The 57,671-nt window shown below is 54.0% G+C and carries 48 protein-coding genes and 2 pseudogenes (1 of these 50 running past the window's edge); 31 read left to right on the top strand and 19 right to left on the bottom strand.

What is annotated here, in order from left to right:
- The first annotated feature begins 679 nt into the window (after positions 1-679).
- Entirely contained in the window at positions 680-4,015 is a 3,336-nt protein-coding gene (locus OGX81_RS11695; RefSeq protein ID WP_200065253.1) for a VPA1262 family protein, read from the top strand.
- Between the two features lie 271 nt (positions 4,016-4,286).
- Here OGX81_RS11695 and OGX81_RS11690 read toward each other — a convergent pair whose 3' ends face one another.
- Positions 4,287-4,478 carry a YfgG family protein gene (locus OGX81_RS11690; protein WP_012131276.1) on the bottom strand — a complete coding sequence of 64 codons (192 nt, stop codon included), beginning with the start codon at positions 4,476-4,478 and terminating at the stop codon, positions 4,287-4,289.
- Between the two features lie 119 nt (positions 4,479-4,597).
- Between OGX81_RS11690 and OGX81_RS22130 the strand changes: the two are divergent.
- Both OGX81_RS22130 and OGX81_RS11685 read left to right on the top strand, forming a co-directional pair.
- A pseudogene (locus OGX81_RS22130) lies at positions 4,598-4,666 on the top strand (hypothetical protein); the annotation flags it as partial.
- 164 nt (positions 4,667-4,830) lie between these two features.
- The gene (locus OGX81_RS11685) at positions 4,831-7,080 is read left to right on the top strand and encodes a sensor domain-containing phosphodiesterase (RefSeq protein ID WP_104868357.1); all 2,250 of its coding nucleotides are present in this window, start codon (positions 4,831-4,833) and stop codon (positions 7,078-7,080) included.
- 7 nt (positions 7,081-7,087) lie between these two features.
- On the opposite strand, the gene ppx is transcribed toward OGX81_RS11685, so the two are convergent.
- From ppx to purM, 4 genes are all read right to left on the bottom strand, one after another.
- Entirely contained in the window at positions 7,088-8,629 is a 1,542-nt protein-coding gene (ppx, locus tag OGX81_RS11680) for an exopolyphosphatase (protein WP_049008620.1), read from the bottom strand.
- 4 nt (positions 8,630-8,633) lie between these two features.
- A complete protein-coding gene (ppk1, locus tag OGX81_RS11675) occupies positions 8,634-10,700 on the bottom strand; it encodes a polyphosphate kinase 1 (RefSeq protein WP_012131280.1) in 2,067 nt (688 codons plus the stop codon).
- 220 nt (positions 10,701-10,920) lie between these two features.
- The gene (gene purN, locus OGX81_RS11670; protein WP_104869114.1) at positions 10,921-11,556 is read right to left on the bottom strand and encodes a phosphoribosylglycinamide formyltransferase; all 636 of its coding nucleotides are present in this window, start codon (positions 11,554-11,556) and stop codon (positions 10,921-10,923) included.
- A complete protein-coding gene (purM, locus tag OGX81_RS11665; RefSeq protein WP_104868358.1) occupies positions 11,556-12,593 on the bottom strand; it encodes a phosphoribosylformylglycinamidine cyclo-ligase in 1,038 nt (345 codons plus the stop codon). The genes purN and purM overlap by 1 nt, the downstream gene beginning before the upstream one ends.
- A gap of 292 nt (positions 12,594-12,885) precedes the next feature.
- Here purM and OGX81_RS11660 point away from each other — a divergent pair, with 292 nt between their 5' ends.
- The 4 genes from OGX81_RS11660 (at position 12,886) to OGX81_RS11645 (ending at position 17,299) form a co-directional block, all read left to right on the top strand.
- Positions 12,886-14,316, top strand: coding sequence for a 6-phospho-beta-glucosidase (locus OGX81_RS11660; protein WP_012131285.1), 1,431 nt, complete (start codon positions 12,886-12,888; stop codon positions 14,314-14,316).
- Between the two features lie 182 nt (positions 14,317-14,498).
- The gene (upp, locus tag OGX81_RS11655; protein WP_012131286.1) at positions 14,499-15,125 is read left to right on the top strand and encodes a uracil phosphoribosyltransferase; all 627 of its coding nucleotides are present in this window, start codon (positions 14,499-14,501) and stop codon (positions 15,123-15,125) included.
- An 87-nt stretch (positions 15,126-15,212) separates the two neighbouring features.
- Positions 15,213-16,502, top strand: coding sequence for a uracil permease (uraA, locus tag OGX81_RS11650; RefSeq protein ID WP_012131287.1), 1,290 nt, complete (start codon positions 15,213-15,215; stop codon positions 16,500-16,502).
- A 95-nt stretch (positions 16,503-16,597) separates the two neighbouring features.
- Positions 16,598-17,299 (top strand): DnaA inactivator Hda, encoded by a 702-nt coding sequence (locus tag OGX81_RS11645; RefSeq protein WP_213164963.1) that lies wholly within the window; start codon positions 16,598-16,600, stop codon positions 17,297-17,299.
- Positions 17,300-17,334: 35 nt separating this feature from the next.
- Here the strand turns inward: OGX81_RS11645 and OGX81_RS11640 are convergent, their stop codons facing one another.
- The 3 genes and pseudogenes from OGX81_RS11640 to celB form a co-directional block, all read right to left on the bottom strand.
- Entirely contained in the window at positions 17,335-18,765 is a 1,431-nt protein-coding gene (locus OGX81_RS11640; protein ID WP_104868359.1) for a leucyl aminopeptidase family protein, read from the bottom strand.
- The gene (locus tag OGX81_RS11635) at positions 18,762-19,721 is read right to left on the bottom strand and encodes a glycosylasparaginase (protein ID WP_012131290.1); all 960 of its coding nucleotides are present in this window, start codon (positions 19,719-19,721) and stop codon (positions 18,762-18,764) included. Before OGX81_RS11635 ends, OGX81_RS11640 begins: the two co-directional genes overlap by 4 nt.
- 3 nt (positions 19,722-19,724) lie before the next feature.
- Positions 19,725-21,045 (bottom strand): annotated as a pseudogene (celB, locus tag OGX81_RS11630) (PTS cellobiose transporter subunit IIC).
- Positions 21,046-21,204: 159 nt separating this feature from the next.
- On the opposite strand from celB, the gene OGX81_RS11625 reads away from it, so the two are divergent.
- The gene (locus OGX81_RS11625) at positions 21,205-22,050 is read left to right on the top strand and encodes a helix-turn-helix domain-containing protein (protein WP_104868361.1); all 846 of its coding nucleotides are present in this window, start codon (positions 21,205-21,207) and stop codon (positions 22,048-22,050) included.
- On the opposite strand, the gene arsC is transcribed toward OGX81_RS11625, so the two are convergent.
- Both arsC and bepA read right to left on the bottom strand, forming a co-directional pair.
- Positions 22,047-22,406, bottom strand: coding sequence for an arsenate reductase (glutaredoxin) (gene arsC, locus OGX81_RS11620; RefSeq protein ID WP_104868362.1), 360 nt, complete (start codon positions 22,404-22,406; stop codon positions 22,047-22,049). The genes OGX81_RS11625 and arsC overlap by 4 nt on opposite strands.
- Positions 22,407-22,478: 72 nt before the next feature.
- A complete protein-coding gene (gene bepA, locus OGX81_RS11615) occupies positions 22,479-23,942 on the bottom strand; it encodes a beta-barrel assembly-enhancing protease (protein WP_104869115.1) in 1,464 nt (487 codons plus the stop codon).
- Positions 23,943-24,167: 225 nt separating this feature from the next.
- On the opposite strand from bepA, the gene OGX81_RS11610 reads away from it, so the two are divergent.
- The 4 genes from OGX81_RS11610 to iadA all read left to right on the top strand — a co-directional run bounded on the left by OGX81_RS11610 (position 24,168) and on the right by iadA (position 27,702).
- Positions 24,168-25,229, top strand: coding sequence for an AI-2E family transporter (locus OGX81_RS11610; RefSeq protein WP_012131296.1), 1,062 nt, complete (start codon positions 24,168-24,170; stop codon positions 25,227-25,229).
- A 175-nt stretch (positions 25,230-25,404) separates the two neighbouring features.
- The gene (locus OGX81_RS11605) at positions 25,405-26,064 is read left to right on the top strand and encodes a nucleoside recognition domain-containing protein (RefSeq protein WP_024130126.1); all 660 of its coding nucleotides are present in this window, start codon (positions 25,405-25,407) and stop codon (positions 26,062-26,064) included.
- A 1-nt stretch (position 26,065) separates the two neighbouring features.
- Entirely contained in the window at positions 26,066-26,527 is a 462-nt protein-coding gene (locus tag OGX81_RS11600; protein WP_047462074.1) for a YjiG family protein, read from the top strand.
- Between the two features lie 11 nt (positions 26,528-26,538).
- Complete coding sequence (iadA, locus tag OGX81_RS11595) at positions 26,539-27,702, top strand: beta-aspartyl-peptidase (protein ID WP_049009695.1); 1,164 nt, start codon at positions 26,539-26,541, stop codon at positions 27,700-27,702.
- 116 nt (positions 27,703-27,818) lie between these two features.
- Here iadA and bcp read toward each other — a convergent pair whose 3' ends face one another.
- Entirely contained in the window at positions 27,819-28,289 is a 471-nt protein-coding gene (gene bcp, locus OGX81_RS11590; protein ID WP_012131300.1) for a thioredoxin-dependent thiol peroxidase, read from the bottom strand.
- Entirely contained in the window at positions 28,289-28,861 is a 573-nt protein-coding gene (locus OGX81_RS11585; protein WP_024130128.1) for a glycine cleavage system transcriptional repressor, read from the bottom strand. Before OGX81_RS11585 ends, bcp begins: the two co-directional genes overlap by 1 nt.
- 145 nt (positions 28,862-29,006) lie before the next feature.
- Here OGX81_RS11585 and dapA point away from each other — a divergent pair, with 145 nt between their 5' ends.
- The 6 genes from dapA (at position 29,007) to ypfH (ending at position 35,636) form a co-directional block, all read left to right on the top strand.
- A complete protein-coding gene (gene dapA / locus OGX81_RS11580; protein ID WP_012131302.1) occupies positions 29,007-29,885 on the top strand; it encodes a 4-hydroxy-tetrahydrodipicolinate synthase in 879 nt (292 codons plus the stop codon).
- 16 nt (positions 29,886-29,901) lie between these two features.
- Entirely contained in the window at positions 29,902-30,936 is a 1,035-nt protein-coding gene (gene bamC, locus OGX81_RS11575; protein WP_012131303.1) for an outer membrane protein assembly factor BamC, read from the top strand.
- A gap of 189 nt (positions 30,937-31,125) precedes the next feature.
- Complete coding sequence (gene purC / locus OGX81_RS11570) at positions 31,126-31,839, top strand: phosphoribosylaminoimidazolesuccinocarboxamide synthase (protein WP_012131304.1); 714 nt, start codon at positions 31,126-31,128, stop codon at positions 31,837-31,839.
- Positions 31,840-31,969: 130 nt separating this feature from the next.
- Entirely contained in the window at positions 31,970-32,833 is an 864-nt protein-coding gene (gene ypfJ / locus OGX81_RS11565) for a KPN_02809 family neutral zinc metallopeptidase (protein WP_024130129.1), read from the top strand.
- A gap of 15 nt (positions 32,834-32,848) precedes the next feature.
- Positions 32,849-34,864 (top strand): tRNA(Met) cytidine acetyltransferase TmcA, encoded by a 2,016-nt coding sequence (locus OGX81_RS11560; protein WP_110123747.1) that lies wholly within the window; start codon positions 32,849-32,851, stop codon positions 34,862-34,864.
- Positions 34,865-34,937: 73 nt separating this feature from the next.
- Entirely contained in the window at positions 34,938-35,636 is a 699-nt protein-coding gene (ypfH, locus tag OGX81_RS11555) for an esterase (protein WP_058667868.1), read from the top strand.
- 105 nt (positions 35,637-35,741) lie between these two features.
- Here the strand turns inward: ypfH and OGX81_RS11550 are convergent, their stop codons facing one another.
- The 3 genes from OGX81_RS11550 to OGX81_RS11540 are packed head-to-tail and all read right to left on the bottom strand — an operon-like array spanning position 35,742 to position 37,457.
- On the bottom strand, positions 35,742-35,942 hold the full coding sequence (locus tag OGX81_RS11550) for a YpfN family protein (protein ID WP_012131308.1): 201 nt from the start codon (positions 35,940-35,942) through the stop codon (positions 35,742-35,744).
- Between the two features lie 27 nt (positions 35,943-35,969).
- Positions 35,970-37,097, bottom strand: a complete 1,128-nt coding sequence (gene dapE, locus OGX81_RS11545) for a succinyl-diaminopimelate desuccinylase (RefSeq protein WP_012131309.1) — start codon at positions 37,095-37,097, stop codon at positions 35,970-35,972.
- Between the two features lie 3 nt (positions 37,098-37,100).
- Positions 37,101-37,457 carry an ArsC family reductase gene (locus OGX81_RS11540; protein WP_012131310.1) on the bottom strand — a complete coding sequence of 119 codons (357 nt, stop codon included), beginning with the start codon at positions 37,455-37,457 and terminating at the stop codon, positions 37,101-37,103.
- A 410-nt stretch (positions 37,458-37,867) separates the two neighbouring features.
- On the opposite strand from OGX81_RS11540, the gene ypfM reads away from it, so the two are divergent.
- A complete protein-coding gene (gene ypfM, locus OGX81_RS11535; protein ID WP_001386977.1) occupies positions 37,868-37,927 on the top strand; it encodes a protein YpfM in 60 nt (19 codons plus the stop codon).
- A gap of 73 nt (positions 37,928-38,000) precedes the next feature.
- Here the strand turns inward: ypfM and acrD are convergent, their stop codons facing one another.
- Together acrD and narQ are read right to left on the bottom strand one after the other, a co-directional pair.
- Positions 38,001-41,114, bottom strand: coding sequence for a multidrug efflux RND transporter permease AcrD (gene acrD / locus OGX81_RS11530; protein ID WP_047462093.1), 3,114 nt, complete (start codon positions 41,112-41,114; stop codon positions 38,001-38,003).
- A gap of 185 nt (positions 41,115-41,299) precedes the next feature.
- On the bottom strand, positions 41,300-43,000 hold the full coding sequence (gene narQ / locus OGX81_RS11525; protein ID WP_104868364.1) for a nitrate/nitrite two-component system sensor histidine kinase NarQ: 1,701 nt from the start codon (positions 42,998-43,000) through the stop codon (positions 41,300-41,302).
- 218 nt (positions 43,001-43,218) lie between these two features.
- On the opposite strand from narQ, the gene aegA reads away from it, so the two are divergent.
- The 3 genes from aegA (at position 43,219) to OGX81_RS11510 (ending at position 47,029) form a co-directional block, all read left to right on the top strand.
- Positions 43,219-45,192, top strand: coding sequence for a formate-dependent uric acid utilization protein AegA (gene aegA, locus OGX81_RS11520; RefSeq protein ID WP_104868365.1), 1,974 nt, complete (start codon positions 43,219-43,221; stop codon positions 45,190-45,192).
- A gap of 91 nt (positions 45,193-45,283) precedes the next feature.
- A complete protein-coding gene (gene nudK / locus OGX81_RS11515) occupies positions 45,284-45,859 on the top strand; it encodes a GDP-mannose pyrophosphatase NudK (RefSeq protein WP_104868366.1) in 576 nt (191 codons plus the stop codon).
- Between the two features lie 126 nt (positions 45,860-45,985).
- Positions 45,986-47,029, top strand: a complete 1,044-nt coding sequence (locus OGX81_RS11510) for a DUF1176 domain-containing protein (protein WP_104868367.1) — start codon at positions 45,986-45,988, stop codon at positions 47,027-47,029.
- A gap of 184 nt (positions 47,030-47,213) precedes the next feature.
- On the opposite strand, the gene tkt is transcribed toward OGX81_RS11510, so the two are convergent.
- Positions 47,214-49,208: a transketolase gene (gene tkt / locus OGX81_RS11505; protein WP_012131322.1), complete on the bottom strand. Its 1,995-nt coding sequence runs from the start codon at positions 49,206-49,208 to the stop codon at positions 47,214-47,216.
- 20 nt (positions 49,209-49,228) lie between these two features.
- Entirely contained in the window at positions 49,229-50,179 is a 951-nt protein-coding gene (gene tal / locus OGX81_RS11500; RefSeq protein ID WP_104868368.1) for a transaldolase, read from the bottom strand.
- Positions 50,180-50,457: 278 nt separating this feature from the next.
- Here tal and maeB point away from each other — a divergent pair, with 278 nt between their 5' ends.
- The 9 genes from maeB to OGX81_RS11455 all read left to right on the top strand — a co-directional run.
- The gene (gene maeB / locus OGX81_RS11495) at positions 50,458-52,737 is read left to right on the top strand and encodes an NADP-dependent oxaloacetate-decarboxylating malate dehydrogenase (RefSeq protein WP_012131325.1); all 2,280 of its coding nucleotides are present in this window, start codon (positions 50,458-50,460) and stop codon (positions 52,735-52,737) included.
- Between the two features lie 159 nt (positions 52,738-52,896).
- The gene (gene eutS / locus OGX81_RS11490) at positions 52,897-53,232 is read left to right on the top strand and encodes an ethanolamine utilization microcompartment protein EutS (protein ID WP_012131326.1); all 336 of its coding nucleotides are present in this window, start codon (positions 52,897-52,899) and stop codon (positions 53,230-53,232) included.
- 13 nt (positions 53,233-53,245) lie between these two features.
- On the top strand, positions 53,246-53,725 hold the full coding sequence (eutP, locus tag OGX81_RS11485; protein WP_012131327.1) for an ethanolamine utilization acetate kinase EutP: 480 nt from the start codon (positions 53,246-53,248) through the stop codon (positions 53,723-53,725).
- Positions 53,703-54,392, top strand: coding sequence for an ethanolamine utilization acetate kinase EutQ (gene eutQ / locus OGX81_RS11480; protein WP_012131328.1), 690 nt, complete (start codon positions 53,703-53,705; stop codon positions 54,390-54,392). The genes eutP and eutQ overlap by 23 nt, the downstream gene beginning before the upstream one ends.
- Positions 54,393-54,401: 9 nt before the next feature.
- Positions 54,402-55,205, top strand: a complete 804-nt coding sequence (gene eutT, locus OGX81_RS11475; protein ID WP_012131329.1) for an ethanolamine utilization cob(I)yrinic acid a,c-diamide adenosyltransferase EutT — start codon at positions 54,402-54,404, stop codon at positions 55,203-55,205.
- Entirely contained in the window at positions 55,202-56,218 is a 1,017-nt protein-coding gene (gene pta, locus OGX81_RS11470) for a phosphate acetyltransferase (RefSeq protein ID WP_058667856.1), read from the top strand. The genes eutT and pta overlap by 4 nt, the downstream gene beginning before the upstream one ends.
- A 39-nt stretch (positions 56,219-56,257) precedes the next feature.
- Positions 56,258-56,548, top strand: coding sequence for an ethanolamine utilization microcompartment protein EutM (gene eutM, locus OGX81_RS11465; RefSeq protein WP_000387720.1), 291 nt, complete (start codon positions 56,258-56,260; stop codon positions 56,546-56,548).
- 144 nt (positions 56,549-56,692) lie between these two features.
- Positions 56,693-56,980: an ethanolamine utilization microcompartment protein EutN gene (gene eutN / locus OGX81_RS11460; RefSeq protein ID WP_024130131.1), complete on the top strand. Its 288-nt coding sequence runs from the start codon at positions 56,693-56,695 to the stop codon at positions 56,978-56,980.
- Between the two features lie 11 nt (positions 56,981-56,991).
- On the top strand, positions 56,992-57,671 hold the 5' end (the start) of the coding sequence (locus OGX81_RS11455; RefSeq protein WP_110123746.1) for an aldehyde dehydrogenase family protein. The gene runs 724 nt beyond the window's last position; the window shows 680 of its 1,404 coding nt (coding positions 1-680); its start codon is at positions 56,992-56,994; its stop codon lies beyond the right edge, outside the window.

Below are 57,671 nucleotides of genomic sequence, written 5' to 3'. Positions count from 1 at the left end.
CTATAACAGCCTTTTCCTATTCGCGGATGATTATTTATCACTACATCTATGGTCTATTGTTAAATGAATAATTAACATCAGTCATTACTCTGTTACAGTATTACGCATAATCGGCAGAAAAAAGTTGAATCGGCATCAGTTAGATCATCAATGTGCGGCTATACAATAGCTTGGTCAATGCTGTAATACTGGTTTTCATCTCAGGCCTAGCCATTAAAATGTAAAGGGGCAAGACCGTATAATCAGATGCTACGCACCTATTTTAGTACGCTACCGCCCTCACGTTACCGAAGCTTCATGCATCTGATAACACTACCACATCAGCATTTTTTGCTGTACATCTAGATAGAATAGTTATCCAGATGTGATGGTACTAGCAAGATTTGGGGAAAGAAGTAACTGACTTTGGGGCAAAATATGCTATAGGTTTTAGGGTCAGAATCAGTACCACGTACTCTGACTCGATTTTGGCGTAACGTTACTTGTTTGAGGATTTATTCGGATTTAGGGCTCGAGTGTTTCTTGGCTTTTTTATTGTCACGTTGACGCTGATCTGGCTTGCCAGTCGGCTTAGCTATTTTGGGGTTGCGGCGGCAAAGGGCTCCAAAACAGTGGTGGAGAATCAGAGCTGTGCGTAATATTGTGCAATATCAGTTTGGAAAGGAACTCGCAGAATTCAATGGCTACTACACTAGATGACCTCTTAGGCGACGGACGATTGGCTCGCCTTTTTTCTAACCAAAATCGCGCTTGTGCACTTCAGCTATGGGTCCTTCAGATTAAATCTGAAAAGTCGAGAGAAATGCGCGTAGTTTACGGACGTCTACTCCCATACAGCCATTCGAGTAACAGTTGGTCCTTCAGTGACAACGATAACCATCTTATCTTCGGAAACATCAAGGCAAAGTTTACCCGCCTTAACTTGTATATAGACAGTATCCATTGTGCAGAGTTTTTAAGGCAATTGATTGCTGGTCGGTCAATCTCAGAAATAAATGATATATTGGAAATTGAGTGTTCGAGTAAATTAACGAAACTGTTTGGTGCTACTGCTCTTATGGCCAATAATCTGGTCTATCGCCCAGTTGCTTATCTACTCAACCGAGATGCATATGATCGCCAGTCAATTTCTAGCCCACATAGTGCAGCCGGAGCTTTCAGTGCTTCGATTACTCAAATGAATAAGGAAGCGTTATTTCTGTTGAGTGAGGAATACAGCGCTGCCTTAACTACTTCGTTAGTTGAACGGCTCAATGCGGAAACTGGTTTAGATTTTGGAAAATCAGATGCCACACGATTTGGCGATATTGAATTATTGGTTTTTCCTACGCTTAATGACCTTGAGCAGAACTTGCTAAGTGTTAAATGGATTGACTCATCACCTGCTCTATCAGTTTGCTTTGCTCCGACACAAGTGCCGCTCTTTGATAAATTTCAGTTCCACTTGAGCATTACAAACGATGGCCAAATCATTTCCTCGTCTATTGCTTCAGCAAATCGTAAAGAGGATGGAGTGTTTGAATATGTGTTTAAAGTGACCGAGGAGGTGTGTGAGAGGACAGATAGTACAGAACTGGAGATTTTTGGTTTCTCAAACGATCGCCCTCATGAGGGGGTGCTCTGCTGCCGGTGGCGGATAGGATATATCCGAGAAATAAATTTTCAGGGCCATATGGTGGGGCAAGGGACAAGTTCCGTCAAGTTCGACTGGCTTGAAAAAGCAGCTAGGCCAGCTATGTCAGCGCGTGTAAAGGCTGCTCTTACGGTTAACCGGGGCAATTTGGGGTTTGGCAACCGCGTCGGTGGGCGGCAGGCAGACCCTTGGGTTCCGGTGAATCGTGAACTTCTTTCTCTTTTTACACGGCTTCATCCGCCTAAGTCAGAAGGGCAGTTTTTCCAGAGATGGAGCATGGGGGATGGAGAAGGGCGATTGCAATTCGTGGAGTGGTTTAGAACTATATTGGGCAAGTATCAGCAGCATCAAATAGTTATATTCGATCCTTACTTCGAGACTGCTGGTTTAGGGCTTGTATTGATTAATGCAGCAATTAAGTCAGATTATATCATTTTTACATCGCTGCCAAAGACATCGAGAGAGATTGAATATGAACAAGATAGCTCAGAACAACTCTATACGGGGCGAGTAAACAATTTAATAGTGAGCTGTGAGCATAATAGTCACTTACTAGGTCGCCTAAAGTTTCGTATCTATGGCCTAAAAGAAGGACGGCTACATGATCGTTATATTTTAATTATGGGGGCAGATCGTCTTCCGGTTGCCGGATTCCATCTGTCTAATTCTTTTCAAAGTGCAGCCGAAAATTACCCATTACTGATTACCCCAATTCCTTCGGATGTTTTACTCCAAATAGAACAATATAAATCTGCGCTGGTACAGGAGATTATGGTTACTAGTCTTGGAAATGAGGTTGAGAATCCCATGATGCAACTGCTTTTCGATTCTAGTAAGACGTCAGCTGTACCGCGACGGTATGAGTCTCTAAACTTTCTCGAAAGGTCTGGAGTGGGTAAAGTACTCAGTGTATGGTTCGGTGAAATGTCATTGCAGGGCTTAAGTGGTGACCAGTTAAGAGCGCAGATGATGACATTAGGTTTACTAAATGATAACTCGCTTATTTTGCACGATGGGCTACATAACTTCATCAATAACAAACAAGTTATTAACTCTAAGGACTTTAATGTAACTTGGGGAGTGCTGGGAGAAGTGCTAGCACATTCTCCCACTGGGGACATAGGATGGGGTGTTATTGAGTCAAAAAGCGATTTTCTCAAGTTATTGAGTCAATTTGTTGTGGAATCGTTCGATCGCCTACATGAAAATACAGATAAAGAACTGGCTGTAGTTGATATATGGTTCTTTCGAAAAACTGTAGAAGTCTTACTGCACAGCCCTTATCGCTCGGAACAGCTATTCCATTCGACAAAATACGCAGCCCTCACTTGGTCAGAGTACTTTGCCATCAAAATCTTATGGAGTCATGCTCCGGATTGCTTGTTGACGATCGCCGAAGCACAGATCTCTAGGCTGCAAATTGAGCACGAAGTGTCGGAGGTCATGCGGTTGTCTCTGTTGAGCCAGATAGTCAGCGAAGTTTCCCTATCGATACAGTTCAATATCAGCATCATTCAACGAGATAGTCTTATCCATCGCAAGCAGGGATTACTTAAATGGCTGGGATTTAATGCACTAGAACGACAGTTAGATATACCTGCAGGACTCACGTCAGTATTATCGTGTCTGGAAACCCTTACTCATCAGGAACGAGTGCTCGCCTTAGGTTGGATGATTAACCATGCAGCCAAGGATCCTAATAAAGAGAAAACTTATAAAGATTTGGTTGAAGCTCTGCATGAGGAACTACCAGAGAAAATACCTATGGAGGAGTTGCGGTACTTGGTCGATTCCATGCGAGGACATATGAAGCAATTAGCGTTGGCTGAGCCTTGGTTGTCCCAAGATGTGATCTTACCGTTATTGCAGAATGCCCGTGCCTCCACTGAGGACGCTTGTGAAATATGGGTTCAGGAGTTGGTGAGCATGCTTGGGCCGAGACTGAACAATCAGTCTCGCTTGTTTGAACGAACCCGTGAAGGGCAGACGACTAACATTGCTTCGTTTCTTTTCGCCAATAGTAACACCTCTCAGCGAGAGTTAAGCCTGACGATGATGAATCAAATCTTGAAGCGACAGCGACGAATCATACAACAACCACTCGCCAGCACGTCGAACTGGAGCCAATGGGACGATGCGCTGAGAGTGTCATTATGGATACTTACTTTTGCTAAATGGAGTGAGTTCTATCTAAGTGCGCTAGGTATGTTCGATCAAAACTTAGAACGGTTAACAGGTGATGCACATGGGCTTGCTATGGTTAGATCGAAAGAAGAATGGCAAACCGAAGGTGTTGGTATACAGAGCGAACTCATTGAGTTCCTAGAGCAGGGCGAGAGGCTTCTGAGTGAAGGCGGTAGGCTGAAAAGCGATTCTCAATAAGCTAGATTAAAGGCCGAATGAGTATTTAAATGGTATTTTTTATGGCATTCAACCTATAAATATCAGTATCTTATTGTTAATAAAGGTCTTTTTGCTTATATTTATAATCGAGTGGGAATAACCTCCCGCTTCATGACCACTGCGTTGTAATGAATAAAGACCCTCTGCCTGTGCAGGGGGTTTTTCTTTACCAGACTGAGGCACAGCGCTACCTGTCCGGCGAATGCATATGCAATCCAGAAAACAGTATGTTTATGTGAGCAGGAAAAGTTTAGCGTTGAGCAGGCGTCTCGACTGAGAGAGTGGACTGTTGAGCTTCTTTTTTATCCTGATGATGATGCCAGGCACCGATAGAAGAGTAGACGAAGCGTCCGAAGAAGAAGAGAAAACTGATAAACAGTACGATACGGGTCATTCGACTGTTAAATCGATGTCGTTTTCGCATACTGGTTGCCTGACTCACAAAAGGTTCCTTAGGGTATGCCCAGCATAGTGGGCGATGGGTACATTAAGGCACATTGTAAAGGAATGGTCAATTGTCGATTATGTAAAAATACGTCAGTTGATTTATCTCTTATTGTTATGGAAGATAATTTTAGTATTTACATTAATAATAAATTAATGATAACGAAGCAGAAAAAACGTAATTATTAGTTAATGAGAAGGAAATTGATTGATATATATCAAATGTTGCTTCCCGTTGATAACTAGAATCAAGACACATATTGTGACGTTGTTTTTATTATTATTTTAAAGTCAGGTGGGATGCCTGTCTGAAGCACCTTGCAGGAAGCGAGGGTTTTTGCTGAGCATCTATGAAACTAAATCAGACCTATATCAAAATCAGAGATAAATGGTGGGTGCTGCCTCTCATTTTACCCTCTTTGCTGTTGCCCATATTAAGCATTGCCAATACCTACGCACATACCAATACGGGTTCCGGTAATGTCACGCTTTTTTACCTTCCTCTGGCATTCACTATCAGCCTGATGTCATTTTTTGACTGGGCGGCATTACCGGGCATTGCGGTCGCAATCTTCTGGAATCGCTATCCGATAGTGGGATTGTATGAGACGCTCTCCATTATCGGGCATTTCATTATCCCGGTCGTGCTCTGCTGGGGCGGGTATCGCGTGTTTACTCCCCGGCGCAATCAGGTGTCTCATGGCGATGCTCATCTGATGTTTCAGCGGATGTTCTGGCAGGTGTTTTGCCCGGCGACGTTATTTCTGGTGCTCTTTCAATTTGCCGCCTTCCTGGGAATGTATGCGAGCAAATCAAGCATGATGGGCGTAATGCCTTTTAATATCAATACATTGATTAACTATCAGGCTTTGCTGGTGGGAAATCTTATCGGCGTTCCGCTGTGTTATTTTATTATTCGCACTGTCCGCAATCCGCTATATCTGCGTGGATATTATGCGCAACTGAAACAACAGTTTGATAAGAAAGTCACAAAGAAAGAGGTTGTTATCTGGTTACTCGTGCTGACATTGCTCATGACAATGCTTTGCATGCCATTGAATGAAAATAGTTCAATATTTAGCACTAACTATACCTTGTCATTATTATTGCCGGTAATGCTATGGGGAGCGATGCGCTACGGTTATCGATTTATTTCGCTGATATGGTCGGCTGTTCTCATTACCGCAATTCATTATTACCAGAGCTACATGCCTTATTATTCCGGGTATGACACACAACTCACTATTACGTCTTCAAGCTACCTGGTTTTCTCTTTTATTGTGAGCTATATGGCGGTGCTGGCGACGCGCCAGAGAATCGTCAGCGGTCGGGCGCGTCGGCTCGCGTATCTTGATCCCGTCGTGCATCTGCCTAACCTGCGGGCGTTAAATCGCGCGCTGAAAAATTCGCCCTGGTCAGCACTCTGTTTTTTACGCGTGCCCGGCCTGGAATTACTGGGGAAGAACTATGGCGTTATGCTGCGGATTCAGTACAAGCAAAAGCTCTCCCACTGGATAAACACCTTGCTGGCGCCCGGTGAATGCGTGTATCAGCTGTCGGGGCATGATTTGATTCTGCGTCTGAATATGGAGTCGCATCAACAGCGTATTGAAGCGCTGGACAACCATATCAAGCAATTCCGTTTCATGTGGGATGATATGCCGCTCCAGCCGCAGGTTGGGGTCAGCTACTGCTATGTGCGCTCTCCGGTCAGCCATATCTATCTGTTATTAGGCGAATTAAGCACCATCGCCGATCTTTCCCTGATGACCAACAAACCGGAGAATATGCAGCGGCGTGGCGCAATGCATTTGCAGCGGGACCTGAAAGATAAAGTGGCGATGATGAACCGCTTGCAGTATGCGCTGGAGCACGATCATTTTTGCCTGATGGCGCAGCCGATTTCAGGTATTCGCGGCGATGTTTACCATGAAATACTGCTGCGACTGAAAGACGATAATGGCGGCATGATCAATCCCGATGGTTTTCTGCCCGTTGCTCACGAATTTGGCCTGTCGTCCAGCATCGATCTGTGGGTGATTGAAAATACCCTGCGCTTTATGGCGCAGAACCGGGATAAGCTGCCAGCCCACCGTTTTGCCATCAATCTGTCACCAACGTCGGTATGCCGCGCCCTGTTTCCGATTGATGTCAGTAACCTGCTGAGCCAGTACGAAGTTGAAGCGTGGCAACTGATCTTTGAAGTGACCGAAAGCAATGCGTTCACCAATGCCGAACAGGGTCAGGCAACGTTGTCACAGTTGCAACAGTTAGGTTGCCAGATAGCGATTGATGATTTTGGAACCGGTTATGCCAGTTATGCGCGGCTGAAAAATGTGAGCGCGAATATTCTCAAGATCGATGGCAGTTTTATTCGCAATATCGTCTCTAACAGTCTCGATTACCAGATTGTGGCGTCCATTTGCCATCTGGCGCGAATGAAGAATATGCAAGTGGTGGCGGAATATGTGGAAAGCGAAGAAATTCGTAGCGCGGTGAGCGCGTTGGGGATCGATTACCTTCAGGGCTATTTGCTTGGCGAGCCCAGGCCGCTGGCGGCGACGCTGGAAGAGGTACAGGCACCATTGTCTGGTGCCTGAGGCGAAATTACGCCGCGATAGTGGGCGAACTCTCTTCTTCGATTTTGAGACGCCAGCCCGTGACCGCTTCCCAGTATTGCTGCTCTTTTTCCAGATCGAGCAGGACAAGCGCGTTTTGGCTAAACCAGTCATGCGGGAAGCGCAACGTCCAGTGATTGTCGTCAGTTTTAAGCCGTAGCGTTGGCGGCGTTGTGGTGGCCTGGCGCTGATTATTCAGCAGAACGCCCAGGCGCAATAGCTGAATCAACGGCAGGAATTGTTTTTTCTTGAACAACGTAAAGCGGGGCAAGTCATCCAGCTTAACGGCTTTACGATGATAACGGACTAATGTCGCCATCATCAGTTGCTGTTCCTGGTTAAAACCCGGCAAATCGCTGTTTTGCAGAATATAGGCAGAGTGGCGGTGCAGGCCGCTGTGGTTGATGTTCAGCCCCACCTCATGCAGCATTGCAGCCCACTTCAGTAACGCTTCCAGCTGCGGATGCGCCAGCTTTGGCTGTTGCATCTGCCACTGTTCATACATCTGCATGGTTGTTTCCAGCACGCGCCGGGCCTGATCGCTGTCGATGTTATACTGATTCGCCAGGCTTTTGGCCGTACGGCTGCGCACATCCTGATGACGGAAGCGGCCTTCCATTTCGTACAGCACGCCTTCGCGCAGCGCCCCGTCGGAAAGGCGGAGTTCGCGGATTGCCAGCGCATCAAAAACGCCGCACAGAATGGCCAGACCCGGAACAAAGACCGCTTTTCGCTCTTCAGACAGACCCGGCAGGCTCAGCGCTTCAAAGGAGCGGTGCCTGAGCACTTCCGCCATCAGTTTATCCAGCCGTTCTGGCGTAATGAAGCCGTCCTTCTCACCCATTTCCAGCAGCACTTCATGGGCGGCTTTGATGGTGCCGGACGCGCCCAGCGCGACGTTCCAGCCCTGAATGCGGAACTGCCAGGTTAACGTCTCCAGTTTTTGCGCAGCGGCCATTCGGGCGCGCTGGAAATTTTCCGGGCTGATGGCGCCGCCAGGAAAATAGATTTGTGCGAAACTGACGCACCCCATGCGACGGCTTTCGACCAGTTTTGGCTCGAAGTTTTCACCGATGACTAACTCCGTCGAACCCCCGCCGATATCGATCACCAGCTTGCGGCCTTTTTCCGGCTGCGTATGCTCCACGCCCATAAAAATCAGGCGGGCTTCTTCGTTACCGGAAATGATTTCGATCGGGTAGGGGATGACCTTCTCCGCGCGCTTCAGAAAATCGGTGGCGTTCAGCGCCTGGCGCAGGGTATGGGTGCCTACGATACACACGCTTGACGGGGAGAATCCCTGTAGGCGTTCGGCGAATAACGATAAGCAGCTTAACCCGCGTTCTATCGCTTCTTCACTTAACATATTGTCTTCGCCGAGACCATCCGCCAGATGTACGCGCTGTTTCAGCCGACCGATGATCTGCATGGCGCCATCCACCACGCGGGCAATGACCATATGAAAACTGTTCGAACCGAGGTCGACCGCCGCGAACTCCTGCGGCCGGGGTGTCTTGTCATGTATTGGCATAGCGTTAGTCAGGTTGCTCGAGTGATTTGATGTAGTCGTAAATCGCCAGTTGCGACTGCACCTTGCGACGATTTCCGCGCGGCACGTAGCGATTACTCAGTTCTTTATCTATGTAGCGGGCTTTTACCGTGTCGCTAAACAGGATGTCAATAATATCCAGCACGCGTTGCTTAAGACACGGGTCGAGCAGCGGCGCAGCAACTTCGATACGGTAATCGATATTTCTCGTCATCCAGTCAGCGGAGGAAAGATACACCTGCTTATCGCCGCCGTTGGTAAAAATATAAACCCGGTCATGTTCGAGATAGCGATCCACGATACTGATCACGCGGATATTGTCGCTAATGCCTTCCAGATTTGGAATCAGCGAACACATCCCACGAACCAGCAGATTGACCGGCACACCCGAGCTGGATGCGGCGTACAGACGGTCGACCAGCCCCTTGTCCACCAGGTTATTCAGCTTCAGCGTAATGCCGGAGGGGAGACCTTGCTGGGCGTTGGCGATTTCTTTATCGATCATCTCGTACAGCAGGCGTCGTGAGTTCTGCGGAGAGACCAGCAAATAGTCGAACGTCACCGGGCGGTAAGGGTTCTCGATAAAGTTGAACACGCGACGGACTTCGTTCGTGATACGCGCATCGGCGGTCAGTAAGGAATAGTCGGTGTACAGGCGTGCCGTTTTTTCGTTGAAGTTCCCTGTGCCGATGTGCGCATAACGCACCACCTCATCGCCTTCTTTACGCGAGATGAGGAACAGTTTGGCGTGAATTTTCAGGCCTGGCGCCGAGAAGATCACATGTACGCCTGCTTCGGTCAGCCGCTTCGCCCAGTGGATATTCGCCTCTTCATCGAATCGCGCCTGCAATTCTACCACCACGGTGACTTTCTTGCCGTTATGGGCGGCGTGAATCATCGAGTCGATGATGCGTGAATCCTTCGCCACACGGTAGATGTTGATTTTGATCGCCAGCACGCTGGGGTCAAAGGAGGCCTGGCGCAGCAATTCCAGCACATGTTCGAAAGTGTGGTACGGATAATAGAGCAGAACGTCGCGCTCGCGAATGGCGTCGAACCCGTTGCGGAACTTCTCTTTATCGAACCAGAGATGGCGCAGTCGCGGCAGCGGCTTGTTCACCAGATTGGCTTTGCCCACGTTGGGGAAGCTAATGAAGTCTTTGAAGTTGTGATACCGGCCGCCGGGTACGATGGAGTCGTAGCGGGAGATGGTCAGCTTTTCACGCAGCACTTCCACCAGCGCGTTTGGCATATCGCGCTGATAAACAAAACGCACCGGCTCGGCGGTCAGGCGTTGTTTCAGGCTGGAGGACATCAGCTCCATCAGGCTCGATTCCATCTCGTGCACCAAATCGTATTCGGCATCACGGGTCATCTTCATTGAGTAGGCATTCAGCGCGTCGTAGTCAAAGAAGCCTTTGAAGATGTCGTCCAGGCAGTAGCGCAAAATGTTATCCAGCAGGATCATCGGCTTACGGCGACGCGGCGCTTCCGGCGGCAGATTCACAAAACGCGGCACTTTGTCGGATGGAATTTCCAGCAGCGCGTAGCGGATAGCATCGCCGCGAATAATCTCTACGGCCAGATAGGTGTAATCATCTTTCAGAAACTGAACTAAATCCGTTTCGCGATTGATCAGAATTGGCGTGATGTGTTGGCGTAAGTAATGTTTAAAATAATGCCGCAGCCAGCTTTGCTGGTTGGCCGACAGTTGGCGTTCGTTGATTAAGAAGATCTGATTACGCGCCATTTCCAGCAGCAATTCGTTGTACAGGCTGTCGAATTCCTGGTCGGCTTTTAGTACCCGGGACTGGATCTTACCTAGCAGATGGCGAGAATGAGAATTAGAACCCTGTTCTTCGCTGATTATGATGCGACGTTTCAGTTCGGCGAAACGAACTTTATAGAACTCGTCAAGGTTATTGGAATAGATGCCCAGGAAGCGCATGCGTTCAATAAGCGGATTTGATTTATCCGCAGCTTCCTGGAGCACGCGTTCGTTGAACGCTAACCAACTTAGCTCTTTCTCGATGTATAGTTTTTCCTGACCCATTACAACTCACACTCCGTTTTATTCACGGGACACTGCCTGATTATTATGGCGAGCATTGCGCTCAGATGTCCAACTGTGCCAGAAAAATATGACAATAAACCGTCAGATAAGCAAAGAGATGAGGGGAATTCCTGAGGCGTAGGCCGGATAAAGCGTTGACGCGCCACCCGGCATTGAAACGTTGGATTGCCTGATGGCGCCGTCCTGCGAGGGAATGTTATTACTCGGCGGCATAGCCTTGCGGCGGCAGGCGATTGCCATCCAGCCAGGCGGCGTTATCACGCATTTCCAGACGGCCATCCACAAACCAACTGATGACCAGCGGATAGATAGCGTGTTCCTGCGTCTGAACGCGGGCCGTAATTTCATCTTCGCTGTCGCCTTCAAAGACCGGAATCTTCGCTTGCAGAATAACCGGGCCGCCGTCGAGTTCATCGGTAACAAAATGGACAGAGGTTCCGTGTTCTTCATCGCCGTTTTCCAGCGCCTGACGGTGCGTATGCAACCCCGGGTATTTTGGCAGCAGGGAAGGGTGAATATTGAGTAGACGCCCCTCATAGTGGGCGACGAACGCGGGGCTCAGGATGCGCATATAGCCCGCCAGCACCACGAGATCGGGGGCGTAAGCGTCTATTTCACGCATCAGTTCGCGGTCAAACGCTTCACGGCTGGCGAATTGATCGGCCGTTAACGCATGTGCCGGAATTCCGGCCTCACGCGCGCGTTCAAGGCCGAACGCGTCGGCCTTGTTGCTGAATACTGCCCGAAGGGTGCCTTTGATTTTTTTCTCTTTGCAGGCATCGATAATCGCCTGCAAATTGCTTCCGTTGCCGGAAATAAGCACCACAAGATTCATCATTGAATAACCACGCGCTGTTCGGAATCAGAGGCTTTAATGATACCGATTTTCCAGGCGTTTTCACCTTTTGCTTTCAGCAGGGCGAGGGCGTTATCCACTTCCGCTTCCGGCAGGGCGATCACCATCCCGACGCCGCAGTTGAAGGTGCGATACATTTCATGCTGGCTGACGTTGCCTGCGGTTTGCAGCCAGTTGAAGACGGCTGGCCATTGCCAGGAAGATTCGTCAATCACCGCCTGGGTGTTGTCCGGCAATACGCGAGGAATATTTTCCCAGAAACCGCCGCCGGTCAGGTGGGCGATGGCGTGCACATCGACTTTTTCAATCAGTTCCAGAATGGACTTCACATAAATGCGGGTTGGCGCCAGCAGGTGATCGGCTAACGGTTTGCCTTCCAGCTCGGTGTTTTCCGGGTCGCAACCGCTGACTTCAACGATCTTGCGCACCAGAGAATAGCCGTTGGAGTGCGGGCCGCTGGAGCCAAGGGCAATCAGCACATCGCCATCGGTCACTTTGGAACCGTCGATAATTTCTGATTTTTCCACCACGCCGACGCAGAAACCGGCGACATCGTAATCTTCGCCATGATACATCCCTGGCATTTCAGCGGTTTCGCCGCCGACCAGCGCGCAGCCTGATTGCAGACAACCTTCGGCAATACCATTGATCACGCTGGCGGCGGTATCGACGTCCAGCTTGCCGGTCGCGTAGTAATCCAGGAAGAACAGCGGCTCCGCGCCCTGAACGACCAGATCGTTGACGCACATCGCCACCAGGTCGATCCCGATGGTGTCGTGGCGTTTCAGATCCATCGCCAGACGCAGTTTTGTCCCTACGCCGTCAGTGCCGGAAACCAGTACAGGCTCACGATATTTTTGCGGCAATGCGCACAGCGCGCCGAAGCCACCCAAACCACCCATGACTTCCGGGCGGCGAGTTTTCTTCACTACGCCTTTGATTCGATCAACCAGAGCATTACCAGCGTCAATATCAACACCGGCATCTTTATAGCTAAGAGAGGTTTTGTCGGTCACTGCTTAGGTCCCCACGCGTTACTTGCGGTGAAAATTAAATTCGGCGCAATTCTAACAGGGAAAGCAAACGTTTGCGAGCCTGCTCTGCATCCGTTTTTATCTGCCGAATTTTTCAGCGTTTTACCGTTGTGTACCCATTTGTTTGAACTGCTCCACGAAAATGAAACCGGGTTCATTACCGTGCTTGAAACCTGCGCCAGTTATGCACAGTATCGTACTGAAACCGGTTTCTGTTTTGCTTCGGGTTGTCAGCGTAGCGGCGTTAACATTGCAATTACAATGAGGGAAACGTATGTCTGGATTTAAAGCGAATTTCATGTGGGGCGGCGCCGTTGCCGCTCACCAGTTAGAAGGCGGCTGGCAGGAAGGCGGAAAGGGGATTAGCGTGGCGGATGTGATGACCGCCGGTGCGCATGGCGTTCCGCGGGAAATTACCGACGGCGTGATCGCCGGGAAAAATTATCCTAACCATGAGGCTATCGATTTCTATCACCGCTACAAAGACGATATTAAGCTCTTTGCCGAGATGGGCTTTAAATGTTTTCGCACCTCTATCGCCTGGACGCGCATTTTCCCGCAGGGGGATGAATTACAGCCGAATGAAGCGGGTTTGCAGTTTTATGATGCCCTGTTTGATGAATGTCTGAAGTACGGTATTGAACCGGTGATTACGCTGTCGCATTTTGAAATGCCTTACCATCTGGTCACGGAATATGGCGGCTGGCGTAACCGTAAGCTGATCGATTTCTTCGTGCGCTTCGCGAAAGTGGTATTTACCCGCTATCAGCACAAAGTGAAATACTGGATGACCTTCAATGAGATCAACAACCAGGCCAATTATCACGAAGATTTCGCGCCGTTCACCAACTCGGGGCTGAAATACCTGCCGGGCGAAGATCGTGAACCGGTGATGTATCAGGCGGCGCACTATGAGCTGGTCGCCAGCGCGCTGGCGGTGAAAGCGGCGCGGGAGATCAACCCGGCATTGCAGGTTGGCTGCATGATCGCCATGTGTCCGATCTATCCGCTGACCTGCGCGCCGGACGATATGATGATGGCGATGAACGCGATGCACCGTCGCTACTGGTTTACGGATGTGCATGTGCGCGGGAAATATCCGCAGCATATCCTCAACTACTTTGCGCGTCGGGGCTTTGCGCTGGATATCACCGATGAAGATCGCGCGGCGCTGTTACAGGGCTGTGTGGACTATATCGGTTTCAGCTATTACATGTCTTTTGCCACGAAAGCGACCGCAGATAACCCACAGCTCGATTACGACGAAACGAAAAGTCTGGTCTCCAATCCGTATGTGCAGAAGTCGGACTGGGGCTGGCAGATCGATCCTGTGGGGTTACGCTACTCGCTCAACTGGTTCTGGGATCACTACCAGCTACCGTTGTTTATTGTCGAGAACGGCTTTGGGGCGATAGATATTCAGCAGGCAGATGGTTCCGTTGACGATCGGTACCGTATCGACTATCTCGCAGCGCACATTCGTGAAATGAAAAAAGCCGTTGTGGAAGATGGCGTTGATTTGATGGGCTACACCCCGTGGGGCTGCATTGATTTGGTGTCGGCGGGGACGGGCGAGATGAAAAAACGTTATGGCTTTATCTATGTCGATAAAAATAATGACGGCAGCGGGACGTTAGCGCGCCATCCGAAGAAATCTTTTGCCTGGTATCAAAATGTGATAAAAAACAACGGAGAAAATATTTAAGATTCAATGCGTTGTTATTCAGCCCCGCCATCTGTGCGGGGCGTGTTTTATACTCATTCTCCAGACGTATGTCACTTTGGTTGATCCATGTCAAGCATACGTTGTGTTGCGCCAGAGAGGAAAAGCGGTATAATCCGGCGATTTTTTTGTGGTTGCCACTCGTCTGAGGAAAGGAGAAGAGTATGAAGATCGTGGAAGTCAAACACCCACTCGTCAAACACAAGCTGGGTCTGATGCGTGAAAACGACATTAGCACCAAACGCTTTCGTGAACTCGCCTCGGAAGTAGGCAGCCTGCTGACCTATGAAGCGACCGCAGACCTGGAAACCGAAACGGTAACCATCGACGGCTGGAATGGCCCGGTTGAAATCGAACAAATCAAAGGTAAAAAAATCACCGTGGTTCCTATCCTGCGTGCCGGTCTGGGCATGATGGAAGGCGTCCTGGAGCATGTGCCGAGCGCGCGTATCAGCGTGGTGGGCATCTACCGTAACGAAGAAACGCTGGAGCCCGTTCCGTACTTCCAGAAACTGGTATCCAACATCGATGAGCGTATGGCGCTGGTGGTTGACCCGATGCTGGCAACCGGCGGTTCAATGATTGCGACGATCGATCTGCTGAAAAACGCAGGCTGCCACAGCATTAAAGTGCTGGTGCTGGTTGCTGCGCCGGAAGGCATTGCGGCGCTGGAGAAAGCGCACCCGGATGTTGAGCTGTACACCGCATCGATTGATAAGGGACTTAACGAGCACGGATACATTATTCCGGGCCTCGGCGATGCCGGTGATAAGATCTTTGGTACGAAGTAAGTGAATGAATAATAAAGAGCCGACTTTAAGAGTCGGCTTTTTTTTGAATAAAACACCCATAACATACAACACTCAGAGGAAAACACTATGACGCGCCGTGCTATCGGGGTAAGTGAAAGACCGCCGCTTTTACAGACAATCCCGCTTAGTTTGCAGCATTTGTTCGCCATGTTTGGCGCAACCGTGCTGGTGCCAGTCCTGTTTCATATCAACCCGGCTACCGTTCTGCTGTTTAACGGCATCGGTACGTTGCTGTATCTCTTTATTTGTAAAGGTAAAATTCCTGCATATTTAGGGTCGAGCTTTGCCTTTATTTCGCCGGTTCTGCTGCTGTTGCCGCTGGGGTATGAAGTGGCGCTGGGTGGTTTTATCATGTGCGGCGTGCTGTTCTGCCTGGTCTCTTTTATCGTGAAGAAAGCCGGGACCGGCTGGCTGGACGTGATGTTCCCGCCTGCGGCGATGGGCGCAATCGTTGCCGTTATCGGTCTGGAACTGGCGGGCGTGGCTGCGGGAATGGCCGGGTTGCTGCCTGCTGAAGGGCAATCCCCGGATACCAAAACCATTACCATCTCCCTTGTGACCCTGGCGGTGACGGTCTTTGGCTCCGTGCTGTTCCGGGGTTTCCTGGCCATTATCCCGATCCTGATCGGCGTGCTGGCAGGCTATGCGCTGTCATTTGCAATGGGAGTGGTGGACACCGCGCCGATTGCCGAAGCGCACTGGTTCGCGCTGCCGACGTTCTATACGCCGCGCTTTGAATGGTTTGCCATTCTGACAATTCTGCCAGCGGCGCTGGTGGTGATTGCCGAACACGTAGGACACCTGGTCGTGACGGCGAACATCGTTAAAAAGGATCTGGTTCGTGACCCTGGCCTGCATCGTTCGATGTTTGCCAACGGGTTATCAACGATGATTTCCGGGTTCTTCGGTTCTACGCCGAACACCACCTACGGTGAAAACATCGGTGTTATGGCGATCACCCGCGTGTACAGCACCTGGGTTATCGGCGGCGCGGCGATTTTTGCCATTCTGCTCTCCTGCGTGGGTAAACTGGCCGCTGCGATTCAGATAATCCCTCTGCCGGTAATGGGCGGCGTATCGCTGCTGTTGTACGGCGTGATCGGCGCATCCGGTATTCGCGTATTGATTGAATCAAAAGTCGATTACAACAAAGCGCAGAACCTGATCCTGACCTCGGTGATTTTGATCATCGGCGTCAGCGGCGCGAAGGTGCATATTGGCGCGGCGGAACTGAAAGGAATGGCGCTGGCGACCATCGTTGGGATCGGCCTGAGCCTGATCTTCAAACTGATCAGCGTTCTGCGCCCGGAAGAAGTGGTGCTGGATGCGAAAGACGCGGATACGCCGCAGCAATAATCCTGAAACCGGGCAGTGCTGCTGCCCGGTTCTATCGTGATGGAATTCTGTGGTAAACTCATCGCGATTTTATGGAATCCTGGATTGAGGTATCTCTGAACACTCCGGCACAGCTCTCTCTGCCACTTTATCTTCCTGACGACGAAACTTTCGCAAGTTTCTGGCCGGGGGATAACGCCTCTTTACTGGCTGCACTGCAAAACGTGCTGCGTCAGGAACATAGCGGATATATTTATCTCTGGTCGCGTGAAGGCGCGGGCCGTAGCCATCTGCTGCACGCGGCGTGTGCTGAACTGTCGCAACGCGGCGACGCGGTAGGCTATGTGCCGCTGGATAAGCGCACCTGGTTTGTACCGGAAGTGCTTGACGGCATGGAACATTTGTCGCTGGTGTGTATTGACAATATTGAATGTGTCGCCGGAGATGAACTGTGGGAAATGGCGATCTTTGATCTCTATAACCGCATCCTTGAGTCGGGAAAAACGCGCCTGCTGATCACCGGCGATCGTCCTCCACGTCAGTTAAAGCTGGGATTACCCGATCTGGCTTCTCGTCTGGACTGGGGGCAAATCTACAAGCTGCAACCTCTCTCTGATGAAGACAAACTCCAGGCGTTACAACTGCGCGCCAGACTGCGTGGGTTTGAACTGCCGGAAGATGTCGGGCGTTTTCTGTTGAAGCGGCTGGATCGCGAGATGCGTACGCTATTTATTACGCTGGATCAGCTCGATCACGCCTCAATCACCGCACAGCGTAAACTCACCATTCCGTTCGTTAAAGAGATTCTGACGCTGTAACGCTGTCGCTTTTGCCCGGTGGCCGGGCAAAAAACTCAGGCAATATCTTCCAGTAAGTGCTCAACCAGCAGTGGAATCGGCCTGCCGGACGCGACGCTTCTGCCGTTTTCTCGCCATAGCGCCGTACCGCTAATGTCCAGATGTGCCCACGGGATATCCGACGGGCAAAAATGATGCAGTAACCAGGCTGCGGAAGCGCTGATTGCCGCATTGTTCGTCGGCGTATTACAGAGATCGGCTATGGCGCTTTCGGTCTGCTTTTTCAGTCGTGCATCCAGAGGTAAAGACCAGACTTCATCTCCGCTCTGCCGTCCAGCCTCTGTTAGCACCTGTCTTAACGCATCGTCCTGAGTCATCAGCCCGCTGAGTTCGTAGCCAAGCGCTTTCACCACCGCACCGGTCAAGGTTGCCATGTCGATGATATAACGGGCCTGCGGTTGTCGTTGGCTCGTCCATGCAATGGCGTCGGCCAGCACCAGTCGTCCTTCGGCGTCGGTGTTATTGATTTCCACTGTCATACCGTTGCAGGCGCGAGCAACGCTGCCAGGCTGCATTGCGTTCGGGCCGATCGCGTTTTCAGCCAGCGCCAGTACGCCCATTATGCGTACGGGCAGTTTTAACTCCGCAACCGTCAGGAGCAGTCCCAACACGTTGGCTGCGCCACACATGTCATATTTCATGGTGTACATACCCGCGCCCTCTTTCAACCACAGGCCACCGGTATCAAACGTTATCCCTTTACCTATGTAGCAGCGTACCGGGCCGTCATTTATGCCGTTGTAATGAATGGCAAGCAAACGCGGTGGACAGGTCGCTCCTTTGCCAACCGCATGGAGCAGTCCGAGGCCTTGTTCAACAATTTGTTTTTCATCAAGGACTTCACAGTGCAGCGCAGGAAAAGAGGCGCACAGGGTTTGTGCCTCATTGACCACGAACTGCGGCGTACAGCAATCGGAGGGGGTATCCGCCAGCCGCCTTGCAGCGACCATGCCGTTGGCAATGGCCTGCTGCTGCCTGAACACTTTTTCACGTTTCTCATGTTGTTCTGGCAGGCAGAACGCGGTGATATGGCGGATGCGAGTGGCGGTGGCATCCGTTTTTTTCAATTGTAAATCATTGAGCGTATACGCCTGATTAAACAGAAAACGCAGCAGCAGCGCCAGTACAGTGTCGTTTATTTCGGTGACATCAATCAGCACATTTTCGCTGACTGGCGAGGCCAGCAGCGGTCGTATCGCATTGAGTAAGCCTTCGGTCAGGCTGTCCTGCCAGAGCGCATCAGGCACCAGGGTAATTCGCGTAAAAGGCGCGCAGCCAAAGCGGGTATCCGCTACTTTATCTTGCGCCAGTACGCGCATTTCCGCGAGCAGAGCGGAATCCCGCAATAAAGAACAGCCAGGAGGCGCGATAAGATGGCCTTGTGGTTGAACCTCTGCGGGTGAGCAAATCAGTTGGTATGAAATCATTTTTCTTCCTCGACTGGAGCACGTATCCGTGCGGCATAGTCTTGCATCCATTCTTCATCGACGGGGTGATAATGGGTTTTCTCGTGCTGGCGTTCGGCGCGAAATACGGTGAGCGGTTGGCGTGCGGTAGCGACAACGAACGAGAATGTTTTGATGTTAGTGGCTGCGCCAAACTCGCCTTTACGGTTCATGCAGACCACCGAGAGGTCGCCTGTGCGACCAAATCGCGACATCAATTTATCTTCCAGCTCAAACACGACAGAATCAGCCGCTTGTTGCGGTGTCATTCCCTGCGCCATGCGACGAACAATTTCATAGCTGGCGCAGCCTTTCATCAGATCTTCACCAACGCCCGTTGCCGTTGCCGCGCCGACTTCACTGTCGCAATAGAAGCCGGAACCAATAACCGGAGAGTCGCCAATGCGTCCGCGTTTTTTCATAAACAGGCCGCTGGTGGAGGTGGCAACGCTCATCGACCCCAGTTTATCCAGACCAATAATGCCAACCGTATCGTGGCCGTTATATGGACTTAAGCCTTTATCCAGCGTCTCCCGGCAGCGTTTTTGATAGTGCTGGATGGCTCTGTCGGTGAGCATGGTTTTATCCGCAAATCCCTGGCTCAGTGCCCATTCACGCGCACCCTGGCCAACCAGCAGACAGTTATAGCGCTGACGGCTTAACGCATGTGCGACGCGCACCGGGTTGGCAATATCCACCAGATTCCCGACCGCCCCAAACGCCAGGGTATCGCCGTCCATATAGGCGGCATCCAGTTCGACCTCGCCATTTTCAGTAGGCAGTCCGCCATAGCCCACGGATTTATAAAACGGAAAGTCCTCAACGGTTGCGACGGCGTCTACCACCGCCATTGCGACCGGGTTTCCCGCAGCCAGTGCAGACGCGGATTCCGCCACACCTTCAAGCGCCATTCGCCAGGTTGCGATAATTCCCCACATGGTTTACTCCTGTTTTGCAAGTGGTGCATCGGGCTGCGTTACGGCAGCCCGTTCCGCCGCGCGGTACTGTTTATCGACGATCCGCATAAAGGGCAGATACAGCATTGCGCCAATCAGCAGGTTAATGAGCTGCATGACGCTGCCGCTAATATGTCCGGTAACGATAAAACCGCTAATGACTGGCGGCAGCGTCCACGGAATAAAGACGCCCGTGGTGACGGCGACCGCGCCGAGCTTCATCGCGGTATACTGTACGGTGACCAGCACCAGCGGCACCAGGTTGAAGGGGATCAGCATTATCGGATTCATTATCACCGGCAGACCGAACAGAATCGGTTCGTTGATGTTGAACACGGACGCTCCGGCACCGAGCCGCGCCACTTCCCGCATGTTTTTACTGCGCGCAAAGAAAAGCATGGCTAACACCAGCGACAACGTTGCGCCCGCGCCGCCCATCCAAATCATGTCAAAAAACTGTTCCGTAATGATGTGTGGGGGGGGGGGTGCCAGCCTGAATAGCCGCAATGTTGTCGGTCTGGTTTTCCATCCACAGCGGGCGGATGATGCCGTTAACCATTGAGCCGGAGTTAATACCGACCGACCACAAAATAGTGATGCTGAACACTGTCATCAGCGCGCCAAAGTAAGAGGTGCCGTAATGACGAACCGGTGTGGCGACCACTTCGTAAATAAACTGATGGATGGTCTGGTAATGGGTGTTTTCAAACAAGATGCGAATGCTCAGTACCAGTATCATGACCAGTAAGGCGGGGATCAGCGCGGCAAAAGATTCTTGCACCGCCGGTGGCACACCTTCTGGCATTTTGATCACCAGATTTTTACGCTTTAGCCAGCAGAAAAGTTCAGTCCACAGCAGCGAACCGATCATCGCGACGAACAACCCTTTTGTGCCAATCCACTCTACGGGGATCACGGTAATACCGCCGTTTTCCGCCACTTTGATAAACGGTGTAAGGATCAGAAAACAGACCAGCGCCAGAATGCCGCAGGAGATGCGATCTTCGCCGTAGTGTTCCGCCAGACGAAATGCGACCAGGAAACTGATAAACAGCGACATCGTTGAGAACACCGCGTTAAACGGGATCTCAATAATTGCACTCCAGCTCTCGCCAAAAGCCTGAGACATAAACTGCTGATAGTTTTGATTCGGAAACGAAGAGATCACCAGCAGAATAGAGCCGACGATAATAAACGGCATAAACGAAACGTATGCGCCACGAATCGCGCCGAGATGCCGCTGCTGAGCGGTTTTCGCCGCCAGAGGCATCAGTTTTGCTTCAAGAAATCCCAGAACATTGTTCATTGTGAACTCCGTACAAGATTAACTCACGTTGTGTGTGCTATGCATGAGGATTATCTGCGAAGGCGTGTGAACGAAAGGTGAAATAGCTCACAATGTGATCGCGATTAACATATAAATCTCATAAGATTAATTATCTGAAAATCGACAGGGATTCTTGCGATGGAAATAAAATTGCACGCCAATGCCACTACCACACCGCGTATTCGTCGCTATCTTCAGCAGTCTGAAAAAAGCGACAGAGAGCTTGCCGCCGAGCTTGGGATTTCTGTTACGACAGTGAGGCGATGGCGACATCGTGATCGGGTTAGTGATGGGCGAACTACGCCGAAGACGATATACAAAGCGATGAGACAAGAGCAGGTTGTTTTGGTGAACGCCTTGCGCGACGCAACAGGTGCGCCGCTGGATGACCTCTTATTGTTGGTGAACGAGGTGCTGGGCATTGTTGTGTCGCGCGCGACGTTGAATCGTTATCTTAAACCGGCGACACCTCGGCGACAGCGGGCGTCGTTACAAGGGAAAAAAGCGTTAAAATCCGGGATGCTGCCGAATCATCTGGCGCTGTATCACCTTCCACTCTCGTTACATATGGACGACGGTGGCGAACATCATTTGTTCTGGGCGCGCGAGCCGATGAGCGGCTGGTGCTTTGCCCGACTGTATGCGGGTATTTCACCGCAGCGGGTCGTGGTCTGGCTGGATGAATTGCTGGAAACCTGCCCGGCTGATATACAATCTATTGAGACAAATATTTCTGATCGCATATGCCCGCAGCTAAAAACGCACCTGGCGACGCGCGGCATGTCATGCCAAATAACCGGTACGATTCCCGGTTGGGTGCCGGTGACAATACCGCTGAATGAGATTGTTCCCCGGCTAAATAGTGAATCTGCCAGCGAGTTGCTTATCCGCTTATGTGAATGCTACAACCGTGGTAAGACGCAGAAAAAACTGGGGGATTGTACGCCGCAGGACTTTCTGGAAGCGCTGCGGCGCATGGATTAGCTCACGATTTCCAGCACCTGCTCCGGCGGGCGGCCAATACGAGCCTGACCGTTGGCGACGACAATCGGTCGCTCCATCAGTTTCGGGTTTTCCACCATCGCCTGAATCAGCGCCTCTTCGCTCAGATGGCTGTCGGCCAGATTGAGAGACTTGTAGAGATCTTCTTTCTGGCGCATCAGTTCGCGTGCGCTGGACATCCCTAACATACGCAGCAGTTCATGCAGCGTCGCTGCGTCGGCAGGTGTTTCCAGGTAAAGCACCACTTCCGGTTCAACGCCGTTGGATTTCAGCAGGCTCAGCGTGTCGCGGCTCTTTGAACAACGCGGGTTGTGGTAGATTTTTACTGCATCAGACATGATTTCTCCTTTCGCGCGAACTGTAGGTCGGATAAAACGCGATAGCGTCGCCACCCGGCAACAGAACGAATACTACATTTTGGTGTATGGCTTAAAGCGTTCCTGCAACTGGCGCAGCTGGTCGATACGGGCATCGTAACGCGCCTGTTGCTGGCTGCCCAGCTTGACCTGAGAACTTGCACTGCTGAGCATAGAGATCGCCTGATCCAGTCGCCCGGCCAGCGCATAGCCTTCGGCGCGCGCCGCCAGCTCCTGATCGCGGTTATTGAGCGCCGCTTCAGCCTGCGCCAGGAGATCCCAGCCGTTGCCGTCGTCTTTATTGTTGAAAGTGTAGCGATTGAGGATGGTCGTGGCTTCTCTGGCTTGCCCGCCCTGTAAATAAGCATTCGCCAGGTTTAGCTGCAATACCGGGTTTGCGCGCAGATCGCGGGCATTTTTCAGACGGTTAATCGCTTCGCTGGTTTTCTTCTGCCCCAGATCGATATCGGTCGCCAGGTCGAGATACCACGCGTTATTCGGTTCAGCCGTCAGCAACGGTTGCAGCGCTTTGCGAGCTTCGTCGTACTTGCTGGCTTCCATTGCCTGTAGCGCCCGGCCATATTGCGCCGCACGCTGTTGGCGCACGTTTCCTTTTTCCCATGCGTCGAGCAGGTCGCTGGTAAGCTGATTACGGCCAGAATTGTACATCCCCAGCGTACGCGCCTTCGCCAGATAAAAATCTTCAGACGACTCCACTACCACCGGGCGCATCTGGTTTGCACGGTTGCGGGCATCCGCCAGACGGCTTTCCGGCAGGGGGTGCGTCAGCAAAATTTCGGGAGGACGCGTGGAGTAGCGCGCCTGGTCGAGCAGTTTTTCCAGGAACGTCGGCATCGCTTGCGGATCGAACCCTGAACGTTGCAGCACCTGAATACCGATTCGATCTGCTTCCTGTTCGTTTTGTTGGGTGAAGCTGATCATCCCCTGACGCGTTCCCGCCAGCGTACCGGTCAGCGCCGCCATACCGGCCTGCGGGCTGGCCATCGCCAGAAGAATAGAGCCTAAGGCACCGACCCAGGTCAGCGGAGCGCTGCGCTTTTGATCTTCCATCGCGCGCGCCAGATGGCGTTGGGTTACGTGGGAAATTTCGTGCGCCATCACCGAGGCTAACTGACTTTCGTTATCGGAATAGCGAAAGAGCGCGGAATGCAGCACAACGTTGCCGCCGAAAAAGGCGAAGGCGTTGATTTCGTCGTTGTTAATCAAAAAGAAATGGAACGGCGTTTTCACGGAGTCTGCATGAGAGACTAAACGCATCCCTAGCGCGTTGATGTACTGACTCAACAGCGGATCGTTGATCAACGGCGCGCTGCCGCGCAACTGGCGAACGTAATAGTCGCCCATTTGCATTTCCTGACCGATAGAAAGCGTGCTTCCTGCTGAGGTCCCCATATCCGGTAGCGTGTCTGCGGAATCTGCAAACGCGGGGGCTATCTGACCGATAGTCAGCGCAGCGATGAGGGTAGCAACCAGGTTTTTCTTCAACAGCCTGAACATAGACCTCTGTCCTGTTTTCTTTAATATAGCCATTTGACCGATGCCGCGACGTATCGTTCCGCCACGCCAGCACAGGGAGTGTAACTGCGAAACCCGGTGGTGAATACCCCGCTCAAATGACTTTTCAGTTTCCTGAATCAGCAACAAAAAGCGAAGTCTTTTTTGTGACATTTAGATACAATTCGGGATCGCAATCCCGCTATTGAGGTTCAGGGAACGGTTTCTATGCTTGAGATGTTGATGCAGTGGTATCGCCGTCGTTTTAGCGACCCGGAGGCGATCGCCTTGCTGGTTATCCTGGTTGCCGGTTTTGGCATCCTTTTCTTTTTCAGTGGGCTTCTGGCGCCGTTGCTGGTGGCTATTGTCCTCGCTTACCTGCTGGAGTGGCCTACGGTCCGTCTGGAGGCGATTGGCTGCTCCCGGCGTTGGGCCACCTCAATCGTACTGATTGTTTTTGTCGGCATTTTACTGCTGATGGCGTTTGTCGTGATGCCGGTGGCCTGGCAGCAGGGGATCTATTTGATTCGCGATATGCCGGGTATGCTCAATAAGCTCTCTGATTATGCCGCCACGTTACCCCGTCGTTACCCGGCGCTGATGGATGCCGGGATCATTGATGCGATGGCGGAAAACATGCGCACCCGGATGCTGACGTTAGGTGATTCGGTCGTGAAATACTCCCTGGCCTCTCTGGTCGGGTTGTTGACGCTGGCGGTGTATCTGGTGCTGGTGCCGCTGATGGTCTTCTTCCTGATCAAAGATAAAGAGCAGATGCTGAATGCCGTGCGCCGGGTTCTGCCGCGCAATCGCGGTCTGGCCGGGCAGGTCTGGATGGAGATGAACCAGCAGATCACCAACTATATTCGTGGCAAAGTGCTGGAGATGGTGGTGGTTGGCGTGGCGACCTGGCTTGGCTTCCTGCTCTTTGGTCTCAACTACTCGCTGCTGCTGGCGGTTCTGGTTGGATTCTCGGTATTAATCCCCTACATCGGCGCGTTCGTGGTGACCATTCCGGTGATTGGCGTGGCGTTATTCCAGTTTGGCCTCGGAACGGAGTTCTGGAGCTGCTTCGCCGTGTATCTGATCATTCAGGCGCTGGATGGAAACCTGCTGGTGCCGGTACTGTTTTCAGAAGCCGTCAACCTGCACCCGCTGGTGATTATTCTGTCGGTGGTGATTTTCGGCGGCCTGTGGGGCTTCTGGGGCGTGTTCTTCGCCATCCCGCTGGCGACGTTAATTAAAGCCGTGGTACATGCCTGGCCGGACGGACAGGTCAGCGACGGTTAAGCACGATTATCACTCTGCCCGGTGGCGCAACGTCATCGGGCGTTCCACGTTTTATCCGCTTTCTCCTTTCCTGAACGTTTTCCGAATGTGCTGTCCCGCCCTCCTTTTTTGCTTTCAACTTACCGGTATAGATGGTTTTTTAATCTCACAAGGACAAGACCAACCGGAGAAAAAAATGGGTCATCAGATGCACACGCAGCAAAAAGTGGGGTGGGGCGGTTATCTCGCCTTTTTTATTACCATTATCCTTTTTTCAGGCATGTTCGCGAAAAGTACGGAATGGTGGCGAGTGTTTGATTTTACCGTGCTCAATGGCGCGTTTGGCCTGGTTAACGCAGCAGGCGACACGGCGGTTTCATTTCGCGGCACTGGCGGTACCGGGGCGAGAGATGGCTTTTTATTCGCACTGGAGCTGGCGCCATCGGTTATTTTATCGCTCGGCATTATTTCCGTGACGGAAGGGCTGGGCGGACTGCGCGCCGCACAGCAGTTGATGACGCCGATACTCAGGCCGATCCTGGGCATCCCCGGCATTTGCTCCCTGGCGCTTATCGCCAATTTGCAAAATACGGATGCCGCCGCCGGGATGACCAAAGAACTGGCGGAAGAGGGGGTGATTACCGAACAGGAACGGGCAATTTTCGCCTGCTGGCAGACAAGCGGCAGCGCGATTCTGACGAACTACTTCTCATCAGGCGCCGCGCTATTTGCCACGATAACCGTACCGGTTATTACGCCGCTGGCGGTCATTTTAGTCTTCAAATTTATCGGTGCGAACCTGTTGCGGGTGTGGATCGCGCAGCTTGAACATCGTCGTATGAAACAGGAGGCCTGAAATGAGCGCACAGGTACGTAAAAACGTCATGGATCTGTTTATCGACGGCGCGCGGCGCGGTTTTACCATCGCCACCACCAGCCTGTTGCCCAACGTCGTCATGGCCTTTGTCATTATTCAGGCGCTGAAGGTGACGGGGTTGCTGGATATCGTCGGGCGAGTGTGTGAACCGGTAATGGCGCTATGGGGTTTGCCGGGAGAATCGGCGACCGTTCTGCTGGCTGCGGTGATGAGTATGGGCGGCGGCGTGGGCGTCTGCGCCAGCCTGGTGGTTACTGGCGCGCTGTCCGGTCACGATGCCACTGTGCTGTTACCCGCCATTTACCTGATGGGCAACCCGGTTCAGAATGTAGGGCGCTGCCTGGGAACGGCGGGCGTTCATCCGCGTTATTACCCGCATATTATTGCGGTGTGCGTGATTAATGCCCTGGTCTCTATTTGGGTAATGCAGGCTATTGTTTAAAAAGGACTATCATGGACTGTTCCATTCTTAATCTGACGCTTTTTCAGCGCGGACACGTATATGCCCCGGACGATCTGGGCCAGCAGGACATTCTGGTTGCCAACGGCAAAATTGTCGCTATTGCGCCGACTATCGCTGCGAAAGACTTCCCCGGTTGCCAGCAGGTCGATCTCCACGGTGATATCGTCTGCCCGGGATTTATCGATCAGCATGTTCATCTCATCGGCGGTGGCGGCGAAGCCGGGCCGCATACCCGTACGCCAGAGGTGCGGCTGTCACGGTTGGTTGAAGCCGGTATTACCTCCGTTGTCGGGCTGCTGGGAACGGACGGCATCACCCGTCATCCTGAATCTCTGCTGGCGAAAACGCGCGCGCTGGAATATGAAGGGATCAGCGCATGGATGTTAACGGGGGCGTATTCTCTGCCTTCGCCAACCATCACCGGGAGCGTCGATCGCGATGTGGCGTTGATCGATAAAGTGATTGGCGTGAAATGCGCCGTCTCCGATCATCGTTCTTCGGCGCCGAATTCCGCCGCGCTGGCGACAATGGCGGCGCAGTCCCGCGTGGGGGGATTACTGGGCCAGAAGCCGGGAATCAGCGTCTTTCATATGGGCGACAGCCCACACATGCTGGAACCGCTGTACGATATTCTCGCCAATGCCGATGTCCCCATCACGAAACTGCTGCCGACGCATGTTAACCGCGCCGAACCGCTGTTCCAGGCGGCGCTGGAGTACGCGCTTGATGGCGGCTACATTGATATTACCAGCAGCATTGATGAACCGATCGATCCGGCGACGGCCATCGTGACAGCCTTGCGCCATGAGGTTCCGCTGTCGCGCATTACCCTGAGTTCTGATGGCAACGGCAGCCAGCCGGAATTTGATGAGCATGGGAATTTGACGGGCATTGGCGTGGCGGGTTTTGAGTCGCTGATCGGCACGCTGCGTCAGTTAGTTACGCAGCATAAACTGCCGCTGGAGCAGGCGCTGCGTCCGCTTACCCGCACCGTTGCGGAATTTCTCGGCTTTGAGCATAAAGGACGTCTGGCGGCAGGTTGTGACGCCGACATTCTGGTGCTGAATCAGGCGCTGGAAGTCAGCCATCTGTGGGCGAAAGGCAAAGCGGTGGTGAAAGACGGCAAAGCGTGCGTGAAAGGAACGTTTGAATAAACGACGCGTATGCCGGATGGCGGCGTAAACGCCTTATCCGGCCTACGGGGTTGTGCGAATCCAGGCCTGATAAGACGCATTAGCGTCGCATCAGGCTTTATCCGGCAAAACGTAAATCAGGCGTTTTCTTTCAGCCAGTTCAGCACTACATCGTGGTGGTTACTGGTTTTAAAGTCGTCAAATACGTGTTCGATCTTGCCGTCAGCGTCGATCAGGAAGCTGATGCGATGGATGCCGTCGTAGGTTTTCCCCATAAAGGATTTTTCCCCCCAGACGCCGAATTGCTCGCAGACCTGATGATCCTCATCGGACAGGAGCGTAAAGTTAAGCAGCTCTTTTTCGGCGAAACGAGACAGTTTTTCAGGTTTATCGGTGCTGATCCCCAACACGTCTACGCCTGCTTTTTTCAGATCGTCCATGTTATCGCGTAAACCACAGGCCTGTACGGTACAGCCGGGCGTCATGGCTTTAGGGTAGAAATACACCAGTACGCGCTGTCCCTGGAAGTCGGTCAAATTTACTTGTTCTCCGTCTTGATCCGGCAAGCTAAATTTCGGTGCGATGTCACCGGCTTTCAGTGGATTCATTACTTAACTCCATCCTGTTCATCATGTTGTGAGTAATTAACAACGTTAATACTGCCTTGCGCATTGAGTTCTGTACATAGTGCTTTAAAGGCATGCTCAATATTTACGGCATCATGGGATGCCGGACTGTGCGCGGTGATTTGAACAAACAGCTGTGCAGCCTTTTCATTTTCAGCAGGTTGCGTGCGGGAGACCAGCTCAGCGATGTTCATCTGATGGCTGTCGAAAAGCGCGGTAAAACGTTCAATTAAATGCGGAGAATCTTCCACCTCGACCTGTACCCATACCGTTGCGGGCATGGCCGGACGGGGGCGAGCAGTGGTGCGCTTCATCACAATCAATAAATCCAGCTCTGCGCCTTTCAACGGCAAGGTTGATTCAATCAGGGTGATGGCGTTCCAGGAGCCAGACAGCAGCATGATAAACGTGAATTCATCGCCCAACATGGCCAGTCGGCTGTCTTCGATATTACAGCCGCAGCTGCTGACATGGCGGGTGATAGTATTCACAATTCCCGGGCGATCGGCACCCAGCGCAGTGATAACCAGGTAATGTTGTGATGACGATGTCAAACCGGTTCTTCCTTTGAGAGGTGAGGTAATCATAAGGAAAGCATAAAAAAAACCTGCATACAATAATCAGAAGGGCTATGGTCTCTTGCTTTTATTGTCGTACCAAACGTACCATTGAGAAACTTGTTTGCACAGAGGATGGCCCATGTTCACGGGAAGTATTGTCGCGCTTGTTACACCGATGGATGAAAAAGGTAATGTCTGCCGGTCAAGCCTGAAAAAACTGATTGATTATCATGTCGCCAGCGGTACCTCGGCGATTGTTTCTGTTGGCACCACCGGCGAATCCGCCACGCTGAGCCATGACGAGCATGGCGATGTGGTCATGATGACGCTGGAGCTGGCGGACGGGCGTATTCCGGTTATCGCCGGAACGGGCGCGAACGCGACGGCGGAGGCCATTAGCCTGACGCAGCGTTTCAACGACAGCGGCGTTGTCGGTTGCCTGACAGTGACGCCTTACTACAACCGCCCGACTCAGGAAGGTCTGTTCCAGCATTTCAAAGCCATCGCTGAACATACTGACCTGCCGCAAATTCTGTATAATGTGCCGTCCCGTACAGGCTGCGATATGCTGCCGGAAACCGTCGGCCGTCTGGCGAAAGTAAAAAATATTGTCGCAATCAAAGAGGCGACAGGGAACTTAAGTCGGGTTCACCAGATCAAAGAGCTGGTTTCAGACGATTTTATTCTGCTCAGCGGTGATGATGCGACCGGGTTGGACTTCATACAGCTCGGCGGTCATGGCGTGATTTCCGTTACCGCGAACGTTGCGGCGCGTGATATGGCGGAAATGTGCAAACTGGCGGCGGAAGGTCGTTTTGCCGACGCGCGGGTGATTAATCAGCGTCTGATGCCGTTACATAACAAACTATTTGTCGAACCCAATCCGATCCCGGTGAAATGGGCATGTAAGGAGTTGGGACTTGTGGCGACCGATACGCTGCGCTTGCCGATGACGCCGATCACCGATACGGGTCGTGAGATTGTCAAAGCGGCGCTCAAGCATGCCGGTTTGCTGTAAAGTTTAGGGAGATTTGATGGCTTACTCAGTACAAAAGTCGCGCCTGGCCAGGGTTGCGGGTGTTTCGCTCATTATGCTGCTCGCGGCCTGTAGCTCTGACTCGCGCTACAAGCGCCAGGTGAGCGGTGATGAATCCTATCTGGAAGCCGCACCGCTTGCTGAACTTCATGCGCCAGCAGGGATGATTCTGCCGGTAACGACGGGCGACTATAATATTCCAGTGACCAACGGCAGCGGCGCTGTCGGCAAAGCGCTGGACATTCGTCCGCCTGCTCAGCCGTTAGCGCTGGTGACCGGCGCGCGTACCCAGTTTACGGGCGATACCGCAACCTTGTTGGTGGAAAATGGTCGCAATACCAACCTGTGGCCGCAGGTTGTCAGCGTGATTCAGTCCAAAAACTACACGATTGAAAAACGTGATGACGCCAGCCAGACCCTGACGACCGATTGGGTTGAATGGAACCGTCTGGATGAAGACCAGCAGTACCGTGGACGTTATCAAATCTCGGTGAAACCGCAGGGTTATCAGCAGGCTGTAACGGTGAAACTGGTGAATCTGGAACAGGCTGGCAAGCCTGCCGCAGATGCCGCTTCGCTACAGCGTTATAGCGCTGAGATGATGAACGTAATCTCGGCGGGTCTGGATAAAACCGCCACCGACGCTGCGAACGCCGCGCAAAACCGTTCTGCCGCCACGATGGATGTGCAGAGCGCCGCAGATGACACCGGTTTGCCAATGCTGGTCGTCCGTGGGCCGTTCAACGTGGTGTGGCAGCGTCTGCCAGCCGCGCTTGAAAAAGTGGGCATGAAAGTGACCGATAGCACGCGTTCTCAGGGCAGCCTGGCAGTGACCTACAAACCGCTGTCTGACAGCGGCTGGCAGGATCTGGGCGCAACCGATCCGGGGCTGTCGTCCGGCGACTATAAATTGCAGGTGGGCGATTTAGACAACCGCAGTAGCCTACAGTTTATCGATCCGAAGGGGCATACCCTGACGCAGAGCCAGAACGACGCGCTGGTTGCCGTCTTCCAGGCAGCGTTCAGCAAGTAAAAATTGAGGGGCTGGAGCAATCCAGCCCTTTTTTCTGATATGATACGCAAACGTGTGCGTCAGCAGAAAAACGCAATTTTTACCGTAATTTCGCCCCCAGGCTGTAGGTCGGATAAGGCAACGCCGCCATCCGGCAAAGTGTGGCAGAAAATGAATTTTTATCGTTAATTCACACCAGGAGTAATAAAGATGCAAAAGCAAGCTGAGTTGTATCGTGGTAAAGCGAAGACCGTATACAGCACGGAAAACCCGGACCTGTTGGTGCTCGAATTCCGCAATGATACGTCAGCAGGGGATGGCGCGCGCATTGAACAGTTTGATCGCAAAGGGATGGTGAACAACAAGTTTAACCATTTCATCATGACTAAACTGGCAGAAGCGGGCATCCCGACCCAGATGGAGCAGTTGCTGTCCGATACCGAGTGTCTGGTGAAAAAGCTGGATATGGTGCCGGTCGAGTGCGTGGTGCGTAACCGTGCGGCTGGTTCTCTGGTCAAGCGTCTGGGCATTGAAGAAGGCATCGAACTGAACCCGCCGCTGTTCGACCTGTTCCTGAAAAACGATGCAATGCACGATCCGATGGTCAACGATTCTTACTGCGAAACCTTCGGCTGGGTGAGCAAAGAGAATCTGGCGCGCATGAAAGAGCTGACCTACAAAGCTAACGACGTGCTGAAAAAGCTGTTTGACGATGCCGGTCTGATCCTGGTCGATTTCAAACTGGAGTTTGGTCTGTACAAAGGCGAAGTAGTGCTGGGCGATGAATTTTCCCCGGACGGCAGCCGCCTGTGGGACAAAGAGACGCTGGATAAAATGGACAAAGACCGTTTCCGCCAGAGTCTGGGCGGCCTGATCGAAGCCTATGAAACCGTCGCACGTCGCCTGGGCGTGCAGTTAGATTAATTCTTCCCCCGTCAGCATCAACCGGAGAGTCAATGCTCTCCGGTTTTTCTCTACCACCATTATTCTAATGGTAATCTTGCGCTGAACCGCCTACGATCATCATCATAATGAATAGTATGTTGAGGTGATTATGCGCTGGCAAGGGCGTCGTGAAAGTGACAATGTAGAAGACAGACGCAATAGCTCCGGCGGCCCGTCAATGGGCGGGCCGGGTTTTCGTTTGCCCAGCGGCAAAGGCGGAATCATTCTGCTGATTGTCGTGCTGGTGGCGGGCTATTACGGGGTGGATCTTACCGGTTTAATGACCGGGCAGCCGATTTCTCAGCAGGAAACGACGCGTTCGATCAGTCCAAATGACGACGAGGCCGCGAAGTTTACCTCCGTCATTCTGGCGACCACAGAAGATACCTGGGGTCAGCAGTTTGAGAAAATGGGGCGCACATATCAGCAGCCTAAGCTGGTGATGTACCGTGGCGCGACGCGCACAGGATGCGGTGCGGGTCAGTCCGTGATGGGGCCGTTCTATTGCCCGGCGGATGGCACGGTCTATATCGATCTTTCCTTCTACGATGACATGAAAAACAAACTGGGCGCGGATGGCGATTTTGCCCAGGGTTACGTTATCGCCCACGAAGTGGGGCACCATGTGCAAAAACTGCTGGGCATCGAACCGAAGGTCCGTCAGCTGCAACAGACCGCATCGCAAGCGGAAGTGAACCGACTCTCCGTACGTATGGAGCTACAGGCGGATTGCTTCGCGGGCGTCTGGGGGCACAACATGCAGCAACAGGGCGTACTGGAATCCGGCGATCTGGAAGAAGCGTTGAATGCGGCGCAGGCGATTGGCGACGATCGTCTGCAACAACAAAGTCAGGGACGCGTGGTGCCGGACAGCTTCACTCACGGCACTTCCGAGCAGCGCTATACCTGGTTTAAACGCGGTTTTGATAGCGGCGATCCGGCGCAATGTAATACCTTCGGCAAAGGTTTTTAACATACCGGGGCAGGGATGTCTGACAATGACGCATTGCGGGCGCTAACCGCACAAATGGCGCAGGAAGGGATTCGTCGGCTGCTGGTGCTCAGCGGCGATGCGTCCTGGTGTCGTGAACGGACGCTGGCGCTGCGAGAAGCATTGGCTGGCGACTGGCTGTGGGTGGCAACCGATGCGCCCGCCGCGCCGCACTGTACGCCGCAGGCGTTACAAACGCTACTGGGACGCGAGTTCCGTCACGCGGTTTTTGATGCGCAGTTGGGGTTTGATGCCTCGGCATTTGCGGCGCTGAGCGGCACGCTGCGAGCCGGAAGCTGGCTGGTGCTGCTGACGCCGCCGTATTCTGCATGGGAATCCCGTCCCGATGCGGATTCGCTGCGCTGGAGCGACTGCCCGCAGCCTGTTGCAACGCCACATTTTATCCAGCACCTCAAACGCGTGATGGCCCGTGACGAGCAGGCGCTGCACTGGCAGCAGTCTCAACCGTTTTCATGGCCGCGCTTTCCTGCCCGTCCCCACTGGCGACCCGCTACGGGTGAACCACAGCCTGAGCAGGCTGCGATTTTGCGGCATCTGCTGCGGATGCCGCCCGGCGTGGCCGCCGTTACGGCAGCGCGAGGTCGGGGTAAATCGGCGCTGGCCGGGCAGTTCATTTCGCGGATGAGCGGGACGGCTATTGTAACTGCGCCGTCGAAAGCGGCGACGGACGTGCTGGCGCAGTTTGCCGGTGAGAAATTTCGCTTTCTCGCTCCTGATGCGCTGTTGGCGGGCACGGAGACGGCCGACTGGCTGATTGTCGATGAAGCGGCGGCAATCCCCGCGCCGCTTCTGCATCGCCTGGCGTCGCGTTTTTCACGCATATTGTTGACCACCACCGTTCAGGGCTATGAAGGGACGGGACGCGGTTTTCTGCTGAAGTTCTGCGCCCGTTTTCCTCATCTCCGGCGTTTTGAACTGCGACAGCCTGTTCGCTGGGCGCAGGGGTGCCCGCTGGAACAATGGGTCGGCGAAGCGCTGATATTCGACGACGAGACGTTTGCCCATGCGCCGCAGGGGGCGATTCGGTTCTCTGCTTTTACGCAGGCGCTCTGGCATACCGGGCCGGCGCAGCCGCTGGCGGTGTATCAGCTGCTTTCCGGCGCGCATTACCGCACCTCTCCGCTCGATCTGCGCCGTATGATGGATGCGCCGGGGCAGCATTTTCTCGGCGCTTTTACGGCTGAGCGAGTGGCGGGGGCCGCCTGGCTGGTGGAGGAGGGCGGACTATCGGCCGCGCTGAGCCAGGCCGTGTGGGCGGGCTATCGTCGCCCGCGCGGAAATCTTGTCGCGCAGTCGTTGGCTGCTCATGGCGGCGATCCGCTGGCGGCGACGCTGACCGGGCGTCGGGTAAGCCGTATTGCCGTCCACCCGGCCCGCCAGCGGGAAGGGATTGGGCAGCAGCTGATCGCTGAGGCATACGGCGGCGCCAGCCAGTGCGACTATCTCTCCGTCAGTTTTGGTTATACCGCCGAACTCTGGCGATTCTGGCAGCGTTGCGGTTTTGTGCTGGTGCGGATGGGGAACCACAAGGAGGCGAGCAGCGGCTGTTATACGGCGATGGCTTTGCTGCCCATCAGCGAGGCCGGCGCGCGGCTGGCGCACCGCGAGCACCAGCGTCTGCGCCGGGATGCGGAGATCCTTGCTCGCTGGAACGGCGAAGCGATCCCGGTTATCCCGCTGAAAGCGTCTACGCTTAATGATGATGACTGGGATGAACTGGCGGGCTTTGCGTTTGCCCATCGACCGTTGCTCACGTCGTTAGGCAGTCTGAGTCGACTGCTTGAGCGCTGCGAGCTGGCGCTCCCCGCGCTGCGTGGACGCCTGGAGGAGAAGTGCAGCGACGCGAATCTGTGTATCCGGCTGGGTTTGCCTGGGCGTAAAGCGCTGCTTGTCGCCCAGCGCCGGGAAGTCGCCCATGCGCTTACCGTGCTGGATGACGAACGGGCGCAACGGTTACGCGAACGCGTTTTGCAATGGCAATTTTTTCACTAACTCCTTCAATTTCCTGGCATGGTCATTGTGATTAAGCGGCGTAGAATCTGTTCTATCAGTTAAGGAGATCGCCATGAAACATGACCATTTTGTTGTTCAAAGCCCCGATAAACCCGCGAAACAACTGCTGTTGCTGTTTCATGGCGTGGGCGATAACCCGGTCTCAATGGGAGAAATTGGCTCCTGGTTCGCACCGTTGTTTCCAGAGGCGCTGGTGGTCAGCATTGGCGGCGCGGAACCTTGTGGCCCGGCGCCTGGGCGTCAGTGGTTTTCGGTTCAGGATGTGACAGAAGAGAACCGCCAGGCGCGGGTTGATGCGATTATGCCGGTATTTATCGAGACGGTTCGCTACTGGCAGAAACAGAGTGGCGTTGGGCCGGAGGCTACCGCGCTGATTGGGTTTTCGCAGGGGGCGATTATGTCTCTTGAGAGCATCAAGGCCGAGCCGGGTCTGGCATCGCGCGTGATTGCTTTCAACGGACGCTACGCCAGCTTGCCGGAAACCGCCACGACCGCCACAACGGTACATTTGATTCACGGCGGTGAAGACCGGGTGATTGAGTTATCTCATGCGGTTGCCGCACAGGAAGCGTTAGTCCGTGCCGGAGGCGATGTGACGCTGGATATCGTCGAGGATTTAGGCCATGCGATTGACGATCGCAGTATGCAGTTTGCGCTCGACCATTTGCGCTATACCGTGCCGAAACACTACTTTGATGAAGCGTTGAGCGGCGGTAAGCCGAATGATGATGATATTATCGAAATGATATAAGCCGGAACTGAACCGTAGGCCGGATAGGGGCGAAGCCGCCATCCGGCATTCAGACGGTATGTTGACTGATGGCGACACGCTTATCAGGCCTACAGGTTTATCTGACTATTTCTTTGGCTGATCTTTCTTCGGCCAGTCGTCGTCATCGTCCCACTTATCGTTAAAATCACGATGCGGGGGCAGCTCCGGTTTATTGGCGAGGAATTTTTTGTGATCGACCCGCTTGAGGTCTTTGATCACATTGATCAGTACGCCCACCAAAAACACCAGCACCAGAATCCACCAATATTTTGCCAGCCAGTCCATGCTTATTTCCTCTTACAGGAACACGCGTCAGGCGACGAGTTGTTCCATGATACGTTGATACATGCGGGCAAGCAGTTGCAGATCGGCTGCATTAACACATTCATTAATTTTATGAATGGTGGCGTTGACCGGCCCGAGTTCGACTACCTGCGCCCCCATACGCGCAATAAAGCGCCCGTCGGACGTTCCACCCGTAGTGAGTAACTGCGGTTTTATCTCATTATAGTGCTCAATGGCGTTCACCACCGCATCCACCAGCTTGCCGCGCGCCGTCAGGAACGGCTGGCCGGAAAGCCACCAGTCCACCGTGTAGCGTAATTGATGTTTATCCAGCAGCGCGTGAACGCGCTCTTTGAGAGTCTCATCGGTCAGCTCGGTGCTGAAGCGGAAATTGAACTGAATAAACAGCTCGCCCGGAATGACGTTATTGCTGCCGGTGCCAGCCTGAATGTTGGCAATCTGCATACTGGTCGCCGGGAAAAATTCATTTCCCTGATCCCACTCGATCGCCACCAGTTCATTCAACATCGGCGCTGCGCGATGCACCGGGTTATCCGCCAGATGAGGATAAGCGACGTGCCCCTGCACACCGTGGATCGTCAGGTTGCAGGTCAGCGACCCGCGACGGCCATTCTTGACCACATCACCGACGATTTCAGTGCTGGACGGTTCGCCGACCAGGCAATAATCCAGACGTTCGTTACGCGCCATCAGCGTTTCGACCACCTTCACGGTGCCGTTTTTCGCGCTGGCTTCTTCATCCGAGGTGATAAGGAACGCCAGACGCCCCTGATGATCTGGATGCTGGGCGACGAAACGTTCAGCCGCAACGACCATCGCCGCCAGAGAGCCTTTCATGTCTGCCGCACCACGGCCAAACAGCATTCCGTCGCGGATTGTCGGTTCAAAAGGCGGGTTGATCCAGCGATCGACATCACCCGCTGGTACGACATCGGTATGCCCGGCAAAGGCCAGCGTTTCGCCTTGTCCGCGCCATGCCCAAAAATTCTGTGTATCGCCAAAATCCATATGCTCAACGGTAAAACCGATTGCACGCAGGCGTTCAATCATTAACGCCTGGCATCCTGCGTCATCTGGACTCAGGGAAGGGCGGCGAATAAGCTGCTGTGTCAGCTCAATAACCGGGCACGACATAGACTACACCTCATCAAAAAACTGCTGATAACTGGATTCGCTAAAACCCAGCAGCATAGGCTTCCCGGTCGCGCAGAGCAATGGGCGTTTGATAATTGCTGGCATTTCAGTCATTAATGCTGCGGCGGACGCCGCATCCGTGATGCCGTTACGCGTGGCTTCATCAAGTTTACGCCATGTCGTTCCGCGCGTATTCAGCAAGGGCTGCCAGCCTGACTCCGCAATAAACGTATTCAATAACGCGGCATCGATTCCGTCTGCGCGGTAATCGTGAAAGCGGTAGTCAATACCGTGAGCCTCCAGCCAGCGTCGCGCCTTTTTAATCGTGTCACAATTTTTGATGCCGTAGACGGTGATCATGTTGAATCCTTTTACGCGAATTACGAATAATTAAGCAATATTATCGTGGTATCCGTCAGTGCGGAACTGCCATATACCGGTTATTTATCATGACATAATAAACGGTAAATATAACATTGTTGAACTCTTGTGAATAATAATTCTGAAATGTTGCTTAATAAGCATCTCATCGGGAAGTATAAATCCAGCGAACTGCAATAGGCTGTTTCTTAACTGAAATGAGCGCGGTTTTCAGAAGTGGATTAATGTTTCAAAATATTGCAGTAAGTCACATAAAATTTATGGTTACAGGGTCATAGTAATGCCATGAACCCCATTCACCGGAGGATGTAATCACTGCAATCGGTTAAATTATCTTCTCTTGAGGATAATGTTTTCGTAGAATAGCCATAATAATAAGAGAGGTTGTTATGATTGAACGTGAACTGGGGAACTGGAAAGATTTTATCGAAGTTATGCTTCGCAAATAAATTTCTGGAAGATATCCTGATCCTGAAAAGGATAAGAAAAAGGCGACTCAAAGTAAGTCGCCTTTTTTGTGCCTTATTCCGGCTTCGGTTTCAGCGGGAAGCGGCGACGCACCAGCACAAAGAACAGCGGTACGAAGTAAATCGCCAGGATGGTGGCGGAGATCATCCCGCCCATGACGCCTGTCCCGACGGCATGCTGGCTCCCGGAACCCGCCCCGTTGCTAATCGCCATCGGCAGCACCCCGAAAATAAAGGCCAGAGAGGTCATCAGAATTGGGCGTAAACGCTGGCGGCAGGCATGCAGCGTGGCATCCAGCAGATCGTGGCCTTTCTCGTTCATCTCATTGGCGAATTCGACAATCAGGATCGCGTTTTTCGCGGAAAGGCCGATCACCGTTAGCAACCCGACCTGGAAGTAAACGTCATTTTCCAGTCCGCGCATCCAGGTGGCGAGCAGCGCGCCAATGACGCCCAGCGGCACCACCAGCATAACCGAGAACGGCACCGACCAGCTTTCATACAGCGCGGCCAGACACAGGAAAACGACCAGCAGCGAAATGGCGTACAGCGCAGGCGCCTGCGCGCCAGAGAGGCGTTCCTGATAAGACATCGCCGTCCATTCAAGCCCAAACCCCGTTGGCAACTGGCGAACCAGCGACTCCATTACATCCATTGCCGTACCGGTACTGACGCCAGGCGCCGCTTCGCCGACAATCTCGACCGCCGAGTAGCCGTTATAGCGCTCCAGACGCGGAGAGCCCGTTTCCCAGCGTGACGTCGCAAAGGCGGAGAAAGGCACCATGCCGCCGTCTTTATTACGCACATACCAGAGATTGATATCGTCCGGCAGCATGCGGTATTTCGCCGCCGCCTGTACATAGACCTTCTTCACGCGGCCCCGGTCCATAAAGTCATTGACGTAACTGGAGCCCCATGCGGTTTGCAGCGTGTCGTTGATGTCGTCGATAGAGACGCCCAGCGCCTGGGCTTTGCGCTGATCGATATCAATTTGCAACTGCGGACTGTCGTCCAGACCATTGTGACGCACGCGGGTCAGCGAACTGTCCTGCGCCGCCAGCTCAATCAACCGATCGCGCGCGGCCATTAAGGCATCGTGACCGGCGCCCGCGTGGTCCTGAAGTTCCATATCAAACCCTGCGGAACTGCCCAGACCGCTGATTGCCGGTGGACTGCTGGCGTAAACGCGCGCTTCTTTAATCTTGTTAAAGGCTTTCGTGGCGCGTTCAATAATGGCAAACGAGGTGCCGGTCGTGGCGTTGCGTTCGTCCCAGTCTTTTAAGCGGACAAACATGCGCGCCACGTTTTGACCGTTCCCGCCAGGCCCCGATCCCACCGTCGAGAAGACGGACATGACGTTGTCTTTCTCCTGGGTGAAGTAATATTTTTCAACTTCCTGCACCACTTTTAAGGTCTGCTGCTGCGTGGAGCCGCTTGGCAACTGTACTGAGGTAATAAACATCCCGCGATCTTCCTGCGGCAAGAAGGAGGTCGGCAGACGCAGGAACAGCACCACCATCGCGCCGAGCAACAGAACGTAGATCAGTATCCAGCGCAGGCTGCGATGCAGGATCTTCGCAACGCCTTTCTCGTAGCGTTCAGCGTTGCGGTTGAACGTCCGGTTAAACCAGCCGAAGAAGCCTTTCTGTCCGTGATGCTCGCCTTTGTGCAGGGGTTTTAGCAGCGTGGCGCACAGGGCGGGCGTCAGGATCATCGCCACCAGCACGGAGAGCACCATCGCGGCGACAATCGTGATGGAGAACTGGCGATAGATAGCCCCGGTCGTACCGCCAAAGAAAGCCATCGGCACAAATACGGCTGACAGCACCATCGCGATACCGACCAGCGCCCCTTGTATCTGCCCCATCGATTTTCTGGTGGCTTCGCGCGGTGAAAGACCTTCCTCGCTCATGATGCGCTCGACGTTTTCCACCACCACGATGGCGTCATCGACCAGCAGGCCGATCGCCAGCACCATCGCGAACATCGTCAGCGTGTTAATGCTGTAGTCGAAGGCATACAGGACGGAGAATGTCCCCATCAATACCACCGGTACGGCGATAGTGGGGATCAACGTGGCGCGGAAGTTTTGCAGGAACAGGTACATCACCAGGAACACCAGCGCGATGGCTTCCAGCAGGGTTTTCACCACATCGATAATCGAGGCTTTGACGAAGGAGGTGGTTTCATACGCCACCTTATACTCCAGACCGTGCGGGAAGTATTCGGCCAGCTCGTCCAGGCGGTTAAGCACCAGTTTGGCGGTTTCCATTTCGTTGGCGCCAGAGGCCAGTTTTACCCCCAGACCGGAGGCCGGATTACCGTTGAAGCGGCTGAGATAATCATATTTTTCAGCGCCCATTTCGACGGTCGCCACATCGCCCAGCTTGACCTCTGAACCATCCTGGTTGACGCGCAGCGTGATATCACGAAACTGCTCGGGCGTTTGCAGCAGCGACTGGGCGTTGATTGTCGCATTGAGCGCCTGCCTGTCGACCGAAGGCGTGCCGCCAAGCTGCCCGACGGCAATTTGCGCGTTCTGTGATTCGATAGCATCCGTGACATCTTTTGCGGTCATCTGGTAGCTGTTGAGTTTGGCCGGGTCCAGCCAGATACGCATCGAATATTGCGAACCGTAGGCATCGATATCCCCCACGCCGTTTACGCGGCTGAGCGGGTCCTGGATATTACTGGCGACATAGTCGGCGATGTCCTGTTTATCCATTGAGCCGTCGGTGGAGACAAACGCAATGGTCAGGATGTTGGTGTCCCCGGTTTTACGGACCGTGACGCCCTGGTTCTGTACCGCCTGCGGCAATTTACGCATTGCCGATTGCAGCTGGTTTTGTACCTGCTGGACGGCTTCATCGGGGTCGGTTCCGGCCACAAAACTGAGCGTCACCGTTGCCTGGCCCGTCCCGCTGCTTTGCGACGACATATACATCAGATTATCGAGGCCGGTCATATTCTGTTCGATAACCTGAGTGACGGTATTTTCCAGCGTCTGCGCGGATGCCCCCGGATAATTCGCGGTAATGCGGACGTTTGGCGGCGCCAGGTCGGGATATTGCTCTACGGGCAAAGAGAGAATGGCCAGGGTGCCCGTCAGACACAACAGGATTGCCAGCACCCAGGCAAAAATGGGGCGATCGATAAAGAAATTCGCCATTAAAGGAGGACCTCGTGTTTCTGCGTATAATTATTGGGTATGACCTGCTTCACTGTAGCGGCAAGGTACGTGTCAAACGTGGAGAAAAAAAGAAGATAATGTAAATTATCATGCACGTTTACAGCATACATTTTGTGCCAGTGCCGCCCTGTCTGTATTCCCGCCGTGCGGTGCTTTGCCGTTCTTTACGCTAATTGACCCTCTTCATCTTCCGATGAGCGAAAACTGATGCTGACCAGCGTCCCGCCCCCTGACGGTTGCGAGAAATTCAGCGTGCCGCTAAGTCTTTCCGCACGCTCGCGCATAATGTTCAGACCGTAGTGTCCCGTTGGTTCGTTCGGTTCGCCAATGCCAACGCCGTTATCCCGAATATAGACCGTATGGTTGCCATCGGGGGCGGTGACGCAGCTAACGGCGATCTCCGTGGCGCTGGCGTGTTTAATCGCATTCAGCACCGCCTCGCGAACGATTTGTAACAGGTGCACCTGCATTTGCGCATCCAGCGCCAGCGTCGGTAAACGGCAATCCAGCGTCAGTTTCGCGGAGGTCTGGCTTTGCAGGGTATCCAGCATTTCATGCAGCGCAGAAGGTAAGTCGGCCTGCTGTAACGTCAGGCGGAAGGTGGTCAGCAGCTCGCGCAACTGACGATAAGCGTCGTTCAGCGCCCGGGAGAAATCCGCCATGATGCTTTGCGCGGGGAGATTATCTTCTGGAATTGAGCGCTTCAGCAGCGTCAACTGAATGCGCAAATAGGAGAGCACCTGCGCCAGTGAGTCATGCAGCTCGCGGGCGATAGTCGCGCGTTCTTCCATCAGCAGCAGTTGCTGGAAATGTTTTTGCGCCTGATTAAAGTACAAACCGCGCCCCAGCATGGTCGATACGCTGTGCAGCAGCGGGGTGGAGGCGCTGACGTTGGGGCTTTGCCAGTGCAGTTCGCCGTAGACCGTTTCCTGCATCGTGACCGGCAGAATCTGCATGGGCAAATCAGCGCTTTCCGCTCCTTCGCTGATCCGCCAGTTATCGCCCACGGTTAATTCCAGATAGTAAGCGGCGTCATGTTCGCGGACGATCTGTAAAATATGGCGGAAACAGTGAACGTCGATTTGGCTGGTATTGAGCGCCTGTGAGCACTGGTACAGCACTTCCAGACGGCGGTTGGCTTCGTGCAGATCGTGGGTTTTTTCTTCTACCGAAGCCTCGAGAGAGCGGTACAGCTTATGCAACTCGCTCGACATCTGGCTAAACGTTTTGGCCAGCAGCCCCAGCTCATTCGGCAAGTGGGTATTCAGCGGCGGGATGTCGAACTGACCATGTTCAATGTGCTGGCTGGCGGCGACCAGTTGGTTAAGCGGCTGGACTACCTGCTGGCGAATACGCCGCAGGGTGAAAAAGACCAGCGTGAAGATCCCGATACCGCCCGCCAGCGATATGCCGACCACCAGCATCACCTTACGCTCGGCATAGTGTTGCAGCGCCAGAACGAAGAGATCAATCTGATCGACATAGTTATTAATATTGGCGCGATACCACTTTATATCCGCATCCACCAGTCTCGTGTTCATCTCCAGCCAGTTCGCATGCAGTTGCCCATAACGGCTTTTAACCGTCTGCGGGACGTACCAGGCGTTCAGGTTACTTAACGCGGGAGAGTTGAGCGCTTGCTGAAAAAGCTGACGGTGCGCGTTCAATTGCGGACTGCCGCTTTGCAGATCGTAACCCAGCCGGTAGCTCTGCATACGCAGTGAACCGGCCACGTTAATGGCCTCGGCATCCCGCAAACTGCTCGCCAGCGTCAGCAGGGCGATACCGGTTGAGAGAATCGACAGCAGCACAATGTAAAAAAAGGCCCGGGCCAGGCTGGCCGAGACAGGGCGTTTGACGACCACGCGCGTAATCCCCGAAAAATATGCTCACAGTGAACGGATAAATATTGGCAAGTGTAACTGAAACGCAATTTCACCAGCGATGAAATAAATTGATCTGCCACAGGTTCTGGATAAATAGTTGTGCGTCCTGGGCAAATGAACATTGCCGACCCCTTCGGCGTCGGTTAATAACATTCATATAAAGAATAAGGTTTTTGCCACCAAAACAGAAGGACGCCATGAATCGTTTTATTATGGCCAATAGCCAACAGTGCCTGGGATGCCATGCCTGTGAGGTCGCTTGCGTAATGGCCCACAATGATGAGCAACACGTACTGCACCAGCGGCATTTTCAGCCCCGAATTACGGTGATCAAACATCAGCATCAGCGCAGCGCGGTAACCTGCCACCACTGCGAGGATGCGCCTTGTGCCAGGAGTTGCCCAAATGGCGCAATCCGTCATGTCAAAGACAGCGTTCAGGTCAACCAGCAAAAATGTATCGGCTGTAAATCCTGCGTGGTTGCCTGTCCCTTCGGCACAATGCAGATAATCCTCACGCCAACAGGCCAGGATCAGGTCAAAGCCACGGCGCACAAATGCGATTTGTGTCTGGATCGCGAAGGCGGCCCGGCCTGTGTTGAAAACTGCCCGGCAGATGCGTTGCAATTGGTAACGGAAGCGTCGCTGACCCGGCTGTCGAAAGCGCGGCGTCTGCGCACCGCGCGTCAGGAAAATCAGCCCTGGCATGCCTGTGCGACGGGAGTCACTCCTGGTGCGCTCAATAAAGTCGAACAGATGCGGGCGACGCCCCCACGCGGCGAGCCGGATAAGCTGGCGATTGACGCGCGAAAAACCAGCTTTGATGAAATCTACCTGCCGTTTCGTACCGCGCAGGCTGAACGCGAAGCGGCCCGTTGCCTGAAGTGCGGTGAACACAGTATCTGCGAGTGGACGTGTCCGCTGCACAACCATATTCCGCAGTGGATTGAGCTGGTAAAAGCGGGAAACATTGACGATGCGGTGGCGCTGTCGCACCAGACTAACTGCCTGCCGGAAATTACCGGGCGCGTATGCCCGCAGGACAGGCTGTGCGAAGGCGCCTGTACGGTGCGCGATGAGTATGGCGCGGTGACGATCGGCAATATTGAACGCTACATTTCCGACCGGGCGCTGGACAAAGGCTGGCGGCCAGACCTGAGCGGCGTGCAGCAGCAGGATAAACGCGTGGCGATTATTGGCGCGGGTCCGGCCGGGCTGGCCTGCGCAGATGTGCTGGCGCGTCATGGCGTGAGCACGACCGTGTTCGATCGCCACCCTGAAATTGGCGGCCTGCTGACCTTTGGCATTCCCTCTTTTAAGCTGGATAAATCACTGCTGGCGCGCCGTCGCGAAATCTTCAGCGCGATGGGAATTCATTTTGAACTGAACTGCGAAGTCGGCAAAGACGTCAGGCTGGCGTCGCTGCTGGATGAGTACGATGCGGTTTTTGTCGGCGTCGGCACATACCGTTCCATGAAAGCCGACCTGCCAAACGAAGATGCGCCGGGCGTATATGATGCGCTGCCGTTCCTGATTGCCAACACGAAACAGGTTATGGGGCTGGATGAATTGCCTGACGAACCTTTTATCGACACCGCCGGGCTTAATGTTGTGGTGCTGGGCGGCGGCGATACCGCGATGGACTGCGTGCGTACCGCGCTGCGTCATGGCGCAAGCCAGGTGACCTGCGCATATCGTCGCGACGAGGCAAATATGCCGGGGTCGAAAAAAGAGGTAAAAAACGCGCGGGAAGAGGGGGCGAACTTTGAATTTAACGTACAGCCGGTTGAGCTGGTGCTGAATGCCGACGGTTGCGTCAGCGGCGTGCGTTTTTTACGTACTCAGCTTGGCGAACCCGATGCGCAGGGGCGTCGCCGCCCGATGCCCATCGCGGGCAGCGAGTTTGTCATGCCCGCTGATGCGGTAATTATGGCGTTTGGTTTTCATCCGCATGGTATGCCGTGGCTGGAGGCGCACGGTGTGAAAGTGGACGACTGGGGGCGCATTGCGGCAAATGTCGAAAGCGCGTTCCGTTACCAGACCAGTAATCCTAAAATCTTCGCGGGCGGTGACGCCGTGCGCGGCGCCGATCTGGTGGTGACGGCGATGGCGGAAGGGCGTCACGCCGCGCAGGGGATTATTCAGTGGCTGGGGATCATGCAAACCGGATAAGTCTCCATTCGGCGCGAGCAGCATGATAGCGCGCAGACAAAACCGACCTTGCGGCGTAAGATTACCTGTCTTCTTACGCTGTGGAGCCGGTATGTCGCAAAAAATTACTCTCATCAAAGACAAAGTTCTCTCTGATAACTACTTCATCCTGCGCAATATTACCTACGATCTGACCCGTAAAAATGGCGATGTGATTCGCCATAAGCGCGAGGTTTACGATCGCGGCAATGGCGCAACGATCCTGCTGTATAACCGCGAAAAACAGACCGTGGTGCTCATCCGCCAGTTTCGCGTTGCCACCTGGGTGAACGGCAATGAAAGCGGCCAGTTGATAGAAACCTGCGCCGGGCTGCTGGATAACGACGAGCCGGAAGCGTGCATTCGCAAAGAAGCGATTGAAGAGACCGGCTATGAAGTGGGTGAGGTGCGTAAACTGTTTGAGTTATACATGTCGCCTGGCGGCGTGACGGAACTGATTCACTTCTTCATTGCAGAATACAGCGACAGCCAGCGGGCAAACGCAGGCGGCGGTGTGGAAGATGAAGATATTGAGGTACTGGAACTGCCATTGACACAGGCGCTGGCGATGATCAAAACCGGCGAGATACGAGACGGTAAGACCGTGTTATTGCTCAATTATTTGCATTCTTCCTCGCTAATTGGTTGATAAATAAGGTTTATATTTCTTTACATAATGATGTCGCTATCCGACAAATCTGATTGAGCCACAGGAGTCGCGCAAGGAAGATACCGCCTAAAGCCGTTTCGTTTTTCTTCTGGGGTTGTACCGTCCATGCGCAATCGCGTTATTTTCGTTTTCCTGCTCGGTCTGCTGCCGACGTCGCTGACGTGGGCGGCGCCAGCGCAGCAGACTTTTTCTGACTGGCAGGTCACCTGTAACAATCAGAATTTTTGCGTGGCGCGTAATACCGGCGAACATCACGGGCTGGTGATGACCTTAAGCCGCAGCGCCGGGGCGCATACCGATGCGGTACTTCGCATTGATTTGGGGGGGCTGACCTCACCCGGTGCGAAAGAGGCGGAGATTGCGCCGCGTCTGCTGCTGGATGAAAAACCGCTGCCGCTAAATGCCGGGCAATGGCGCATTACGCCCTGGCATCTGATGACGGACGACACCGCCACCATTGCTGCGTTTTTACAGACCATTCAGGAAGCCCAGGCGATTACCCTGAAAAAGGGAAAACAGACGATTTCTCTGGTGGGGCTTAAAGCTGCGCTGTTGTTTATCGACGCACAGCAAAAACGCGTTGGCAGCGAAACGGCGTGGATTGATAAAGGGAATGATCCACCGCTCAGCGTGCCGCCCGCGCCAGCGCTGAAAGGCGTGGCTATCGTCAACCCAACGCCGACGCCGCTCTCTTATGATGAACGCAACGATCTGCTGGATTACGGTAACTGGCGGATGAGCGGTATTCACTGCTCGCTTGACCCGATGCGCCGGGAAGTGCGCGTCGCGGCCCTGACCGATGACAAAGCCCTGCTGATGACCGGTTGCGAAGCCGGAGCCTATAATACGGTCGATCTCGCGTGGATTGTCTCACGCAAAAAACCATTCGCTTCCCGCGCCGTACGGTTGCGTTTGCCCTTTAACTCCGGGGCTGAAAGCAATGATATGGAGCTGATGAACGCGGTTTTTGACGAGAAATCCCGGGAATTAATCACGCTGGCAAAAGGGCGTGGGTTGGCCGATTGCGGTATCCAGACGCGCTGGCGTTTTGACGGCCAGCGTTTTCGTCTGGTGCGTTATGCCGAAGAGCCAAGCTGCGATAACTGGCATGGGCCAGATGCCTGGCCCACGTTGTGGATCACACGTTAGGGGCGCCCGGCGGCGCTAACGCTTACCGGGCCTACGGACTGTTTTGTCGGCCGGATAAGACGCATCGCGTCGTCATCCGGCAGAGCGCCCGGTGGCGCTAACGCTTACCGGGCCTACGGGCCATTTTGTAGGCCGGATAAGACGCATCGCGTCGCCATCCGGCTTCCGACACTCTCATCCATTTTTACGCTTTAAGCACCTTATGCGCTTTTTCGACGATATTCTCGACCGTAAAGCCGAAATAAGGGAACAGTTTTTCGGCCGGGGCCGATTCGCCATATCCCGTCATCCCGACAATCGCGCCTTTCAGCCCGACATATTTGTACCAGTAGTCGGCAATGCCTGCCTCAATCGCCACGCGAGCGGCAACGTTCGACGGCAGCACCGATTCACGATACGCCTCATCCTGAGCATCAAAAATATCCGTCGAAGGCAGGGACACCACCCGGACGTTATGACCTTCTCCGGTCAGCTTTTCTGCCGCCAGCAGGGTGATTTCCATTTCAGACCCGGTGGCAATCAGGATCACATCCGGCTTACCGCCGCTGTCTTTCAGCACATAACCACCACGGGCGATCTCCTTCACCTGCTCCGGGGTACGCTCCACCTGCGCCAGATTCTGCCTTGAGAGAATCAGCGCCGTCGGGCCGGTATGGCGCTCAACCGCCAGCTTCCAGCCGACTGCCGCCTCAACCTGATCGCACGGACGCCAGGTGCTGAAATTCGGCGTCAGACGCAGGCTGGCCAGTTGCTCCACGGCCTGGTGCGTCGGCCCATCTTCACCCAGCCCGATGGAGTCGTGGGTATAAACCATGATCTGCCGGGCTTTCATCAACGCCGCCATTCGCGCCGCGTTACGGGCGTATTCCACAAACATCAGAAAGGTCGCGGTGTAAGGCACAAATCCGCCGTGGTGGGCAATGCCGTTGGCAATGGCCGTCATACCAAATTCGCGTACGCCGTAGTGAATGTAATTCCCGGCCGGATCTTCTTTCAGCGACGTCGAACCTTTCCAGATAGTCAGGTTACTGGGCGCGAGATCCGCCGAGCCGCCGAGCAGTTCCGGCAGTATTGGGCCGTAGGCGTTCAGCGTATTTTGCGATGCCTTGCGGGTGGCGATTTTGGCCGGGTTGGCCTGCAATTCAGCAATGTATTTTCGCGTCGTGGTTTCCCAGGACTCTGGCAACTCGCCGCGCATTCGTCGGGTAAACGCTCTTGCCAGATCGGGATACGCTTTCTGATACGCCGCGAACTTCTCCTGCCATGCCTGCTGCGCTTTTTCCCCTTTTTCACGCGCATCCCAGGCACGGTAAATCTCTTTCGGGATCTCAAAAGCAGGGTGATGCCAGCCCAGTTTCTGGCGGGTCAGCGCCACCTCTTCTTCTCCCAGCGCCGCGCCGTGAGACTCTTCTTTCCCGGCTTTATTCGGTGAGCCGAAGCCGATTACCGTCCGGCAAATAATCAACGACGGTTTGTCTTTCACACTCTGCGCTTCAAGAATCGCTTTCTTCACGGCTTCGGGATCGTGCCCGTCGATCTCATGCACTACATGCCAGTGATACGCTTCGAACCGTTTGGCGGTATCGTCGGTAAACCAGCCTTCGGTTTCGCCATCAATTGAGATGCCGTTGTGATCGTAGAAGCCGATTAGCTTGCCCAGCCCCAGCGTACCCGCCAGCGAGCAGACTTCGTGCGAAATCCCCTCCATCAGGCAGCCATCGCCCATAAAGACATACGTGTAGTGATCGACGATGTCATGATCGGGCTGATTAAACTGCGCGGCCAGCGTGCGTTCGGCAATCGCCAGACCGACGGCATTCGCCAGTCCCTGACCTAATGGCCCGGTGGTGGTTTCAACGCCTGGCGTATAGCCGATTTCCGGGTGTCCCGGCGTTTTTGAATGGAGCTGACGGAAGTTTTTCAGCTCCTCGATTGGCAGATCGTAGCCGGTCAGGTGCAGCAGGCTGTAGAGCAGCATTGACGCGTGGCCGTTGGAAAGAATAAAGCGATCGCGGTCATACCAGGTGGGGTCGGTCGGGTTGTGGCGGAGAAAATCATTCCACAGCACTTCAGCAATATCCGCCATGCCCATCGGCGCGCCGGGATGACCGGAATTGGCTTTTTGTACGGCATCCATACTGAGCGCACGAATGGCATTGGCAAGGTCTTTTCGGGACATAAATCACTCCGTGGCAAGGTTTACAGTTTGGCGGCGAGCAGGTCTTCCAGTTTGCGTTGGTCAACGGCGAACAGGCGGATACCTTCCGACAGTTTCTCAACGGCCATCGCGTCCTGATTATGTTCCCAGCGGAATTCCGCTTCGGTCATCGGGGTTGGGCGATGGAACGTCTGCGATGACGGCACCAGTTTGCGGATCACCGGCTCTTCTTTTTCTTGTAGCGCTTTCAGTAGGTTGGGAGAAATGGTCAGGCGATCGCAGCCTGTCAGCGCCAGGATTTGCTCGGTGCGACGGAAACTGGCCCCCATGACGATGGTTTCGTAGCGGTGACGTTTGAAGTAGTCATAGATATTACGTACCGATTTCACCCCCGGATCTTCTTCCACGACGTAGGGGTCCATCGGGCTGTGCGCCTGATACCAGTCATAGATACGCCCGACGAACGGCGAAACCAGAAAAACGCCCGCTTCCGCGCAGGCGCGCGCCTGTGCAAAAGAGAACAGCAGCGTCAGGTTACAGTTGATGCCTTCTTTCTCCAGCTCTTCCGCCGCCCGTATCCCTTCCCAGGTTGACGCGAGCTTAATTAAAATGCGCGATTTTTCCACGCCCTGCTGCTGGTAGAGGTCAACCAGGTGGCGGGCCTTCTGCATACTTTTTTCTTTATCGAAGGATAAGCGCGCGTCCACTTCCGTAGAGACCCGTCCGGGGACGATTTTCAGAATTTCCGCACCGAAATTGACGGCCAGTTTATCGCTGGCCTCGGCGACCTGCTGCTCCTGGGTTTTACCGCGTTTCTTGCCCCAGGCGATCGCGTCATCAATCAAATGGCTGTATTGCGCAAGGCCAGCCGCTTTTAGCAGCAGTGAGGGATTGGTGGTGGCGTCCTGAGGCTGATAATGGCGAATGGATTCGATATCGCCGCTGTCTGCCACGACAGTGGTGAATTGTTTGATGCCGTCTAACTGGTTCATAGGAAATACTCCTTGAAAAGTAAAGCGTTAGGTGAGTGCGTTGATTCACACTTCTGAGAAATTCATGCAGTACACAACAAAAAAGCATAGCAGACAGGCATGGTAATGCGGGTTTAAGCGGGTAACATGGATGCTATAAATTGATAACAAATTCTTTCTTTGAGTAGTGAGAGTATGGCTACCTTCAAAGTTTATGCCGCGCAGGGAGGTGATAATGTGCGGCGCACCAGAGGTTACCCGCGCCACTTTTTTGATCGATACGTGAAAGGAACAACAAGATGGATGACCAATTAAAACAAAGCGCCCTCGATTTCCACGAATTTCCCGTTCCAGGTAAAATCCAGGTTTCCCCGACCAAGCCCCTTGCCACACAGCGCGATCTGGCGCTGGCCTATTCGCCAGGCGTAGCGGCGCCGTGTCTTGAAATTGAAAAAGACCCGCTGGCGGCTTACAAATACACCGCTCGCGGCAATCTGGTCGCGGTGGTCTCTAACGGAACGGCGGTGCTCGGCCTGGGCAACATCGGCGCGCTGGCCGGTAAACCGGTAATGGAAGGTAAGGGCGTTCTGTTTAAGAAATTCGCGGGCATCGACGTGTTTGATATTGAAGTCGATGAACATAACCCGGATAAATTCATTGATGTCGTTGCCGCGCTGGAGCCGACGTTCGGCGGGATTAACCTCGAAGATATTAAAGCGCCTGAATGTTTCTATATCGAGCAGAAACTGCGTGAGCGCATGAATATTCCGGTATTCCATGATGACCAGCACGGAACGGCGATTATCAGCACCGCCGCTATTCTTAACGGCCTGCGCGTGGTGGAAAAAAATATCTCTGACGTGCGGATGGTGGTTTCCGGGGCAGGGGCGGCGGCAATCGCCTGTATGAACCTGCTGGTGGCGTTGGGGATGCAGAAACACAATATCGTGGTCTGTGACTCGAAAGGCGTTATCTATAAAGATCGCGAACCCAACATGGTGGAGACCAAAGCGGCCTATGCGGTGGTGGATGACGGCAAACGCACGCTGGATGACGTGATCGACGGGGCGGACATTTTCCTGGGCTGCTCCGGCCCGAAAGTGCTGACCCAGGAGATGGTGAAAAAAATGGCGCGTGCGCCGATGATCCTGGCGCTGGCGAACCCGGAGCCGGAAATTCTGCCGCCGCTGGCGAAAGAAGTGCGTTCAGACGCCATCATCTGTACCGGACGTTCCGACTATCCGAACCAGGTCAACAACGTGCTCTGCTTCCCGTTCATCTTCCGTGGCGCGCTGGATGTCGGCGCAACCGCGATCAACGAAGAGATGAAACTGGCGGCGGTACACGCCATTGCCGAACTGGCGCACGCCGAACAAAGTGAAGTGGTCGCTTCCGCCTATGGCGATCAGGACTTGAGCTTCGGCCCGGAATACATCATTCCAAAACCGTTCGACCCGCGCCTGATTGTGAAGATTGCGCCTGCCGTGGCGAAAGCGGCGATGGACTCCGGCGTGGCAACGCGGCCGATCGCTGATTTCGATGCCTACATCGATAAGCTGACCGAATTTGTCTACAAAACCAATCTGTTCATGAAGCCAATCTTCTCTCTGGCCCGTAAAGCGCCGAAGCGCGTGGTGCTGGCGGAAGGGGAAGAGGCGCGTGTCCTGCATGCGACGCAGGAGCTGATTACGTTAGGTCTGGCGAAACCGATCCTGATTGGTCGTCCGAGCGTGATCGAAATGCGCATTCAGAAGCTGGGGCTACAGATCAAATCGGGTGTGGATTTCGAGATCGTTAATAATGAATCCGATCCGCGCTTCAAAGAGTACTGGGGTGAATACTATAAGATCATGAAACGCCGTGGCGTGACGCAGGAACAGGCGCAGCGGGCGGTGATCAGCAATACCACGGTGATTGGCGCGATCATGGTTCTGCGCGGTGAAGCGGATGCGATGATCTGCGGCACCATCGGCGAATACCACGAACACTTCAGCGTGGTGCAGGAACTGTTTGGCTACCGTGAGGGCGTCCACGCGGCGGGGGCGATGAACGCCTTGCTGTTGCCGAGCGGCAACACCTTTATCGCCGACACCTATGTCAATGACGATCCGACGCCGGAGCAACTGGCGGAAATTACGTTAATGGCTGCGGAAACGGTGCGCCGCTTTGGTATTGAGCCGAAGGTGGCGCTGTTGTCGCATTCCAACTTTGGTTCGTCTAAGTCTGTCGCTGCTTGCAAAATGCGTCAGACGCTGGAGTTAGTACGCGAGCGCGCGCCTGAGCTGATGATCGACGGCGAAATGCACGGTGATGCCGCGCTGGTTGAAAGTATTCGCAACGACAGGATGCCGGACAGCCCGCTGAAAGGGGCGGCGAATATTTTAATTATGCCTAACGTGGAGGCCGCGCGTATTAGTTACAACTTACTGCGTGTCTCCAGCTCGGAAGGCGTGACGGTAGGGCCGGTATTGATGGGCGTTGCCAAACCGGTGCATGTATTAACGCCGATCGCTTCTGTTCGCCGTATCGTTAATATGGTGGCGCTGGCGGTGGTCGAAGCGCAAACGCAGCCACTGTAATTTCACTTTAATTCATTCCGGCGCGGGGTTCCCCGCGCTTTTTTATTTCCTCCTTTCTTAGTGATCTACTTCACCTTTTAAATCTGCTTGCCGAATTTTGTTATTTACTCTGACAAAAAATTGCCACGATGAGGTCAGTTTCAGCGGAGGCGGTGAGCAATGGATAAAGAACGCATTATTCAGGAATTTGTGCCGGGGAAACAGGTCACGCTGGCGCATCTGATTGCCCACCCGGGTGAAGAACTGGCGAAAAAGATCGGCGTTCCCGAAGCGGGCGCCATCGGCATCATGACGCTAACGCCAGGGGAAACGGCGATGATCGCGGGCGATTTAGCCATGAAAGCCGCCGATGTTCATATCGGTTTTCTCGATAGATTCAGCGGCGCGCTGGTGATTTATGGCTCCGTTGGCGCCGTCGAGGAAGCCTTATTGCAAACGGTCAGCGGGCTGGGACGCTTATTAAATTTCACGTTGTGCGAATTAACAAAAAGTTAATTGGGGGGCGGTAATGAAACGTATTGCGTTTGTCGGCACCGTTGGCGCGGGGAAAACAACGCTTTTTAACGCCTTGCAGGGAAATTATTCCCTCGCCCGAAAAACACAAGCCGTGGAATTTAATGACAACGGCGATATCGATACGCCGGGAGAATATTTTAGCCATCCTCGCTGGTATCACGCCTTAATTACCACGCTACAGGATGTGGATACGCTGATTTATGTACATGCGGCAAATGACCGCGAAAGTCGCTTACCCGCCGGGTTATTGGATATTGGCGCCAGTAAACGACACATCGCCGTCATCAGCAAAACGGACATGCCGGATGCCGACGTCGCCGCCGCGCGACAGCTACTGAGCGGGTTGGGATTTCAGGAGCCGATTTTCGAGCTCAACAGCCATGACCCGCAAAGTGTGCAGCACCTGGTGGATTATCTGGCAGCACTCACCGAACAGGAGGAAGGCGCAGGTGAAGAAACTCATCACAGCTAACGATATTCGTGCGGCTCACGCACGCGGCGAACAGGAAATGTCGGTTGTTCTGCGCGCCAGCATCATTACCCCGGAAGCCCGCGAAGTTGCGGAACTGCTGGACTTCACGATCGTGGAATGCGACGAATCGGCACCGGCTGTCGCGCCGGTGGAAGACGCGAAAACCGAAAGTCAGCGCATTCGTGAAACCATCATCGCACAACTGCCGGAAGGGCAGTTTACCGAAAGCTTGGTCGCGCAGCTGATGGACAAAGTGATGAAGGAAAAACAGTCGCTGGAGCAGGCTGACATGCAGCCGGGCTTTAAGTCGGTCACCGGCAAGGGCGGCGTAAAAGTGATCGACGGCAGCAGCGTGAAGTTTGGTCGCTTCGACGGCGCGCAGCCCCACTGTGTCGGCTTAACGGATTTGGTCACCGACAAGGACGGCAGCAGCATGGCCGCCGGGTTCATGCAGTGGGATAACGCCTTTTTCCCGTGGACGCTGAACTACGACGAGATCGATATGGTACTGGAGGGCGAACTGCATGTGCGTCATGAAGGCGAAACCATGATCGCGAAAGCCGGGGACGTGATGTTTATCCCGAAAGGCTCCAGCATTGAGTTTGGCACACCGTCGACCGTGCGCTTCTTATACGTTGCCTGGCCTGCGAACTGGCAGTCCTGCTAAGGCGGATGTATGAAGGATTTCATTACCGAAGCATGGCTCAGAGCGAATCATACGCTTAGCGAAGGGGCGGAGATCCATCTTCCCGCTGACGCTCGCCTGACGCCATCTGCCCGGGAATTGCTGGAAAGCCGCCATTTGCGCATCAAGTTTCTGGATGAGCAAGGCCGTCTTTTTGTCGATGACGATGAGCAGCAATTACAGCCGGTGCACGGTTTGACCAGCAGCGATACGCACCCTAAGGCGTGCTGCGAACTGTGTCGCCAGCCGGTGGCGAAAAAGCCCGATACGCTGACCCACCTGACCGCCGACAAAATGGTTGCGAAAAGCGATCCGCGCCTGGGATTTCGCGCCGCGCTGGACAGCACCATCGCGCTGGTGGTGTGGCTGCAAATTGAGTTGCCGGAGCAGTGGCAACCCTGGCTTGCTGACATTCGTTCCCGCCTGGGCAACATCATGCGTGCTGATGCGATGGATGAACCGCTGGCCGCGCAGGCCATTGTGGGGCTAAACGAAGACGAATTGCATCGTCTGTCCCATCAGCCGCTGCGCTATCTCGATCACGATCATCTGGTGCCGGAAGCCAGCCACGGCCGCGATGCCGCGCTGCTGAATCTGCTGCGTACCAAAGTACGTGAAACAGAAGTCGTGGCCGCTCAGGTCTTTATCACCCGCAATTTTGACGTGCTGCGCCCGGATCTTCTACAGGCGTTGAACCGCCTCTCCAGTACGGTCTACGTGATGATGATTTTGTGCGTGACGAAGCATCCGCTCACCGTCAGCCAGATTCAACAGCGACTGGGAGGGGAGCAATGATCATTGAACGTTGCCGCGAACAGGCCTTACGCGCGCCCGCCAGGGTGGTCTTCCCGGATGCGCTGGATGTCCGTGTCCTGAAGGCGGCGCACTATCTGCAACGGCATGGTCTGGCGCGACCGGTTCTTGTCACCAGCCCGTTTGCGCTACGCCAGTTTGCGCTCACTCACCGTATCGCGATGGATGGCATTCAGGTGATTGACCCACAGAGCAATCTGTCTATGCGCGAGGTGTTCGCCGGGCGCTGGCTGGCGCGGGCGGGAGAGAAAACACCGCCGGATGCGCTGGAAAAACTGAACGACCCGCTGATGTTCGCCGCCGCGATGGTGAGCGCCGGTCATGCCGATGTGTGCATTGCCGGCAACCTCTCTTCGACAGCGAACGTGCTACGGGCAGGGCTACGCCTGATCGGTTTGCAGCCGGGCTGCAAAACGCTGTCGTCGATCTTCCTGATGCTGCCGCAGTACACCGGGCAGGCGCTGGGATTCGCCGATTGCAGCGTGGTGCCGCAACCCACGGCAGCGCAACTGGCGGATATCGCCATCGCCAGCGCGCAGACCTGGCGAACCATTACCGGAGAGGAGCCTCGGGTCGCCATGCTGTCGTTCTCCAGTCATGGCAGCGCGCGTCACCCCAATGTCGCCAATGTGCAGCAGGCGACAGAGATCGTTCGTGAGCGCGCGCCGGATTTGATTGTTGACGGCGAGTTGCAGTTTGACGCCGCTTTCGTCCCGGACGTCGCCGCGCAAAAAGCGCCCGCCAGTCCGTTACAGGGCAAAGCCAATGTGATGGTCTTTCCGTCACTGGAAGCGGGCAACATTGGCTACAAAATCGCCCAGCGTCTGGGAGGATATCGCGCCGTTGGGCCGCTGATTCAGGGGCTTGCCGCACCGCTTCACGATCTCTCCCGAGGCTGTAGCGTACAGGAAATTATCGAACTGGCGTTGGTGGCAGCAGTGCCGCGCCAGACTGACGTGAGTCGTGAACTCGACTCGCAAACACTGGTTGTATAAAGGTCCCGTCTGGACCCCCTTACCGAAGAGGAAAACACAATGGAAGCATTAGGAATGATTGAAACCCGGGGCCTGGTTGCATTGATTGAGGCCTCTGATGCGATGGTTAAAGCAGCACGCGTGAAACTGGTTGGCGTGAAGCAGATTGGCGGCGGTCTGGTCACCGCGATGGTGCGTGGCGATGTGGCAGCGTGCAAAGCCGCTACTGATGCCGGCGCCGCAGCGGCGCAGCGCATTGGCGAACTGGTTTCCGTACACGTCATTCCGCGCCCGCACGGCGATCTGGAAGAGGTGTTCCCGATCAGCTTCAAAGGTGACAGCAATATCTAAGCTGGATGGCTACGTCTGATCGTGTAGGCCGGAGAAGACGCGAACGCGTCGCCATCCGGCAATGAGATGGCATCGATGCCGGATGGCGCCTCGCTTATCCGGCCTACAGTTTCGGCACGCAACACACAACACATGGAGGCGGGTATGAAGCTGGCAGTTGTCACAGGACAAATTGTTTGTACGGTGCGCCATGAAGGACTCGCGCATGACAAATTGCTGATGGTGAAAATGATTGATGCCGAAGGGAATCCCGACGGGCAGTGCGCCGTTGCAATCGACAGCATTGGGGCGGGAACCGGGGAGTGGGTGCTGCTGGTTAGCGGCAGTTCTGCCCGCCAGGCGCATCGGAGCGAATCCTCACCTGTCGATCTGTGCGTGATTGGTATTGTCGATGAAGTGGTGGCTGGCGGGAAAGTCGTTTTCCATAAATAGGACTGAACATCATGAATCAACAGGATATTGAACAGGTGGTAAAAGCGGTATTGCTGAAAATGAAAGACAGCAGTCAACCTGCCGCCGCCGTTCATGAAATGGGCGTCTTTGCCTCCCTGGATGACGCCGTTGCCGCAGCGAAAGTGGCTCAGCAGGGGCTGAAGAGCGTGGCCATGCGCCAGCTCGCTATTCATGCGATACGTGAGGCGGGTGAAAAGCACGCCAGAGAACTGGCGGAACTTGCCGTGTCAGAAACCGGCATGGGACGCGTCGAAGATAAATTAGCGAAAAACGTGGCGCAGGCGCGCGGTACGCCGGGCGTGGAATGCCTCTCGCCGCAGGTACTGACCGGCGATAACGGTCTGACCTTAATTGAAAATGCGCCGTGGGGGGTTGTGGCGTCGGTCACGCCGTCCACCAATCCGGCGGCAACCGTGATTAACAATGCCATCAGCCTGATTGCCGCAGGCAACAGCGTGGTCTTTGCGCCGCATCCGGCGGCGAAAAAGGTTTCTCAGCGCGCCATTACGCTGCTTAACCAGGCGGTTGTTGCCGCAGGCGGCCCGGCTAACCTGCTGGTGACCGTTGCGAACCCGGATATCGAAACCGCCCAGCGCCTCTTTAAATATCCCGGTATCGGTCTGCTGGTGGTGACTGGCGGCGAAGCGGTCGTTGAGGCCGCGCGTAAACA

Origin of the sequence: Citrobacter sp. CK206 (assembly GCF_030333125.1) — a bacterium.
Taxonomy (GTDB): Bacteria; Pseudomonadota; Gammaproteobacteria; order Enterobacterales; family Enterobacteriaceae; genus Citrobacter_B; species Citrobacter_B koseri.
This window is presented reverse-complemented; position numbering and strand designations above follow the sequence as displayed.

Coding starts and splice junctions, on each gene's coding strand:
- upp (WP_012131286.1), top strand. CDS start 14,499: ATGAAGATCGTGGAAGTCAAACACCCACTCGTCAAACACAAGCTGGGT.
- nudK (WP_104868366.1), top strand. CDS start 45,284: ATGTCGCAAAAAATTACTCTCATCAAAGACAAAGTTCTCTCTGATAAC.
- uraA (WP_012131287.1), top strand. CDS start 15,213: ATGACGCGCCGTGCTATCGGGGTAAGTGAAAGACCGCCGCTTTTACAG.
- eutN (WP_024130131.1), top strand. CDS start 56,693: ATGAAGCTGGCAGTTGTCACAGGACAAATTGTTTGTACGGTGCGCCAT.
- eutS (WP_012131326.1), top strand. CDS start 52,897: ATGGATAAAGAACGCATTATTCAGGAATTTGTGCCGGGGAAACAGGTC.
- arsC (WP_104868362.1), bottom strand. CDS start 22,406: ATGTCTGATGCAGTAAAAATCTACCACAACCCGCGTTGTTCAAAGAGC.
- dapA (WP_012131302.1), top strand. CDS start 29,007: ATGTTCACGGGAAGTATTGTCGCGCTTGTTACACCGATGGATGAAAAA.
- OGX81_RS11695 (WP_200065253.1), top strand. CDS start 680: ATGGCTACTACACTAGATGACCTCTTAGGCGACGGACGATTGGCTCGC.
- iadA (WP_049009695.1), top strand. CDS start 26,539: ATGGACTGTTCCATTCTTAATCTGACGCTTTTTCAGCGCGGACACGTA.
- OGX81_RS11660 (WP_012131285.1), top strand. CDS start 12,886: ATGTCTGGATTTAAAGCGAATTTCATGTGGGGCGGCGCCGTTGCCGCT.
- OGX81_RS11560 (WP_110123747.1), top strand. CDS start 32,849: ATGTCTGACAATGACGCATTGCGGGCGCTAACCGCACAAATGGCGCAG.
- OGX81_RS11605 (WP_024130126.1), top strand. CDS start 25,405: ATGGGTCATCAGATGCACACGCAGCAAAAAGTGGGGTGGGGCGGTTAT.
- OGX81_RS11685 (WP_104868357.1), top strand. CDS start 4,831: ATGAAACTAAATCAGACCTATATCAAAATCAGAGATAAATGGTGGGTG.
- acrD (WP_047462093.1), bottom strand. CDS start 41,114: ATGGCGAATTTCTTTATCGATCGCCCCATTTTTGCCTGGGTGCTGGCA.
- OGX81_RS11610 (WP_012131296.1), top strand. CDS start 24,168: ATGCTTGAGATGTTGATGCAGTGGTATCGCCGTCGTTTTAGCGACCCG.
- maeB (WP_012131325.1), top strand. CDS start 50,458: ATGGATGACCAATTAAAACAAAGCGCCCTCGATTTCCACGAATTTCCC.
- ypfJ (WP_024130129.1), top strand. CDS start 31,970: ATGCGCTGGCAAGGGCGTCGTGAAAGTGACAATGTAGAAGACAGACGC.
- OGX81_RS11550 (WP_012131308.1), bottom strand. CDS start 35,942: ATGGACTGGCTGGCAAAATATTGGTGGATTCTGGTGCTGGTGTTTTTG.
- dapE (WP_012131309.1), bottom strand. CDS start 37,097: ATGTCGTGCCCGGTTATTGAGCTGACACAGCAGCTTATTCGCCGCCCT.
- eutM (WP_000387720.1), top strand. CDS start 56,258: ATGGAAGCATTAGGAATGATTGAAACCCGGGGCCTGGTTGCATTGATT.
- ppx (WP_049008620.1), bottom strand. CDS start 8,629: ATGCCAATACATGACAAGACACCCCGGCCGCAGGAGTTCGCGGCGGTC.
- purC (WP_012131304.1), top strand. CDS start 31,126: ATGCAAAAGCAAGCTGAGTTGTATCGTGGTAAAGCGAAGACCGTATAC.
- bcp (WP_012131300.1), bottom strand. CDS start 28,289: ATGAATCCACTGAAAGCCGGTGACATCGCACCGAAATTTAGCTTGCCG.
- ppk1 (WP_012131280.1), bottom strand. CDS start 10,700: ATGGGTCAGGAAAAACTATACATCGAGAAAGAGCTAAGTTGGTTAGCG.
- OGX81_RS11640 (WP_104868359.1), bottom strand. CDS start 18,765: ATGATTTCATACCAACTGATTTGCTCACCCGCAGAGGTTCAACCACAA.
- OGX81_RS11540 (WP_012131310.1), bottom strand. CDS start 37,457: ATGATCACCGTCTACGGCATCAAAAATTGTGACACGATTAAAAAGGCG.
- aegA (WP_104868365.1), top strand. CDS start 43,219: ATGAATCGTTTTATTATGGCCAATAGCCAACAGTGCCTGGGATGCCAT.
- tkt (WP_012131322.1), bottom strand. CDS start 49,208: ATGTCCCGAAAAGACCTTGCCAATGCCATTCGTGCGCTCAGTATGGAT.
- eutT (WP_012131329.1), top strand. CDS start 54,402: ATGAAGGATTTCATTACCGAAGCATGGCTCAGAGCGAATCATACGCTT.
- OGX81_RS11600 (WP_047462074.1), top strand. CDS start 26,066: ATGAGCGCACAGGTACGTAAAAACGTCATGGATCTGTTTATCGACGGC.
- OGX81_RS11635 (WP_012131290.1), bottom strand. CDS start 19,721: ATGTGGGGAATTATCGCAACCTGGCGAATGGCGCTTGAAGGTGTGGCG.
- bepA (WP_104869115.1), bottom strand. CDS start 23,942: ATGTTCAGGCTGTTGAAGAAAAACCTGGTTGCTACCCTCATCGCTGCG.
- OGX81_RS11510 (WP_104868367.1), top strand. CDS start 45,986: ATGCGCAATCGCGTTATTTTCGTTTTCCTGCTCGGTCTGCTGCCGACG.
- eutP (WP_012131327.1), top strand. CDS start 53,246: ATGAAACGTATTGCGTTTGTCGGCACCGTTGGCGCGGGGAAAACAACG.
- bamC (WP_012131303.1), top strand. CDS start 29,902: ATGGCTTACTCAGTACAAAAGTCGCGCCTGGCCAGGGTTGCGGGTGTT.
- pta (WP_058667856.1), top strand. CDS start 55,202: ATGATCATTGAACGTTGCCGCGAACAGGCCTTACGCGCGCCCGCCAGG.
- OGX81_RS11625 (WP_104868361.1), top strand. CDS start 21,205: ATGGAAATAAAATTGCACGCCAATGCCACTACCACACCGCGTATTCGT.
- ypfH (WP_058667868.1), top strand. CDS start 34,938: ATGAAACATGACCATTTTGTTGTTCAAAGCCCCGATAAACCCGCGAAA.
- tal (WP_104868368.1), bottom strand. CDS start 50,179: ATGAACCAGTTAGACGGCATCAAACAATTCACCACTGTCGTGGCAGAC.
- purN (WP_104869114.1), bottom strand. CDS start 11,556: ATGAATCTTGTGGTGCTTATTTCCGGCAACGGAAGCAATTTGCAGGCG.